A 55,914-nucleotide genomic window follows, 5' to 3' on the forward strand; every position below is an offset into this window, starting at 1 on the left:
TGATTACATCGAAATGTTTTATAACAGTAAGCGTCGGCATGGTTCTAGCGAACAGATGTCACCGACAGAATATGAAAACCAGTATTATCAACGGCTCGGAAGTGTCTAGATTATCCGTGGCGATTCACAAAACGCGACCGGAACAAGCGCGCCGAAATACGAAAAAAGGAACTCACCACCGATGCCGAGCCGCGAAGAATTGATGAAACGCAACAGCTTCGGATCTGTGAATAACAACAAATACCTCAACCGCTGGCTGCGTCAGGGCGGTGCGGCATGACCGACACAGCAAAACTGAAAGCGGCGGCGCTGGCCGCTACGCCGGGGCGCGTCGGCGACAGAATCGACGGCAGCGGGAGTATCAAATATCGCTGCGTCGGTGCTGACGGCTCCCTGGTGCTCCTGACAGACCACAAAAACAACGAGTACGGATTTGTTGGCGACAACGGAGAGGCTGACGAATTGTTTTTTCGGCTATGCACTCCTGAAGCGGTGCTTGAGCTGATAGCAGCGCTGGAAGCAGCAGAGAATCGCAACGCGGAGCTGGAGGCATGCGTATCTAATCTGCAAGTCAACAGGCCAGTGGTTTATGGTGATGGATTTTATGACGGATATTGGAAGGCTCGCAGCGAACAATCCATGTCAAGCGAGGATGAAAATCATGGTTAAAGTTGGCGAGTCTGATTTTTACAGCGCCGTTTCCAAGATGAACGTACATCCTCACAGTGAGAGTAAATTTACTGAATGGGAAGACCTGCGCACAAGGCAAATTATCGGTCGTTCAACGCGAGGGTATCTTGGAACGTTAGCGGAGAAAGAGGAATTTTTCTTAACTGAAAAATTAGCCGCCGCCGCGGGCATCAATCTTGAGACAGGGGGGGGGTGAGTAAGTGAGCCACCATCACGGCTGACCTATTACGCCGGATAAGCGATATACTCCACTCAGGAGGTATCATCATGCCACGAAGAAAAAGCAGAAGTCGTAAAAAAGAAAATGAGCTGCTCGCCAGCATGACCCCCGCTGAGCGTCACCGTCACATGCTGAAAAAATACAGCCATGTTAAGCGTCTGATCGACGTGGCAAACGGTGAGCGCTTTGAAAATGGCATAGTCAGCTCAGTTGACGCCTACCGCTCGCCATACGAATTAAGAGTAAAGCGCGGGCGTTCAGCCGATGGTAAGAAGTCGTGATGAAAAATAATCTCACTGTACGCAGCAAAGAGGAAATGGCGAAGGTTATAGTGGATTTAGTTGCTTCAGGCGTTGCTTGCATTTTTATAGGGAGTTACATCACCGCATTACTCCCGGTCGGTGGGTGCTCATTCAGCGCGCGAAGGAGTACGGCGGCGGGTGGTGGCTAGGGAAGGCTTACGATGATGTGTTCATGCTTGAGTTCGAGAAGCCAAGTTCAATGGCTGTGGCGACGGAGTACATCATGTCGCATGGAAGGATGCAGATATTCCCGCCGTGGGACGATGAATTTGAGTTAACACCATGACCCGCCGAGTGCGGTTTTTTTAATGGAGTAAGTTATGGCAAATCATGTAACAAACCGTCTGACAATTACAGGTGACTCGCAGTCAATTGCAGAGCTATTTGCTGGTTGCTTCCGAAAAGAAAAATGCGAGATTCCTGATTTCTGGCGCGAACGTGCTTCTGATTCATCTATAGATTCGTTAGAGCGCCTGAATTGGGCAAAGCGCATCGCTGAGTGTGAAGCGTCTGAACCCTATTATGTTTTCGACTTCAACCTGATTATCCCCGCCCCCGCCTTCATTTTTAATGGCGATGAACTTACGGTTGGAAGCCGAGAAGAAAAGACCGGGCGCAACTGGCACAAGTTCAACACGGCGCGATGGGGCACAAATTGGAATGCCTACGATATGGAAATCGTGGAGCGCAGTGACGAAAAGCTGGTCATCAAGTTTGATACGGCATGGTCGCTTCCAGAGCCAATTATCAACGAATTGGTTAGCTGGTTCCCTGAACTGAAGTTTTTCCATGAATTTTACGATGAGGGCGGATGGTTCTTTGGGGACAGAACGTATTCATCGGGGTTGGTTATCGACAACTTTATCAGCGGCGAGCAGAGGGAAAATCATCAAGAAATGGAAAATCGCCTATGCAAAGAACTGAAAGGATATTCACTTGATGATTGCGATGAAGAGGATTAATAAGCCAACGCAGAAGTACTGCATCGAACAGGCCGCCTCATGGCGGCTTTTTTACGCCTGGAGATAATCGAATGGATATAACAATGAGCGATACACTCATGCCGATCACCGATGTGTGCGCGGCAACCGGCTACAAGAAGCCTACCATTTATGAATGGATGCGAGACGGTAAATTTCCACGTCCTGTTAAGATTGGCAGGAGCGTTCGATGGCCTTCCAGTGAAGTCGATGCGTGGATAAAGGATAAAATCACTTCTTGTCCTCGATCAGGCCAGCAATAACACCTCCCCACCAATCCATCATTTCCCTTCTTTCTTTCATATACTCCGCATGATTGTACGCGGCAGCTACCCTATTCTTTTGCTGATGAGCCAGTTGTGCTTCTATCACTTCTGGCCTGAAGCCTTGCTCATACAAAGCGGTGGATGCCGTGGCGCGGAAGTCATGCCCGGTTATCTCACCGCTTGCAAACCCCTGATACTCGATAGCGCGATTAATGGTGGTTTTGGCAATTGGTTGGCCCGGCTTTGATGGGCTGGGGAAGAGATATTCTTTATCACCTGTCAGTGGTTTAAGTTCTTCCAGCAATGCGATAACATGGTCACACAACGGAACGCGGTGTTCGCGGCGTTTCTTCATCACTTCTTTTGGGATTATCCACTCGGCTTTTTCTAAGCTGATATGTTCCCACTTGGCAAACCTAAGTTCCTGTTGACGCACGAATGTCATAACCAGCATTTTTATGCAGATAACCATGACCGGGCTTTTGTAATTTTTTAGCGAGACAAATAGCTGACGAAGCTCTTCTGTAGTTGCCGGTCTTGCGTGTGTAGTAGGCTTCTGCATCACCGCGCCGCGAAGGGCATACGATGGATCGACTTCAGCTCTCAGTGTGGCGACGGCGTAGCAAAAAACGGCTGAACATATCTGTCTCACCTTTCCTGCGGAATAAGCATTCCCTGCCTTCTCTAGCTTCCGCATCAATGCAAGTATGTGCGCCGCTTTAACGTCCTTTACTGGTATCTTCCCTATTGCGGGCAGGATGTGCTTATCCAGGAATCCACGATTAACTATCTGAGTTTTCTCTGCCCAGGTCTGGCACTTTCGTTCATACCATTCTTCAGCGATTGATTTGAAGGTGTTCGCTGCATCACCCATAACCATCAGCTTTTCAGTGTCTTTGACGATGGTTGGATTTTTTCCCTGCCTAACCTGTTCCCTTGCCCACTCTCTTTCTCTTCTGGCATCAGCCAGGGAGACGCCAGGGTACTCGCCTATCGTATAGCGCCCGTCTTTTTTTGGTGACAGCCAGAACCGGTATCGCCATATCTTGGCACCGGTAGGCCTGACATCAAGATAGAGGCCCTGACCATCCTGAAGCGAGTAAGGCTTCTCATGAGGCTTAGCATTTCTGATTTTTGTGTCGGTTAATGGCATGGCAACAGGACAAGGTGAAAAGTTTGTCCGGTAGGTTATCCGGTTTTTCCCCATCTCTCAATGAACGTTGGCATAACTCGACATAAACGTAACCGACAGAAGTAACGGGATTCAAGGTGGCTGACATAATGTGACATAACTCCACATTATTCAGTGTTGATAAGCCAGTAAGAGACGCATATCACATCCAGTAAAGTTTCTGTCGCGATGAAAGGAAACTGAAAGGCTTTAGTTTTAACAATCATGCAACCGATACGCTACAAAGCAGTTCACATAATCAGAAACACCACGGCAGTCATGCATGAGGATGAAAATGAAAACATCACTTCTCTCTACCCTGTTAGCAACGTCTCTGGCTTTCTCTTTTACCGAAGCCGTGGCGGCAGAAGCGCCGTCGCGCCCGGAGTGCATCGCGCCCGCCAAGCCCGGCGGCGGCTTCGATTTAACCTGCAAACTGATTCAGGTGAGCCTTCAGGAAACCGGCGCGCTGGAAAAACCGATGCGCGTGACCTATATGCCAGGCGGCGTCGGCGCGGTGGCCTATAACGCGATTGTGGCCCAGCGCCCCGGCGAACCGGGCACCGTGGTGGCGTTTTCCGGCGGCTCGCTGCTCAATCTCTCGCAGGGCAAATTTGGCCGCTATAACGTCGATGACGTGCGCTGGCTCGCGAGTGTCGGCACCGATTACGGCATGATCGCGGTGCGCGCCGATTCGCCGTGGAAAACGCTCGGCGATCTGATGAAAGCGCTGGAGAAAGATCCGAACAGCGTGGTGTTTGGCGCGGGCGCGTCGATTGGCAGCCAGGACTGGATGAAAACCGCGTTGCTGGCGCAGAAAGCGGGCGTCGATCCGCACAAGATGCGCTACGTGGCCTTTGAAGGCGGCGGCGAGCCGGTGACTGCACTGATGGGTAACCACGTGCAGGCGGTATCCGGCGATCTCAGCGAGATGGTGCCTTATCTCACCGGCAATAAACTGCGGGTGCTGGCGGTCTTCGCGAACGAACGCCTGCCCGGCCAGCTCGCCCAGGTACCCACCGCCAAAGAGCAGAGCTATGACCTGGTGTGGCCTATTATTCGCGGCTTCTATGTCGGCCCTAAAGTCAGCGACGCCGATTACCAGTGGTGGGTCCAGACTTTCGAAAAACTCCAGCAAACCGATGAATTCAAAAAGCAGCGCGATCTGCGCGGCCTGTTTGAGTTCAACCTGACCGGCAAGGCGCTGGATGAATATGTGAAAAATCAGGTCAACGACTACCGCGAAAAAGCCAAAGCCTTTGGGCTTGCGAAATAGCGCAGGAGGATGTGATGAGCGATCGCATTTTTGCGGGGATCTGGATCCTGCTCTGTATCGGCGGGCTGTTTGTAGGCTGGCAAATCCACAGCGAGTATGCCTACGAACCGGTTGGGCCGCGCCCTTTCCCGATGGGCATTATCGCGCTGATGCTGCTGTGCGCGGTACTGCTACTGCTGCGCCGCCCGGATGTCGTGGACTGGCCACATCACGCCGTGCTGCAACGGCTGGTGGTGATGGTGATTGTGCTGTTGCTCTACGCCGGGGGCTTTGAATGGCTGGGCTTTCCGCTCGCCACCGCGCTGCTGACGGCGGTCATCGGCATGCTTTTCGGCGCGCAGCTACCGGCGGCGCTGGTATCCGGCGTGGTGATGGGCGGCGTGCTCTGGTACGCCTTTGACCGCCTGCTTGACGTGACGCTGCCTCTCGGGGCCTGGCTTAATTAACGGGAGCTTTTATGGATACCTGGCTTTATCTCTCACAGGGCTTCGCCGTCGCGCTGACGCCCACCAATCTGCTGATTGCGCTGATTGGCTGTTTCGTCGGCACCATCGTCGGGCTGCTGCCGGGCCTCGGGCCGATTAACGGCGTCGCTATTCTGCTGCCGCTGGCGTTCGCGATTCATCTGCCGGCGGAATCGGCGCTGATCCTGCTCGCCACGGTCTATATCGGCTGTGAATATGGCGGGCGCATTTCATCGATACTGCTTAATGTACCGGGCGACGCGGCGGCGATCATGACGGCGCTGGACGGCTACCCGATGGCGCAGCAGGGGCGCGGTGGCGTGGCGCTCTCTATCTCCGCCGTCAGCTCGTTCGTCGGCTCGTTTATCGCGATTTTTGGCATCATCCTTTTTGCACCGGTGCTGGCGGAGTGGTCACTGGCGTTCGGTCCGGCGGAATATTTCGCCCTGATGGTCTTTGCCATCGCCTGTCTTGGCAGCATGATGGCGCAAAACCCGCTGAAATCATTCCTGGCCGCGCTGATTGGCCTCGGGCTTGCGACGGTCGGTGTGGATGCCAACACCGGCGTGTATCGCTTTACGTTTGACAGCGTGCATCTCTCGGATGGCGTGCAGTTTATCGTGGTGGTGATTGGCCTGTTCTCGGTTTCCGAAATTCTGCTGATGCTGGAGAGCACCAGCAGCGGCCAGACGCTGGTGCGCAAAACCGGGCGGATGCTGTTTAACGCTAAAGAAGCCGCCGCCTGTACCGGCGCGACGCTGCGCTCGTCGGTAATTGGCTTTTTTGTCGGTATTCTGCCGGGCGCGGGGGCGACCATCGCGAGCGCCATTACCTACATGACCGAGAAAAAGCTCGGTGATAAAGACGGCTCATTCGGCAAAGGCGATATTCGCGGCGTGGCGGCGCCGGAGGCGGCAAACAACGCCTCGGCCTGCGGCTCGTTTATTCCGATGCTGACCTTAGGCGTGCCCGGCTCTGGGACCACGGCGGTGATGATGGGCGCGCTGACGCTCTATAACATCACGCCGGGGCCTGCGATGTTTACCGAACAGCCGGATATCGTCTGGGGGCTTATCGCGGCGCTGCTTATCGCCAACGTGATGCTGCTTATTATGAACATTCCGCTGATCGGCCTCTTCACCCGCATGCTGACCATTCCGCTGTGGTTCCTGGTGCCAGCGATTGCGGCGGTTTCGGCGGTGGGCGTTTACGCGGTGCACAGCACCACGTTTGATCTGCTGCTGATGGTGGGTCTTGGCGTGCTGGGCTATATCCTGCGTAAAATGCATTTTCCGATGTCGCCGCTGATTCTGGGCTTTGTGCTGGGCGAAATGCTGGAGCAGAACCTGCGCCGCGCGCTCTCTATCAGCAACGGCGAGCTCGGCATTCTCTGGCAGAGCGGCGTCACCAAAACCCTGCTCATTATGGCCACGCTGGTGATTATCGTACCGCCGCTGGTGAAGCGACTTCGTAAGCGCCCGTTGAAAACGCAGAGCGATCTCTCTTCCTGATAGCCACCCTCGCTGGTGGCAGTTAAAATGCCGCCAGCGAGGGAAGTCGTTGTATTTTCGCCATATCTGCCCGATAGTTAGCCTTTTACATTCCTGGCAGATCATTATGACCGTCACATCATCTCGTACGGCGTTAACCTTCGCAGCGCTGGTGCTGGCCCTGATCCTGATTTACACCGGCATCAGCGCCAAAGACAAACTCACCTGGCTTATGGAAGTGACGCCGGTCATTATTATCGTTCCACTGCTACTGGCCACACACTCGCGCTATCCGTTAACGCCGCTGCTTTACGTACTGATTTTCTTCCATGCCATCATTTTGATGGTCGGCGGTATGTACACCTACGCGAAAGTGCCCATCGGTTTTGACGTTCAGGCGTGGCTGGGATTAAGCCGCAATCCTTACGACAAACTGGGACACTTTTTTCAGGGTCTGGTGCCGGCGCTGGCGGCACGGGAGATTTTGCTGCGCGGCGGCTACGTTCACGGTCGTAAAATGCTCGCCTTCGTGGTCTGCTGTATCGCGCTGGCGATTAGCGCCGTTTACGAATTAATCGAATGGTGGTCGGCGCTGGCGCTGGGACAAGGTGCCGATGACTTTCTCGGCACCCAGGGCGATCCCTGGGACACCCAGTCGGATATGTTTTGCGCCCTGCTTGGCGCGCTCACTACCGTGTTCGCGTTGAGCCGCTGGCATACGAAGCAGCTAGTGAATATCCAGCGTCCCTGAATCCGCAATCGCCAGCTGGTTTACCCAGTCGCGTAGCGCCCGGCGGGAAATTTTAATCCCGCCGTTTTTAAGCGTCTCCGGCAGCCGAAGCCAGGCAACCGGCTGCTCAAATCGCGCCAGCTTATCGCTTGCCCACAGGCGCAGCGCCTGTGGCTCAAATGACGCCTCACACTCGATGACTGCCACCGGCCGCGCGCCGAACTCGTTATCCTCCAGCGGGACGATAAACGCCTGCCGCACCTGCGGATGCTGGCTCAGCACGCGCTCGACCGCCTCCGGCTGAACGCCTTCCCCACCGCAGAAAAAAAGATTATCCAGCCGTCCGGGCACCAGTAATTTGCCGTCGCGCCACGCACCGCGGTCGCGGGTGGCGAACCAGCCCTGCGCATTGGTGAGCGGCACCAGCGCGCCGTCACGCCAGTAGCCAGCGGCCATGCTACTGCCACGCAGCCAGATCTCATCGCCCGCGAGCATCACCTCGCGCCCCGGCAGCGGCACACCTACATCAGCCTCGCCATCGGCGCGTTTCGCGCACACCGTCGAGGCAAACTCCGTCAGCCCATAGCCGCACCAGCAGGCGATATCCCGCTGTGCCGCCGCTTGCGTCAGCGCAACCGGGATCGCAGCACCACCGAGCAACACGGCTTTGAGGCTCAGGCGACATTCCGGCATCGCTAACAGCCGCCAGAGCTGGGTCGGCACCAGCGAGGCGTGCGTACAGCCTTCCAGCGCCTCGTAAAGCGGCAGGGAATCACGTACCGCCAGCTGCGCGCCTGCCCGCAGCCAGCGCCAGAATATTCCCTGACCGGAGACGTGAAACAGCGGCAGCGAGAGCAGCCAGCAGTCGGCGGCATGAAACGGGATCAGGCTCAGCACGCCCCTCGCGCTCTCCAGATGTGCGAACGCTGTATGAACGGCAGCTTTCGGCAGGCCGCTGGAGCCGGACGTTAGCGTCATGGATACCAGGCGATCGGCCTGCCACGCCGCGGCATACGCCGCCGCAGGCTCGCGCCAGTCGAGCAACGTAAGGCCCGGCAGCGCGGGCGCATCACCGATACAAACGGCATACCGCAACGTGAACGACGGCAGCAGCGCGTTGATTAACGGTGCCGGCAGTTGCGGGTTTAGCGGCAGAATACGCGCGCCGCACTGTAACAGCGCAAGCCAGGCGAGCAGCGTTCGTTCGCTGTTTTTCGCGCACACCGCCACGCCGTCGCCGTCGCGCACGCCCTGCTGATGAAACCCTGCAGCAAGAGCATCAATCCGCTTGCAGAGCGCGCGCCAGGTGATATCGCCACTGTCGGCGCGCAGCGCGATGTCATGCGGCCTCATGCTTGCCCAATGACGCCACGGCCAGTCGAAGAGACTCACAGCAGCGGCTCCAGCGCATCCACAGGCCAGCACGGCAGCGGGCTGCCCGGCCACGGGCGCACCAGTTGAGCCTGCATCAGCGCGAGCGTATCGAGCCCCGGCGTGACGCCCGGCGTCAGCCAGGCGGCAAGCCGCGCGAGCTGGGTCAGCCCCAGGCTTGATTCAATGGAGGAACTGATGACCGCCGTCAGGCACTGCGCGTGAGCCTGCGCCACCTGCTGCTGTACCGTTTGCAGACTGCCGGTGAGCGTCGGTTTGATAATCACCGCCCGCAGGCCTGGCTCGGCTGTAATGGAAAAATCGCGTTCGCGCAGGCTTTCATCCCAGGCGATGGCGATACCGGTTTCGGCGGCGAACGCGCGGGAATCGTCAGGGTTTTGGCAGGGTTCTTCGATAAAATCGATGCGCGAACGGTACGCCGGGTTAACGTATTTCGCGAACTGCTGCGCTTTCAGCGGCGTCCAGGCGCGATTCGCGTCGAGCCGCAGCGTGAGATCGGGAATCGCCTCCAGCAGCAGGTTGACCACTATGCCGTCGCGCACCGCCTCATACAGCCCCACTTTAACTTTGGCGACTTTCTTGCCGGGCAGCCCGGCAAGGCGTGCGAAGAGTTCATCCGGATCGCCCGTACACAGCGGCGCGGTGTGATAATTCGCGGCCACGGGCAGCGTGCCGTGAAGCTCCGCCTGCGCCAGGCTTAAACCAAACGCGACGCTTGCCACCTCCGGCAGCGGCTGTGCGTCGCCACGCTGCCAGGCACGGAGCCAGTCGTGCGCGGCAGACAGCGCCGCGTCCAGCGTCTCGTCGCTAAACCCCGGCAGCGGCGCAATGTCTCCCCACCCTTCGCCCCCGTTGGCAGAAAGGCGCACCAGCAGGCCGTCGCGGGTTTTCAGGCGCCGCTCCCGCAGCACCACGCCTGCGTCCATCGGCACCTGATAACGATAAAGCTGAGCCGCGCGCATTATGGGTTACGCTTGAATTTGCTGAAATCTGGCTGGCGCTTCTGGTTGAACGCGTTGCGCCCTTCCTGCCCCTCTTCGGTCATGTAGAAAAGCATGGTGGCGTTGCCTGCCAGCTCCTGAAGCCCCGCCTGACCGTCGCAGTCGGCGTTGAGCGCCGCTTTCAGGCAGCGCAGCGCCATCGGGCTGTTTTGCAGCATTTCGCGGCACCAGCGCACCGTTTCTCTCTCAAGCTCCGCCAGCGGAACGACGGTATTCACCAGCCCCATATCCAGCGCCTGCTTTGCGTCGTACTGACGGCACAGGAACCAGATTTCACGCGCCTTTTTCTGGCCGACGATGCGCGCCATATAGGACGCTCCCCAGCCGCCGTCAAACGAACCGACTTTCGGGCCGGTCTGGCCGAAGACGGCGTTTTCCGCCGCAATGGTCAGATCGCACATCATATGCAGCACGTGGCCGCCGCCAATCGCAAAACCCGCCACCATCGCCACCACAGGTTTCGGGCAGGTGCGGATCTGACGCTGGAAATCGAGCACGTTGAGATGATGCACGCCGGCGTCGTCCTGATAACCGCCGTAGTCACCGCGCACTTTCTGATCGCCGCCCGCGCAAAAGGCCTTTTCACCTTCGCCAGTGAGGATAATGACGCCGATATTGTCGTCATAGCGGGCATCGGCCAGCGCCTGGATCATCTCTTTAACGGTGAGCGGGCGAAACGCGTTGCGCACCTGCGGACGGTTGATGGTGATTTTAGCGATGCCGTCAGTGGATTTGTGGTAGCGAATGTCGGTGTAGCCTTCCGAACAGTCGAGCCATTCGGCAGGCGCATAAAGCATCGCTTCATCAGGATAGATCATGGGAGTTCTCCGTTAGGGGCGCAAAATCGCGTTAAGACAGCGAGCCACCGCAGCCGGGTTTTCCCGGTGCGCGTTATGGCCCGCGCCAGTAATGACATGCAAAGGCACATTGAGCGTGGCGGCGAGCGCGCGGAATTTTGCATCGCGCTCCCCGCACAGGTAATGAAATGGTACTGAGAGCCGCGCTAAAGGCTCATACAGCGGCGGCTGGCGGCCAGGCGATGTGGCTTCCAGCATCGTGGCCAGGGCGGTGGGGGCGGTGGGGGCATTGCAGGCGCGCAGCGTGATTAATTCCCGGCGCTGTGCATCTGTCAGCGTGGCGAAAACGGGCTGGCGATACCAGGCGTCGAGCACCGATTCAATCGGTTCATCGCGAAACCGCTGCGCCCATTTTTTGTCCGCAACGCAACGCGCATCGCGCTCATCGGCATTCAGAAGCCCCGGATGGCCACCCTCAACCACAAGCCCTCGCAGGCCGGGCGTATTCCCCTGCGCGGCGTGAAACATCGCTATCCGCCCGCCGAGCGAGTAACCCACCAGCCAGTATTCAAGTATGTTGTAACTATTTAGCGTTGCGATAAGCTGTTCGTTCACGTGCGCAAAATCAACGGCGCAAAGATGCGCCGAGCCGCCGTGACCCGGCAGATCGATAAACAGATGGTCATGCTCATCGCAGGCCGCGGCGACCGTCTGCCATTCGCGATGATCGCCGAGAAAACCGTGCAGCCAGACGATAGTGCCCCGCGCGACGCCGCGGGCTGGCTGAAAATGCGCGGCCAGCGGCATCAGGCGCACACCGCTTTAAGTAAACGCGAGAATACCTGCGCACCCGCGGTTTCCGGGACGCGCAGTTCAATGACGGTCGCGATCGACGAACGCCACGCGCGCGTCACCGCCTCTTTAAGCGCGGCCAGGCTCTCCGGCGCGTCATAATTCAGCGAAAACATCGCCGCCGCGGGCGCAAAGCTGACGTTTTGCGGCATACAGTAAAATTTTTCGCGCTCGCGGGCGGGCGTCGGGAGCATGGAGAAAATCTGCCCGCCGTTGTTGTTCACGACGATCAGCACGAAAGGCGCGGGCGCGTCGCGCAGGAGCGCCAGCGCGTTGAGATCGTAAAGCGTGGAGAGATCGCCCAACACGGCAAGCGTAGGTCTTCCGGTGGCGCGCTGTACGCCCGCCGCGGTAGAAACCAGCCCGTCGATGCCGCTCGCGCCGCGGTTACCATAGACCGGGTAGCCGGCGGGCAACTGCGCCAGCGCATCCACCAGCCGCACCGTCAGGCTGTTGCCGAGAAAGAGCTGGCCGTCTGGCGGCAGCAGTTCCGGCAGGCGGTACGCCACCTGCGCCTCGCCCCACTCAGTGAGTTCGCGCGCCACGATACGCTGTGTCTGCGCCGCCAGCCCTTCCAGCGGCTCGGCCCACGGCATCATGGGGTGCGCCGGATGGTGTTCAAGCCAGGCGCAGATATCCGCCACAATCCGACGCCCGCGGTGGTGTGCCGGATCGAGCCGCCCTGAAAGTGGATCGACAATCCAGTAATCCTGCGGGCGACATTCGCTTTGCCACTGCAACACGCGCTTGCCGGTCAGGCTGCCGCCAAACTGAACGACAATCTGCGCCTGCGCGAGCAGCGCGGCGGCACGCGGGTGCGCGAGCCAGAGATCGGCGCACGGCAGTGGCTGGCCGGTTTGCGAGAGCACATCGCCAATGAGCGGCCAGCCAAGACGCGCCGCCCACTGCGCAACGGCTTCGCCCTCCTGCGCCGTCAGCCTGCCTGCAAGCACCACGCCACGCTGTTCACGCCAGAAAGGCCAGTCTGCCTGCGCGTTGACCGCCTGTGTGTTCTCATAGCGCAGCCAGGGTGTTGTCGTCTGCCACCACTCGCCTGGTGCCTGCTGCCACGTAAGATCGGTATCGTCCAGCTCGCCATAGAGCGGTTCGGCGAACGGTACGTTGATATGCAGCGCGCCTGCCTTTAGCGCGCCCATCTTTTCATCGATGGCGCTGATAAGCCAGGCGGCGGGAATGGAGGGCGTGGGGCGCGGTAAATCGAGCGTGGCGGCGGGGTGTGAGCCAAAAATGCTGTGCTGGCGAATCGCCTGGTTCGCGCCGCAGTCTATCAGCTCCGGGGGACGGTCGGCGGTGATCACCACCAGTTTTTCGCCCGTCAGCCCGGCTTCTATCACCGCGGGATAAAGGTTCGCCACTGCCGTACCGGACGTGACAATTACCGCCACCGGCTCGCCGCTTGCTTTGGCAAGCCCGAGCGCCAGATGGCCAAGACCGCGCTCATCGAAGTGCGTATGCGGCGTGAACGCCGAATGTTGCGCGGCGGCGAGCGTCAACGGCGTGGAGCGCGAGCCCGGCGCGATGCAAAGATGGCGCACGCCGTGGCGGCTCAGCGCTTCGAGAATGACGCCCGCCCAGCGGCGGTTAAACGTGCTTGTCGACATAAGCTTGTCCGGTATCAATTTAGCCGGTTTATTATAAAGCCTCGTCGGAATCGAATTTTGATATGGGTCGGGTTGTGGCTCGGCTCATGAAGTCAGAAGCGTGAGCAGCGCCGCCGCTTTGTTCTCGATCTCCTGCCACTCCAGCGCGGCCTGCGAGCCCGCCACCAGCCCGGCACCCGCGTAAATACGGATTGTTTCGTCCTTCAGGCGCGCCGAGCGCAGGCTTACGCAAAACTCTGACTGCTCCATCGACAAATACCCGGCAGAGCCCGCATACCATTCCCGCTCAAACGGTTCGTGCTCAGCGATAAAACGGCGCGCCGCCTCGCGCGGCAGCCCGGCCACTGCGGCGGTAGGCTGTAGCTGATGCAGGCACGCGGCGTCATCGGGCGCGAAAAGGCGCGCGGTCATCGCACACCGGAGATGCTGCACCCGCCGCAGCCGCATCACCTCCGGCAGCCGCGTTGTGATGCTGTGCGCAATCGGCGCCAGGCGCGCGCGAATGTCTTCCACCACCAGCGCATTTTCGCGGCGATTTTTATCATCATTCAGCAGCCAGATGGCGCGCGCCTGCGCCTGACTGTCGTCGGGAAGATTTTCCACCGTCCCTGCCAGCGCCTCGGTATCCAGCGCCAGCCCATTGCGCCGCCACAAGCGCTCCGGCGTCGAGCCAAGAAACGCCTCGCGCGCGCTGAAGGCCAGATAAAAGTGGTAGCAGTGGTGATTAGCCTCGCGGCTTGCGGCCATCAGCGCCGTCGCGTCCGGTTGCGCGAGAAAACGCAGATCGGTGGCGCGCGCCAGTACCACTTTAGCGAAATCGCCGCGCTCAATAGCGTGTGTCGCCGCGCCAACCAGTTGCGCCCATTGCTGCGCCTGCGGAATATCACAGCGGCTGACACGGCGCGGCGGGCGTTGCAACAGCGTGTGCCGCGCTGGTTGCAGGTTGTGGATAAGCGGCTTTAACGCCTGCGCCGCTTTGTATTGTGAGCAGGCACTATAAATGTTCACTATCAGCCAGGCGCGATCGTCCTCCCGGCGCAGCTCCAGGCGCGGCAGGAAAAAAAGTCCATTTTGGGGATCGAACGCGTTCAGCCCCCAGACACGAAGGCCTGGTGTATCCGCATGCTTGTGTAAAAACGCCTGCGCCTCGTCGAGACTTGAGAATGTGCATGCCGCACCAAGCGTGCCAACCTCTTCATTGCCTTCACGAGAGCGCCAGTAAAACTGCGGAAACCCTGGCTGCGCGCCAAGCCAGGCGAGTAAATCGTAAAATTCAGGGGAAAATTCAAACGCGCAACGGCAGAGACCGGGCGCATCAGGCACGTCCGCAAGCGCCTTTTCAGCCAACGCCTGCGCGGCGGCGAGAGTATTCACAGGTTTCCTTTCCTCTGCTTAAAACCCTGCATTCTACAGGGCTTTGCGCGCAAAAAAAATGGCGCACCCTAGACGGATGCGCCGGTGCGCGATGTGCGGAGGATTAACGGCGGGCTAACAGCAGGCCCAGCACCAGACCCGCAGCGGCACCGATACCAACGCCCTGCCACGGTTTTTCATGCACATAGTCATCGGCACGATAGACCGCCTGTTTGGCGCGGAAGTAGTAGTTGTCGGACGCGGTGCTGACGCGGTTTTTTACGTCATGCAGCGCCTGCTCGGCACGCGCTTTCAGTTCAACATACTTTTGATCCGCTGGATCGCCGGACGAGCGCAGGATCTCTTCCAGAGTATCGCTCAGCAGAGTCAGGTCATCGTCGACACGCGTTTCATAAGGTTGTGAAGATAAAGGCATAACTGGTCTCCGTGTTATCAAGTTACCGGTTTGCTAACTATAGACACACTCACGCTTTTTTGCCTGGACGCGGTTCGCGCCGCATCCCGATGTGCGGGATGCCGTCTTCGTCGTAGATCTCCGTGGCCGGGACAAAACCAAACTGTGCGTAAAACGCCTGCAGGTGCGCCTGTGCGCTCAGGTATAGCGGGCTTTGCGGCCAGTTGCGCTCGCAGCTCTCAACCGCGCGTTTCATGAGTTCAACACCCAGCTTTTCACCCCGTGCGGCACCTGAAACAATAACCCGCCCTATCGCGACCGGCGCATATGGATCGTCACTTTTCAGAATCCTCGCATAAGCAATCAGCTGATTATCGCGCCAGGCCAGCAGATGACGGTTTTCGCCCACCAGATCTTCGCCGTCCACATCCAGATAAGGACACGTTTGTTCAACCACAAATACTTCACAGCGCAGCTTCAGCAGCGCGTACAGCGTCGGGACATCCAGCTCGGCGTGATGTTTATCCTGCCAGTCGATCATATTGGGCTCCAGAGTGTGCGGCTTTCCTCGTTATACTAAAAGCTTTCGCGCAATCGTACAGAGTAAATTCCTCATGGAACTGACATTTTTAGGCACCAGCGCCGGGCTGCCGTCCACCACCCGCAACGTGACGGCCATTGTCCTGAACCCGCAAAACAATCGCTCCGGGCTGTGGCTTTTTGACTGCGGCGAAGGCACCCAGCATCAGATGCTGCGCGCCACGGCCACTCCCGGCAAAATAGAAAAAATCTTTATCACGCACCTGCACGGCGATCATATCTTCGGGCTGCCGGGCCTGCTGTGTAGCCGCTCCATGGCAGGCTGCGAGACGCCGCTTGAGATTTACGGCCCAAAGGGCATCGCGGAATTTGTCGAAACCACGCTACGTCTGAGCGGCTCCTGGACCAGCTACCCGTTAAACGTGCATGAGATTACCGAAGGGCAGCTATTGGACGATGGCGAGCTTACCGTGACCGCGTACCCGCTGACGCATCCGGTGGAATGTTACGGCTACCGGATCGAGGAGCAGGATAAATCCGGCGCGCTGGACGCCGCGCGTCTTAAAGCGGCGGGCGTTATGCCAGGGCCGCTGTTTCAGCAGCTCAAGCGCGGCGAGACGGTGACGCTCGCTGACGGGCGCACGGTGTGCGGCGCGGATTACCTGAGCGCGCCCCGCCCCGGCAAAAAAATAGCCATTTTCGGCGATACCGGCCCGACACCGCAGGCGGTTAATCTCGCCCGCGATGTGGATGTGATGGTCCATGAAACCACGCTTGAAGCGGCGATGGCGGAGAAAGCTAACGGACGCGGGCACTCGACCACACAGCAGGCGGCTGAGGTTGCCAGAGACGCGGGCGCGAAGCGCCTGTTGATGACGCACTTTAGTTCACGTTATAGCGCAGAAGAGTGTCAGCGGCTGCTCGCGGAATGCCAGGCCATTTTCCCGGCAAGCGAGCTGGCGGAAGATTTCCTGACCATCACGGTATAGCGCCCATAAAAAAACCGCCGGTAAACGGCGGTTTTTATCTTAAGCACAAGGCTTACATCAGTGGTTTCGCCAGCTGCACCAGCGTAATCAGCGGCTGCGGCCAGACACCCAGCACCAGCACCAGCAGTGCGGAAATCAGCACCACGACACCGCCCGCGCTGTATGCCCAGTTGGACGGCGCATCGCGGTTGAGCTGCTGCGGCGCGTTCAGGTACAGGCTCACCGCCACGCGCAGGTAGTAGTAGAGACCAATCGCAGAGCCCACGACTACCGCACCGGTCAGCCACCACAGGTTGGACTGCACACCGACGGCCAGCACGTAGAATTTACCGATAAAGCCGAGCGTCATCGGAATACCCGCCAGCGACAGCATCATCACGGTCATTACGGCCGAGAGAATCGGACGGTGCCAGAACAGGCCGCGGTAGGAGTAGAGCGAATCCGCGTCCGGGCCGCGATACGGGCTGGACATCAGGCTCACCACGCCAAACGCGCCGAGGCTGCTGAAGAGATAACCCGCCAGGTAAACGCCCACGGTTTCCATCGACATATCGCCGCTTTTCAGCGCAATCAGCGCGACCAGCAGGTAGCCCAGATGGGAGATGGATGAATAACCGAGCAGACGCTTAATGTTGGTCTGGGTCAGCGCCATCAGGTTACCGAAGAGGATGGAGGCGAAGGCCAGAACACCTAACACCACGCGCACCGCCTCGCTGTCACCTACCGGCGCATAGAGGAACAGACGCATCACCACACCGAAGATAGCGATTTTGCTCGCGGTCGCCAGGAAAGTGGAAACCGGCGCAGGTGCGCCCTGGTAAACATCCGGCGTCCAGAGATGGAACGGCACCAGGGAGAGTTTAAAGCCCAGGCCGACAATCATCAGGCCCAGACCCGCCAGCAGCAGCGGCTCGCTCAGCATGTTGTCCGCGAGGCTCTTACCGAGCGTGACGAACGACAGGCTGCCGGACTGCGCGTACACCAGCGCCATACCAAACAGCAGGAAAGACGACGCTGCGGCAGACAGAATGGTGTATTTGATCGCCGCTTCCAGCGAGCGTTTCTGACGGAACGCATAACCGACCAGACCAAACAGCGGCAGAGAGATAAGCTCGATACCCAGGAACAGAGACGCCAGATGATTGGCGTTCGCCAGAAGAATACCGCCCAGCGCTGCGATCAGCACCAGCAGATAAAACTCTTCCTTGTTATCGTTGTAGCCCTGCAGCCACGGATAGGCGAAGGTACAGGTGGCGAGGCTCGCCAGCAGCACCAGGCCGGTATACAGCATGGCGTAACCGTCCACGCGCATCAGCGGCGTGACGTCCATCGCGCCCGCCTGACCCACGAACCACAGCGACAGCAGCGCGGCGTTCAGGCCAACAACGGACAGCGTGGCATTGAGGAAGTGATTACGTCGCCACGCAATGGAGAGCATCACAACTACCACCGTCAATCCGACGATCAGCAGCGGTAGCAGCGCGATCAATTGTTGAGTAGTTATTGTCATGGCGAATTACGGCCTTGTAGTTGAAACAGAATCGGTAAACCACTGCTGAATATTGCTCATCGCCGAATAGGATGTATCCAGAATTGGCTGGGGATAGAAGCCCAGCAGTACCAGAAGCACCACCAGCAGCAGGATCATAAACAGCTCGCGCGGCGACAGGCCGCGAATCTCCTGACGCGCCGCCTCGCTCTTCGGCTGACCGAAGTACGCGCGATGCAGCATCGCCAGTGAGTAAACGGACGCGAACACCAGACCGAAGGTCGAGATGACGGTAATCACCGGCACCACCTGGAAGCTGCCGAACAGGATCATGAATTCGCCGACGAAGTTACCGGTGCCCGGCATACCGAGCGTCGCCACGGCAAAGAACATCGACAGCGCCGGCAGCCATCTGATTTTGCTCCACAGGCCGCCCATCTGGCGCATATCGCGAGTATGCAGGCGCTCATAGAGCTGGCCGCACAGAATAAACAGACCCGCCGCGGAAAGACCGTGAGCGATCATCTGAATCACCGCACCCTGATAAGCGAGCTGGCTGCCGGTATAGATGGCTATCAGCACAAAGCCCATGTGGGAAACGGAGGTGTATGCGATAAGACGTTTGATGTCGTACTGGGTGAAGGCCATCCACGCGCCGTAGAAAATACCGATTACGCCAAGCCACATCGCGATTGGCGCGAATTCGGCAGAGGCGTTCGGGAACAGCGGCAGCGAGAAGCGCAGCAGACCGTAGGCCGCGGTTTTCAGCAGGATCCCCGCGAGGTCAACGGAACCTGCGGTCGGTGCCTGGGAATGCGCGTCCGGCAGCCAGCCGTGTAGCGGCACCACCGGCATTTTCACCGCAAATGCGATGAAGAAGCCCAGCATCAGCAGGTATTCGACACCGTGAGACATCGGCGTTTTCAGCAGGCGTTCGTAGTTGAACGTCCACTCGCCGGTGGCGTTGTAGTGCACAAATACCAGCGCCAGGATGGCAATCAACATCACCAGACCGCTCGCCTGGGTATAGATGAAGAATTTGGTCGCCGCGGTGATACGTGTTTTACCGTCCGATGCCTTATGGCCCCACAGGGCAATCAGGAAGTACATCGGCACCAGCATCATTTCCCAGAAGAAGAAGAACAGGAACATGTCGATGGCGAGGAACACGCCAATCACGCCGCCCAGGATCCACATCAGGTTGAGATGGAAGAAGCCCTGATATTTCTCAATTTCATTCCAGGAGCAGAGCACCGCCAGCACGCCAAGCAGGCCCGTCAGTACCACCATCAGCAGCGACAGCCCGTCGATGGCTAAATGGATAGTGATCCCAAAACGCGGGATCCAGTCGAGAATGAACTGGTCCTGCCACTTCGGAAACTCACCGGATTGCGTCAGGGAGTAGCCGCCCTGCAACCAGAGTTGCAGGCCGAGCGCCAGCGTCAGTCCCATCGTAATCAGCGCAATCCAGCGCGGCACCTTGACGCCGAAGCGTTCGGTCTGCCAGCACAGGAAGCCGCCGATAAAGGGAATCAGTATTAGCCAGGGTAGTAACATGGCGATTTTTGTTCCTTGTTTAAGTCCAGCTCAGGCTATCTTACTCGCCACCGTGAATCCCGCTGCGCGCAGAGAGTCTCCACGGTGGCTTCGCTGATAACGCCTGTCCTTTCGGACTTGATTTTCAACGAATTCTTTTAAAATTCACTTATGAATCAACGCAACACCATCAGCAACACCAGCACGACCACCGCACCGACGCTCATGGATGCGACATACCAGCGCAGGTAACCGTTCTCGCTCAGTAGCAGACCGCGGCCTGCATAGCGGGAAAGGATGGCCGGAATGTTCATCAGCGCATTCAGCGGATCGCGTTGCAGCAGCCAGGCGATACCCAGGAAAGGCTTAACGAAGACTTTGTCATACAGCCAGTCGAAGCCCCAGGCGTGATACCACCAGGTACCGAAGAAACGACCCGGCGCGCTTTTGGCGACGGCGGTAACCAGCGTACGCTTGCCAAGCCACAGCCAGGCTGCGATCAGGATACCGACAATCGCTACCACACCCGAGGTGATTTCCAGCGCCATTTTGCCTTCGTGACCGAAGTGGTTTTCCGGCAATACGCCCGCCAGCGGCGGCGTAATCAGCGCGCCGACAAAGGTGGAAAGCACCAGCAGCACGATAAGCGGCAGATGATGGGTGATCCCCTTCCCTGCGTGTGCGTGAATTTTTTCTTCGCCGTGGAACACGATGAAAATCATGCGGAAGGCATAGATGGACGTCAGGAACGCGCCAACCAGACCCGCCAGCATTAAGTAGTTATGGCCGTTAGCAGCAGCGCCCCACAGAATTTCATCTTTACTGTAGAAGCCTGCGGTCACGACCGGCAGAGCCGCAAGCGCCGCGCCACCCACCAGGAAGCAGGCGTAAACCAGCGGAATGGATTTACGCAGGCCGCCCATTTTGAAAATGTTCTGCTCGTGATGGCACGCCAGAATGACGGAGCCGGACGAGAGGAACAACAGCGCTTTAAAGAACGCGTGCGTCATCAGGTGGAAAATCGCCGCATCCCATGCCTGAACGCCAAGCGCCAGGAACATGTAGCCAATCTGACTCATGGTGGAATACGCGAGAACACGTTTGATGTCGGTCTGCACCAGCGCGGCGAAACCCGCCAGCACCAGCGTAATGGCACCAACGATACCAACCAGATGCAGAACATCCGGCGTCAGCAGGAACAGGCCGTGGGTACGGGCGATCAGATAAACGCCTGCGGTCACCATGGTCGCCGCGTGGATCAGCGCTGAAACCGGCGTCGGGCCTGCCATCGCGTCCGCAAGCCAGGTCTGGAGCGGAAGCTGCGCGGATTTACCCACCGCGCCGCCAAGCAGCATCAGCGTCGCCCAGCGCAGCATTTCGTTGCCGTTGGCAAAATGCTGCGGCGCCAGTTCAACCATTTCACGGAAGTTCAGCGTGCCGAGTTCGTTGTAGAGGATGAACAGCGCGAACGCGAGGAAGACGTCACCCACACGGGTCACGACAAACGCTTTCATCGCGGCGGCTCCGTTCTTCGGATCGGTGTAGTAGAAACCGATCAGCAGATAGGAGCAAAGGCCCACGCCTTCCCAGCCGAGGTACATCAGCAGCAGGTTATCGGAGAGCACCAGCACAACCATGCTCGCGATAAACAGGTTGGTGTACGCGAAAAAGCGGGAATAGCCCTCTTCGCCGCGCATATACCAGGACGCGAACATGTGGATCAGGAAGCCCACGCCGGTGACCACGGAGAGCATGGTCAGCGAAAGGCCATCCAGTACCAGGTTAACGCCGATGTTGAAATCGCCAACTGACATCCAGGTCCACAGCGGCAGAGAAAACGCCTGCTTGCCGTTATTAAAGAAATCAATGCCAGCGTAAGCGGTGACCAGCGCCGCCAGACCCACAGAGCCGACCCCAACCGTCGCGGAGAGGTTTTCCGACCAGCGACCGCGGGAGAAGGCGAGCAGAATATAGCCAATCAATGGCAAAATAATGGTTAATGCGAGCAGGTTCATCCACGCATCTCACTTACTGAATCGATATTCAGGTTCTGGCGACGACGATGGAGTTGCAGCAGCAGCGCAAGGCCGATACTGGCTTCTGCCGCGGCTAAGCTAATCGCCAGGATATACATTATCTGACCGTCGGTCTGACCCCAGTAGCTGCCCGCGACCACGAAGGCCAGCGCGGCGGCGTTAATCATGATTTCCAGCCCAATCAGCATAAACAGCAGATTGCGACGGATAACCAGACCGGTCAGACCCAGGACGAACAGAATAGCCGCCAGGATCAGTCCATGTTGTAACGGGATCATGCGCGCTCCTCCGTTTTTCTTTTCGACGCGTCCGACGGAGCACCGCCGCGCACGCTTACCACATCGCCCGCTTTCTCTTCACGGCCAAGATGGAAGGCCACGACCAGGCCTGCCAGCAGCAGCATGGAAGCCAGTTCGACCGCCAGTACGTAAGTCTGGAACAGGTCTTTACCGACGGCTTTCGCACTAATCGGATTGCCTTCAATGCCCTGATCGTTAACGCCCAGAATGGCGTAGACAATCACCACCAGCAGAACCGCCGAGAGAATGCCAGGGCCAATCCAGATTTGCGGTTTGAGCCATTCGCGCTCCTGACGCACCACGGAATCGCCGAGGTTGAGCATCATGACCACGAACACGAAGAGCACCATGATGGCGCCTGCGTAGACGATGATCTCCAGCGCACCGGCGAAGTAAGCGCCGAGTGAGAAAAAGACGCCTGCGATCGCCAGCAGCGAGATAATCAGGTACAGCAGCGCGTGTACCGGATTGCTGTGGGTGATCACCCGGGCGGTGGTCAGGACCGCCACAAGGGCGCAGATATAAAAAGCGAATTCCATTCCTGACTCCTTAAGGTAACAGGCCTTTGACGTCGATAGGTTTGGCTTCGTTTTCCGCGTCGCCTTTATCTTTGCCGTCGATTGCCATACCTGCCATCCGGTAGAAGTTATATTCCGGGTATTTGCCCGGACCGGAGATCAGCAGGTCCTCTTTTTCGTACACCAGATCCTGGCGCTTGAACTCGCCCAGCTCGAAATCCGGCGTCAGCTGGATAGCGGTGGTCGGGCAGGCCTCTTCGCACATGCCGCAGAAAATACAGCGTGAGAAGTTGATGCGGAAAAACTCCGGATACCAGCGACCGTCTACCGTCTCCGCTTTTTGCAGAGAGATACAGCCTACCGGACAGGCGACCGCACAGAGGTTACAGGCCACACAGCGCTCCTGACCGTCCGGATCGCGCGTCAGCACGATACGGCCGCGGTAGCGCGGCGGCAGATAAACCGGCTCTTCCGGATACATGCGCGTTTCGCGTTTAGAAAACGCGTGCAGGCCAATCATCCAGATACTGCGTAGTTGGGTGCCGAAACCAACCACTATGTCTTTCAATGTCATGGTTTTCTCACCCCTTATGCCGCTGTCTGCCAGAGAATGACAGCCGCGGTTACCAGCAGATTGATAAGCGTCAGCGGCAGGCACACTTTCCAGCCGAAGGACATTACCTGGTCATAACGAGGACGCGGTAATGCGGCGCGAATCAAAATAAACATCATCATGAAGAACGCGGTTTTCAGCGCGAACCAGATGAAAGGCGGTAACCAGGGGCCCTGCCAGCCGCCGAAGAACAGCGTCACGATCAGCGCAGAAACGGTCACAATCCCGATATATTCGCCCACGAAGAACAGACCGAACTTCATGCCGGAATATTCGATGTGGTAACCGTCAGCCAGCTCCTGCTCTGCTTCCGGCTGGTCAAACGGGTGACGGTGACACACCGCTACGCCCGCGATAGCGAAAGTGATAAAGCCGAAGAACTGCGGGATAACGTTCCAGAGATGCGCCTGGTTGTTCACAATGTCGGTCATGTTGAACGACCCGGCCTGAGCGACAACACCCATCAGCGAGAGGCCGAGGAACACTTCGTAGCTCAGCGTCTGCGCGGAGGCGCGCATTGCGCCCAGCAGCGAGTATTTGTTGTTGCTCGACCAGCCTGCGAACAGCACCGCGTAAACGCCAAGGCCCGCCATCATCAGAAAGAAGAGGATCCCGATATTGAGATCCGCCACGACCCAGGTCGGGCTGACAGGCACAATCGCGAACGCCAGCAGCAGCGAGGTAAACGCGATCATCGGTGCCAGCGTAAAGATAACGCGGTCGGAGAAGCGCGGGATCCAGTCCTCTTTAAAGAACATCTTGATCATGTCCGCGACCAGCTGGAGCGAACCGCCCCAGCCAACGCGGTTCGGCCCGTAGCGGTTCTGGAAGAGGCCGAGCAGACGACGCTCGCCAAAACTCATGAACGCGCCGCAGCTCACAACCACCAGCAGAATGACCACCGCTTTCAGGATGCTGAGCAGGATCTCAATAACATCCGGTGTCAACCAACTCATTGCGCAGCCTCCTGCAGATTTTCAAGACGAGCGCCAGCCATGACAGGCGCGATGCCCGGCATGCCCATCGGCAGACCGACCTGCCCTTCCGTCAGCCCTTCAGAGAGCTGCAACGGCAGCGTGATGGTCTGGCCTTCGTAATTGAAAGAGACCTTCGCGCCCGCATTGACGCCAAGCTTCGCGGCATCGGCCGGATTCAGGCGGATGTACGGCTGCGGCATACGGCTCTGGAAGACCGGGGAGCGCTGCGACAGCTCATCGCTGCCAAACAGATGGTAGTAAGGCGCGATACGCCACTGACCATCCTGCGGCGCGAAACGCTGCGGTACGGTCGTGAAGTAGTCGATAGCGCCCTCGCCCGCCTCAATGAGACGCACGCCCGGATCGCCATGACGCAGATGGCCGCCCACTTCGTCCTGGAATTTGTTCCAGGCCTGCGGGGAGTTCCAGCCCGGCGCCCAGGCGAACGGCACCTGAGAACGCGGCGCGTCCGGATGGTTGTTCCCTTCCATCGAGAAGGAGAACATGGTGTCTTTATCCTGCGGCTGGCGCGGCTCGTGAACGCTGATGTTCGCGCGCATCGCGGTGCGACCGCTGTAACGATGCGGTTCGCGCGCCAGTTTCTGGCCGCGGATGCGGAACGTCGCGTCCGGCGCGGCGTTTTTAATGCCCGCCAGGTGCGGCAGTTTTTCGATGCAGGCGTCGATCACGTGATCGAGCTGCGTCCAGTCCGGATGACGGTTTTCCAGCGTGCTGTGCAGCGAATGCAGCCAGCGCCAGCTTTCCAGCATCGTGACGGTATTGTCGTAGTAGGACGGGTCATAGACCTGGAAGAAGCGCTGCGCGCGGCCTTCATTGTTGATGACCGTACCGTCGCTTTCGGCGAAGCTCGCGGTGGAGAGCACGAGATGCGCGTGATCCATAATCGCGGTGCGCTGATGGTCAATCACCATCACCAGCGGCGCTTTCGCCAGCGCTGCGTCCACACGTGCTGCCGAGGCGTGACGGTGCAGATCGTTTTCCAGCACGATAACGGCGTCAGCGTTGCCGGTTTCCAGCTCGTTCAGCGCGTCGTCAAGCGAACCGCCGCCAATCATGCCGAGACCGACGCTGTTAACCGCGCGGGCAATCATGGTGATGCCGACATCCGCGCCGCGGCCTTTCAGGGCTTTCGCCACGTTCGCGGCCGCCTGAATCACTTCAACGCTACCGGCGTTGGTGCCGGAGATAATCAGCGGCTTCTTCGCGCCTGCCAGCGCCTGCACAATCACGTCTACTTTGTTTTGCAGATCGCGATCCAGCCCTTCCACCGCAGGTGATGCGGCATCCAGCGCGTTGGCGATGGCAAAACCGAGGCGCGCCTGATCTTCTACCGGCGCGCGATAAGTCCACGCGGCGATGTCGTCCAGGCGGGTGCTGTCAACGTTGGTCACAAACAGCGGATGTTTGGCGCGCTGACCGATGTTCAGGATGGCCGCAATCTGCCAGTCAGCCACTTTCTGGGCCGCCGCCATTTCACGCGCTTTGCCTTTCACCGCCTGACGTACCGCCAGCGCCACGCGCGCACCGGTCTGGGTGATGTCTTCGCCCAGCACCAGCACCGCATCGTAAGATTCAATCTCACGCAGCGCCGGCGTACGGATGCCGCTGTCACGCAGCACTTTCAGCATCAGCTGCAGACGTTCCTGCTCGCCCGCCGCGATGCCGGTATAGAAGTTTTCCGCACCGACCAGTTCACGCAGCGCAAAGTTGCTCTCAACGCTCGCGCGTGGGGAGCCGATACCAATCACTTTCTTCGACTGGCGCAGAATATCCGCCGCCCCCTGCATCGCCTGTTCAGCGTTCAGTGTGATCAGGTCATCGCCACGGCGCTGAACCGGACGACGCGGACGGTCTTTCAGGTTGACGTAGCCGTAACCGAAACGACCGCGGTCGCACAGGAAGTAGTGGTTAACCGTACCGTTGTAGCGGTTTTCGATGCGGCGCAGTTCGCCATAACGTTCGCCAGGGCTGGTATTGCAGCCCAGCGAGCACTGCTGGCAGATGCTCGGCGCAAACTGCATATCCCATTTACGGTTGTAGCGCTCGGAGTGCGTTTTGTCGGTGAAAACGCCGGTCGGGCAAATTTCGACCAGGTTACCGGAGAATTCGCTCTCAAGCGTACCGTCTTCGGGGCGACCGAAATAGACGTTGTCATGCGCGCCGTACACGCCGAGATCGGTGCCGTCCGCGTAATCTTTGTAGTAACGCACGCAGCGATAACAGGCGATGCAGCGGTTCATCTCATGGTTGATGAACGGCCCCAGATCCTGATTGCGGTGAGTACGTTTGGTGAAACGGTAGCGACGGAAGCTATGGCCGGTCATCACGGTCATATCCTGCAGGTGGCAGTTGCCGCCCTCTTCACAGACCGGGCAGTCGTGCGGGTGGTTGGTCATCAGCCACTCCACAACGCTTTCGCGGAACTGTTTCGCTTCGTCGTCATCAATAGAAATAAAGGTGCCATCGGATGCCGGCGTCATGCAGGACATCACAAGGCGACCACGGGTATCTTCCGCGTTCTGATATTGCTTCACCGCGCACTGGCGGCAGGCACCGACGCTACCCAGCGCCGGATGCCAGCAAAAATAAGGAATATCGAGGCCGAGCGACAGACACGCCTGCAGCAGGTTGTCCGCGCCGTCTACCTCATATTCTTTGCCGTCTACATGAATCGTAGCCATAGTCAGCATGCTTCCAGTTGGCCTGGCGCGAGCCAGGCGTTAATCAAAATGCTTTTACCAGCGCGTCTTGAGCAGGTTCGGCTGAATACCATTAATGGCACGGGTGTTGCCGGGGCTCTGCTTAATGCCCGCTTCGAATTCGTCACGGAAATATTTAATGGCGCTCTGAAGTGGCTCTACGGCACCTGGCGCATGGGCGCAGAACGTTTTACCCGGCCCCAGGAAGCGGCAGAGCTGCTCCAGGGTTTCGATATCCCCCGGCTGCCCTTCGCCGCGCTCCAGCGCGCGCAGGATTTTAACGCTCCACGGCAGCCCGTCACGGCATGGCGTACACCAGCCGCAGGACTCGCGCGCAAAGAACTCTTCCAGGTTACGTACCAGCGACACCATATTGATTTCGTGGTCGACGGCCATCGCCAGCGCGGTGCCGAGACGGCTGCCCGCTTTACCGATGCTGGCGAATTCCATCGGCAGATCGAGATGCGCGTCGGTCAGGAAGTCTGTCCCCGCGCCACCCGGCTGCCAGGCTTTGAATTTCAGGCCGTCACGCATGCCGCCCGCGTATTCTTCGAGGATTTCACGCGCGGTGGTGCCAAACGGCAGCTCCCAGACGCCCGGGTTTTTCACGCGCCCTGAGAAGCCCATCAGCTTGGTGCCTTTGTCTTCGCTGGTCGACAGGCCCTGATACCACTCCACGCCGTTGGCGAGAATGGCCGGCACGTTGCACAGGGTTTCTACGTTGTTAACGCAGGTCGGTTTACCCCACACACCGCTGGATGCCGGGAACGGCGGCTTGGAACGCGGGTTGGCGCGACGGCCTTCCAGCGAGTTGATAAGCGCCGTCTCTTCACCGCAGATGTAGCGGCCCGCGCCGGTATGCACGAAGAGTTCAAAATCGAACCCTGAACCGAGAATGTTTTTACCCAGCAGCCCGGCTTCGGTCGCTTCCGCGATAGCGCGGCGCAGACGTTCAGCGGCTTCGATATACTCACCGCGCAGGAAGATGTAACCACGGTACGCTTTCAGCGCGAACGCGGAGATCAGCATGCCTTCCACCAGCAAGTGCGGCAGCTGTTCCATCAGCATGCGGTCTTTATAGGTGCCCGGCTCCATTTCATCGGCGTTACACAGCAGGTAACGGATGTTCATGGATTCGTCTTTCGGCATCAGGCTCCATTTCAGACCGGTGGAGAAGCCCGCGCCGCCGCGCCCTTTCAGGCCAGCGTCTTTCACGGCATTGACGATTTCATCCGGCGCCATGCCGGTGAGCGCCTTACGCGCGCCTTCGTAGCCGTTTTTGCTGCGGTATTCTTCAAGCCAGACCGGCTGCTTGTCGTCGCGCATGCGCCACGTCAGCGGATGCGTTTCGGCAGTACGAATAATCTGTTTCATTTGTACTGCTCCAGAAGTTCAGGGATCCCTTCCGGCGTCAGATAACTGTGAGTGTCCTCATCAATCATCATGGTCGGCCCTTTGTCGCAGTTGCCAAGGCAGCAGGTCGGCAGCAGGGTGAAGCGTCCGTCAAACGTGGTCTGTCCCGGTTTGATGCTCAGATGTTTTTCAATCGCGGACTGAATGCCCTGATAGCCGGTGATGTGGCACACCACGCTGTCGCAGTAGCGAATCACGTGACGGCCCACCGGCTGGCGGAAGATCTGGCTGTAGAAGGTCGCGACCCCTTCGACGTCGCTCGCCGGAATGCCCAGGACTTCCGCTATCGCATAGATAGCGCCGTCCGGCACCCAGCCACGCTGTTTCTGAACGATTTTCAGCGCTTCAATGGACGCCGCACGCGGGTCTTCGTAGTGGTGCTTCTCGTGCTCAATCGCCTCACGCTCTGCCGCACTCAGCTCAAAAGCCTCGTTCTGTGGTTGTTGATTCTCGTGCATAGTTAGCGATCCACATCAGACATTACAAAATCGATACTACCCAGATAGACAATCAGGTCGGACACCAGGCTGCCGCGGATCACCGATGGGATCTGCTGAAGATGCGGGAAGCTCGGTGTACGGACGCGGGTACGGTAGCTCATGGTGCTGCCGTCGCTGGTCAGGTAGTAACTGTTAATCCCCTTGGTTGCCTCAATCATCTGGAAGGATTCGTTGGCCGGCATGACCGGGCCCCAGGAAACCTGCAGGAAGTGGGTAATCAGGGTTTCGATATGTTGCAGCGTGCGCTCTTTCGGCGGCGGCGTAGTCAGCGGGTGATCCGCTTTGAACGGGCCTTCCGGCATGTTTTTCAGGCACTGCTCAAGAATACGCAGTGACTGGCGCACTTCTTCGACTTTCAGCATCACGCGGGTATAGCAGTCGCTGATACCACCGCCGACCGGCACTTCGAACTCAAAGTTCTGATAGCCAGAGTACGGGCGCGCTTTACGCACGTCGAAATCGATACCGGTAGCGCGAAGGCCTGCGCCGGTAGTGCCCCATGCCAGCGCTTCTTTGGCGTCATACGCCGCCACGCCCTGAGAACGGCCTTTCAGGATGGTGTTTTTCAGCGCCGCTTTGACATAGGAGTCGAGGCGTTTTGGCATCCACTCGAGGAATTCTTTCAGCAGACGATCCCAGCCGCGCGGCAGGTCGTGCGCGACGCCGCCGATACGGAACCAGGCCGGGTGCATACGGAAACCGGTAATCGCCTCAACCAGATCGTAGATTTTCTGACGATCGGTAAAGGCGAAGAAGACCGGCGTCATGGCGCCGACGTCCTGAATAAACGTCGAGATGTACAGCAGGTGGCTGTTGATGCGGAACAGTTCAGAGAGCATCACGCGGATAACTTCCACGCGCTCCGGCACCTCAATCCCCGCCAGTTTCTCCACGGCCAGCACGTACGGCATTTCGTTTACGCAGCCGCCGAGGTATTCGACGCGGTCGGTGTAAGGAATGTAGCTGTGCCAGGACTGACGCTCGCCCATTTTCTCCGCGCCGCGGTGGTGGTAACCGATATCCGGCACGCAGTCGACGATCTCTTCGCCGTCCAGTTGCAGGATGATACGGAACGCACCGTGCGCCGACGGGTGGTTCGGGCCGAGGTTCAGAAACATGAAATCTTCAGTGTCGTTGCCGCGCTTCATGCCCCACTCTTCGGGCTTGAAGGTCAGCGCTTCCATTTCCAGCTCTTCTTTTTGCTTAGTGAGCGTGAAGGGATCGAATTCCGTCGCGCGCGCCGGGTAGTCTTTACGCAGCGGGTGCCCTTCCCAGGTCGGCGGCATCATGATGCGGCGCAGGTTCGGGTGACCGGTGAACGTAATACCGAACATCTCCCAGGTTTCACGCTCATACCAGTTGGCGTTCGGGAAAAGACGGGTAAAGGTCGGCACGTTGAGGTCGTTTTCCGACAGCGCCACTTTCAGCATGATGTCGCGGTTGCGATCGATGGAAAGCAGGTGGTAGAAAACGGAAAAATCCGCAGCCGGTAAACCGTTGCGGTGGGTGCGAAGGCGCTCATCCATGCCATGCAGGTCATACAGCATGACGTAGGGTTTCGGCAGCTTTCGTAAAAATTCGCCAACTTCCAGTAATTGTTCACGCTTAACCCAGACAACCGGAACACCGGTGCGGGTGGCCTGAACGGTAAAGGCATCCGGCCCAAAACGGTTACGCAGTTCGCCAATCACCGGATCGTCGAGGTGATCCCTGGTCTGCCACACAGGCAAAACGGCGTCTTGCGCAGTTAAATCGGTCATATTGTTCACCATTGCCAATGGTCTGTGATGACTGTCGGGCGGCGGCTTCTCGCTGTCGTTTATTGGTATACGTGAGAAGCAACCTCCCGCAGGCGCAAATTAAATTTCGTCCGGCGTACGCAGGTTAGTGACTGCGATACGTTCGCCGCGTTTACGCTCACGCTCTGACTGCATGTTGGCGCGATAAACGCCCTGATCGCCAACCACCCATGAAAGCGGACGGCGCTCTTTGCCAATCGATTCCTGCAGCAGCATCAGCGCCTGCATATACGCTTCCGGGCGCGGCGGGCAGCCTGGGATGTACACATCCACGGGCAGGAATTTGTCCACGCCCTGCACGACGGAATAAATATCGTACATGCCGCCGGAATTCGCACACGCGCCCATGGAAATCACCCATTTCGGTTCCAGCATTTGGTCATACAAACGCTGAATCACCGGGGCCATTTTGGTAAACGGCGTACCGGCGACCACCATGAAATCTGCCTGACGCGGGGAAGCACGTAATACTTCCGCGCCGAAACGCGCGACGTCATGGACCGCGGTGAACGAGGTCACCATTTCCACGTAGCAGCAGGAAAGGCCGAAGTTGTATGGCCACAGGGAGTTTTTACGCCCCCAGTTCACCATGTCATGCAGGGCATGCTCGAGCTTGCCCATGTAGACGCTGCGGTGTACATGCTGTTCCAGAGGATCAGTCACAATCTCCTGTTTTTGCAGGGGGTAACGGTCATTCTCACCGTCGGGATCTATGCGGGTGAGCGTATAGTCCATCTTATTGCCTCGCTGTTACTGCGTATGACGATTAGTGAGACTGCCGGCTTCTTCGGTGTTCAGACGCTCGCGACGTGAGCGCGAAGGCGTCCACTCCAGCGCGCCGATGCGCACCAGGTAAACCAGACCAGCCAGTAGCACTAAAATGAAAATTGCGGCCTCGATAAAGCCGAGCCAGCCGACTTCACGAACTGATGTTGACCAGGCGAAGAGGTAAAGCGCTTCCACGTCAAAGATGACGAAGAACATCGCTACCAGGTAGAACTTCGCGGAAAGTCGTAAGCGGGCGGTGCCGACCGAGTCGATCCCCGATTCGAACGGGGTGTTTTTGTACCTGGCGCGGGCGCGTCCGCCGAGGAACCAGGCGCCGACCAGCATCAGACAACACAGGCCAATGGCAACAATAAGAAAGATACCGAACGCCCAGTGATGAGCGATAACTTCAGTGGATGTTGACATACTCATTGCTTACTCATCAAAAGTGGCGCTAAAGCCTCTGCTCTTGCTGGCAGATGAACGCCACATCGATTCAAGGGGAGGAACAATCAACCGTACAATAACTGCCGGAATTATTACTTAAGCAGCAAATTGATGGGGTTTTTTACTCCTTTCTATAACCTTTTGTCAACTTTAACAAAAGAAACCTAACATTAGTTTACATCTCCCCAAGACCCTTAACATTTGATGCTTTAAGCGTCCTGTGAGCCGCGTGCGAGACTACGGAGCCCGGCGGGTGAATCGTGTCCGTTAAAAGTGAGAAGACATAAACACCCCTTATTTTGGCAGGAATTTCTGACTATTCCTCCCCCTCGTCGGGAGTATTTTCTTGATCTGAGACACGCTTTTGTTAATTGACCACTGAAAAAGGCAACAAAATCGCTCACTTTTTAACAACAAAAGTAAAATTTTCTGCTGGCATACCAGCCGCAAAAGCGGGTGAAGAGAGTGGAACAGTGGATGATAAGGGCGTTTTATCAGAGCTAATTACAGTCACTTAGAGAGCAAAAGTGTATAAAAAAAGCCTCTGGAGATCCTGAGACCCTCAGAGGCTTTATTAACACAGTTTTAACAAAAGCAGAAAAATTACTCCAGATCGCCTTGCATCAGGAGAGTATCATCGCCGCCTTCAAGCGTGGCGGTATAACGCCACGGCTGATAGTGGCTTTCCATCGCCTGGAAGATGATTTCCGCCATTTCGTTTTTGCTGTTCGCGTTGCGACACAGCATGTATTGCGTCTCCGGCAGGACGGGCAGACCGTCTGACGCGCCAAGCACGCGTAGCTCCGGGCTCATCATCTCGACCGGGCGCGCGGTGATGCCAAGCCCCGCTTTCACCGCGGCACGCACCGCCGGCAGTGTTGATGCGACATAGGAGATACGCCACGGTACATTCGCCGCATTCAGTTGCTCAATAATCACTTCACGATGCGGGCTCGGCTCATCAAGCATCACCAGCGGCACCGCTTCATTTTTGTGCAACGTGTAGTCGGCGGCGCAATACCAGAGCGTGGGCGACGTACGCAGTACCAGCGAGTCCAGATTCTCCGGCTGATGCGTGGTGACTACCAGATCAATCTCCTGCTGGTTGAGCATCTCGATGATGTACGGGTTACGCTGAACGCGAACATCAATCGCCAGCTTCGGATAAACCGAACTGATGCGATTGAGAAGATACGGCAGGATGGTATCCGCCGATTCGTCAGAAGCGCCAATGGTCAGGACGCCCTGCAGATTGCTATACATTAGCGAAGTGCATGCTTCATCATTGAAGCGCAAAATTTTACGGGCATAACCCAACAACTGGATGCCGTGTTCGGTCAAAAGCTTATTACGCCCGTGGCGGGCGAAGAGCTCTTTACCGACCAGTTGCTCCAGGCGCTGCATCTGCTGGCTGACGGCCGACTGCGTACGGCATACCGCTGCCGCCGCGGCGGCAAACGTGTTCAGATCGGCGACTGCGACAAACGTTCTCAGCAGATCGAGGTCGAGGTTTAAGATCGGACGATTTGCGTTAATCATATTGTTATCACTTTCAGGTAACCGCACGCAGCGGGCACCGTCTGTTGCTATGTGTAAAGGAAAGAAAGCAATTCCTTTTGAAGCATGCTTCCGGGCTAACACAACCCGCGTCGGAAGACCGCCATGCGCTTTTCTAATTCAAACCCCTGGTTATTAAAACAGTAAAAGGGGCATTTCTCTGTTATCGTTGTGCCTTTATGTCAAATATTCTGCACAGCGAACCCGTGATTTGAATTAAAAATCTGGCTACGTTGGCTAAGGCGAAAAGCAACAACTTCACGACCTTAACATACTCTGGCAAAAGAAAAAGAAGAGTATATAACTATGCCTGACTTGTGTCCTGAATGACTATAAAAACAACCAGTTGCCCGCAAGAGGCGTTACGGCCTGGCTGCGCTGGCGAAACGTCTCGCGCAGGCGGCTTTATAATATCGCAAATCTGTTCTTTTTTTAAGACTTCGTGCGATTTTACTTATACGAGCCAGTAAATTTCAAAATTTTCGTAACTCTATTACAGACATCGTCAGAACCAATAATTAATATTATTTAATAATTCATAATTTCTCCGTCTTTTCATATAACAAGATTGTTACAAAGCGCGTTATACCGCCGCCTTTTTACAGTAATAAAGGTTGGGTTAAAGCCTGGCTAATTTTTGTGGGTAAATTTCATATCGCGTGAATTAATTAACGCGCTAATGTTGTGATTTTCCAGCGATGGTGGCATCAACCATAGTTAAATCTTATACCAGCACAAAAATCACAACTCACTCAGTTTTACAATATTTTATAAAACAAAAAGTTAATTATTAAAAACTTAACACCATTCAAATGAAGTGTTGATGCAGAACCTGGTCGGTATGCGAGGCTTTAAAAGCATGAGCGGGAGGAGTAAATTGTCGGCCATCGGCTTCCATGGCAGGAAGCGCAAAACAAGTAAGGTTCTGACGTTATGTCGCCCATCGAAAAATCCAGTAAGCTCGACAATGTCTGCTATGACATCCGCGGCCCGGTGCTTAAAGAGGCCAAACGCCTTGAAGAGGAAGGTCAAAAAGTTCTTAAGCTGAACATCGGCAACCCGGCGCCTTTTGGCTTTGACGCGCCAGATGAGATTCTTGTCGATGTCATCCGCAACCTGCCCACCGCGCAGGGCTACTGCGACTCTAAAGGGCTCTACTCCGCCCGCAAAGCTATCATGCAGCACTACCAGGCGCGCGACATGCGCGATGTGACGGTCGAAGATATTTATATCGGCAACGGCGTGTCGGAACTGATAGTCCAGGCGATGCAGGCATTATTGAACACTGGTGACGAAATGCTGGTGCCTGCGCCCGATTATCCTTTATGGACCGCGGCGGTGTCGCTCTCCGGCGGCAAAGCGGTGCATTATCTTTGCGACGAATCCTCCGACTGGTTCCCGGATCTTGACGATATCCGCGCTAAAATCACGCCACGCACCCGCGGGATTGTCATCATCAACCCGAACAACCCGACCGGCGCGGTCTACTCTAAAGAACTGCTGCTGGACATCGTTGAGATTGCCCGTCAGCACAACCTCATCATTTTCGCCGACGAAATCTACGACAAGATCCTCTACGATGACGCGCAACACCACTCGATCGCCGCGCTGGCACCGGATCTGCTCACCGTCACCTTTAACGGCCTTTCTAAAACCTACCGCGTGGCGGGTTTCCGTCAGGGCTGGATGGTACTGAACGGGCCGAAAAAACACGCCAAAGGGTATATCGAAGGGCTGGAAATGCTCGCCTCGATGCGCCTGTGCGCTAATGTGCCCGCGCAGCATGCTATTCAGACGGCGCTTGGCGGTTATCAGAGCATCAGCGAATTTATCGTGCCTGGCGGGCGGCTTTACGAGCAGCGCAACCGCGCGTGGGAGCTGATTAACGAAATTCCGGGCGTTAGCTGCGTTAAACCGCGCGGCGCGCTCTATATGTTCCCGAAAATTGACGCAAAGCGTTTTAATATTCACGACGATCAGAAAATGGTGCTCGATTTCCTGCTTCAGGAAAAAGTGCTGCTGGTTCAGGGTACCGCGTTCAACTGGCCGTGGCCGGATCACGTGCGTATCGTGACGCTGCCGCGCATCGACGAACTCGATCTTGCCATCACTAAGCTCGGCCGCTTCCTTTCCGGCTATCATCAGTAACCGATTCGGGGGGAGATTTGCATCTTCCCCCCGCTCCCCTCACAATGGTTTTTTGTCGCAGTCACAGACAAGGGATCTTTATGAGTCAGAGTCATTTTTTCGCCTACCTTTCCCGCCTGAAATTAATCAACCGCTGGCCACTAATGCGCAACGTGCGCACTGAAAATGTCTCTGAACACAGTCTGCAGGTGGCGATGGTCGCCCACGCGCTCGCTGTGATTAAAAACCGGAAATTTCAGGGCAATGTGAATCCCGAGCGCATCGCGCTGCTGGCGATGTACCACGACGCCAGCGAAGTACTGACGGGCGATCTGCCCACCCCGGTGAAATATTTCAACTCCCAGATAGCGCATGAATATAAAGCCATCGAGAAAATCGCTCAGCAAAAGCTGATCGCGATGGTGCCGGAAGAGTTACAGGACATCTTCGCCCCGCTGCTTGATGAGCATCACTATACGGAAGATGAGAAATCGCTGGTGAAACAGGCCGATGCGCTGTGCGCCTACCTGAAATGCCTGGAAGAGCTTTCGGCGGGCAACAATGAATTTCTGCTCGCCAAAAGCCGTCTGGAAAAAACGCTGGCGCAGCGGCACAGCGCCGAAATGGACTATTTCATGCAGGTTTTCGTGCCGAGCTTCCATCTTTCCTTAGATGAAATCAGCCAGGATTCCCCGCTCTGAGCGGTTCAGAACGGGAACAGCACAGGAATTAACACCACGCAGACCACCATCACGATAAGCGTGAACGGCACGCCGGTTTTTACAAAATCGCTGAAGCGGTAGTTCCCCGGCCCCAGTACCAGCGTGTTGACCGGCGACGACACCGGCGTCATAAAGGCCGCTGACGCCGCCATCGCGATGCCCATGGCGAACGGGTACGGTGACACGCCCATGGTTTTCGCCGCCGCCAGCGCGATCGGTGCCATCAGCACAGCCGTCGCGGTATTGGAGATAAACAGCCCAATAACGGCGCACATGATAAACAGACAGCCCAGCATCATATGCGGACCATAGCCGCCGCCGACGCGCATCAGACCGTCAACGATAAGCGCTACCCCGCCGGTTTTTTGTAGCGCCTGTGCGAATGGCATCATACCGACAATAAGAATAATGCTCGGCCAGTGAATGGCTTTCCACGCGCTTTCGGGGTTGATGCAGCGAAACTTGCCCATTAGCAGGCACGCTATAATCGCGGCGACGGGGTTCGGGATTTCATCCGTCAGCATCATCGCCACCATCAGCGCCAGACAGAAGATGGCGTGCGGTGCCTGACTGTGAGCGGGCGAAGCGTCGCTCTCTTCCACCGGCAGATTGAGCACAACCACATCGCGGCTTTTCTGCCCGAGCTGGCTGATAAGCTTCCAGGTGCCGACCACTAAGAGTAAATCCCCAAGCTCAAGCGGTTCGTCCACTATCGCGCCCGGCAGGGCTTTCCCTTCGCGTTTAATGCCGACGACATTCAGCCCGTAGCGGCTGCGGAAATTCAGTTCGCGTACCGTTTTCCCCACCATGGTTCCTTCCGGCGTCAGCGACAGCTCGGCCATGCCGACATCCAGCGCCTGATCGGAAAAATAGTCGCCGCGCAGAATCATCGGCTCCAGTTGCTGCTCGCTGCAAAACTGACGCAAATCGATATCAGACGCGGAAATATCTATCAGCAACACATCCCGCGCGCGAAACTCCGTCACGCCATTCACATCCACAATCACACGGCGAAAATGACGCCAGCGCTCAACGCCTATCACATTCGCGCCATAGCGCTCACGGAGTTTTAAATCATCAAGGCGATGGCCGATAAGCGGCGAGCCGGGGCGAATGGCGAGGCGGCGCGCCCGCCCCGTGAGATGATAATCGCGGATAAAATCACGGAAGGTGCGGCGGTTCCACGCCTGCGGCTTCTCGCGGCTGTCACCAGAGCCGAGCATAAAACGCATCACCAGCATATAGAGGATGCCAAGCGCGAGAATTGCCAGGCCTACGGGCGTCACGCTAAAGAAGCCAAAGCCCGGATGCCCTTCACGCAGCAGTTCGCTGTTCACCACCAGATTTGGCGGCGTCGCCACCAGCGTCATCATACCGCTGATAAGCCCGGCGAAGCTTAACGGCATCATCAGCCGCGACGGCGCAATTTTCATCCGCGCGCAGACGCTTATTACCACCGGAATAAAAATCGCCACCACGCCGGTGGAACTCATAAACGCGCCGAGCCCGGCAACGGTCAGCATCAGGAGCACCAGCATGCGGGTTTCGCTGCTGCCCGCCATTTGCACCAGCCAGGCGCCCATTTTCGTGGCGACGCCGGTACGCACCAGACCATCGCCAATCACAAACAGCGCGGCGATAAGAATGACGTTGGGATCGCTGAACCCTGCAAAGGCTTCGTTAACGGTCAGCGTCCCGCTGAGAATGAACGCCACAATCACCAGCAGCGCCACGGCGTCCATACGGATTTTCCCGGTGGCGAACAGTAAAACCGCCACACCTAATAGCGTCAGCACCCAGATTAATTCACCATTCACAACGTATCCTTGTGTTGTCATCACGGCCTTAGGAAACGAAAACGGCGGGAAGCAACCCGCCGTACAAAGAAAGGTGGCGCGAGAGCGCCTGAGGGCGGAGAGCCGTTACGGCTGCTTTTTAACGCTGACCCAGCCGTCCGCTCCTTTTTCCAGCACCAGTTCGGTAAGGGATTTAATCACCAGCGCCGCCTCGTCAAGACGTGGCGTATCCGCAGGCGGGTTAGCGGCAATCACCGGGCAACCCGCCGCAAGGCCAGAGAGAATGCCCGCCGGCGCGTCTTCCACAACGGCGCACTCATGAGACGCAAGCCCCAGCAGCTCAGCGCCGAGCAAATAGGCATCCGGCTCTGGTTTGCCGCGCTTCACGCGCTCCGCGGTAACGAACACTTCCGGCTCCGGCAGCCCCGTAGCACCACGACGCGCAGAAGCGACCGGCATAGAGCCTGAAGTGACAATAGCCCAGGGAATGCGGGCCTCGTTCAAATGGTTCAGCAGTTCCAGCGCGCCCGGCAGCGCGACGATGCCTTCGGTATCGCTCGCTTCTAGTTGTTCCAGACGATGAAACTCCGCCATGATCTCGTCTTCGCTGTGCCCCGCCATAAAATGACGGAGCGACGTGATCGCCTGCTTACCGTGAATAAAGCCCAGCACTTCGTCATGCGCGATGCCAAAGCGATCCGCCCAGTGACACCAGGCGCGTTCAACGGCGGGCAGAGAGTCCACCAGCGTACCGTCAAGATCGAACAAAAACCCTTTACATTCCACAGCCTTCTCCCGTCAGGCGTTGATAATTTGCATAATTTCGTTGGCGCACAAATGGTACTGCCGCGGGCACGCCTGCCACACTTTCAGCATCCGCTGGTATTTTTCCCACATCGGGGTTTGCGCGTTAAAGCCGTGCGTGCCGGCATCGAAATGGGTATAGCGCCCTTCGGTATTGACCAGAAACCGCACGTAACCCAGAAAGCGCGCTTCGGTGGCCGCGTCGAAGCCTAAAAAGGTAACGCGACGCTCATCGATGGTATGGCCGTCTTTCATATTGGCTCTGGAGACCTGGAGGGCGTGATACATCTCCATGATGTCGATGACGGTGCGGCAGGTTTCTTCGCTGAGCTCGCCGAAATCGCGGTCGAGTTCGCGCATCTGTAACCCGTAACCGCGCTCAATAATGGTTTGCAGGCGGCGATAGCGCTCGCCATTTTCCGGATCGAGCAGGGTCATCATTTTGTACTGGTTGGAGAGAATAAGACGCTGGGCATGGGTCATTTCCATGGTGTGCTCCTGTTACAGGCGAAGCCCGATCAAAGTGGGATACTGCCCTTACTTTGCCTTTTTTTGCCCAAACGTCTTTTGATCAATTACAAGTCATCAAGAAAAGTTTTATCAAGTTGCTTAAACGCACGTTTTAAGGTGTCGGCCAGCGCCTGATAATCGGGCTTTCCTTCTACCGGCGCGAGCGCCTGCCCCGCCTCCTGCAATTTCGTGCGCACTTCATAAAACCAGTTCAGCGTGCCCGGCGGCAGCGGCGTGACGGAGCGTTTGCCAAGCCACCACAGGCCCTGCATCGGCATACTCAGCGCGAACAGCGCCGTAGCGACAGCAGGCCCCAGCTGCCCGCCGAGCGCAATCTGCCAGCAGAGCGTAAATACGGCGACGGGCGGCATAATGCGTATCGCAAAGCGCGTGGCGCGGATTACGCGGTTTTCAATAAAGACCGGTGCCAGGCGTTTATCAGTCGGCCAGGTCTTGGAATAGTGTTGCCCACGACGAAACAGGCTAAAAAAGCTCACGGGGCGATTTTCAGGTGTCGACATGGCCTTACCTCAACTTCATTAATAAAAAATAAAATTTTCCTGCAAGATAACAACTCTCTATGACAACGTTCAAAATATTTTGTCAATACAAGTCGCAATCAGTTATCCTGTGCGCGCCTGCGATGGCGTAGAAGGCAAAGCCCGCGCTGTCAAATCTTTAAGGCCGTCTTTCGCGCCGGAAATTTGCGCAAAATGGCGTAAACTCTGTTTATTTCTTCGTCACAGCAGAATCTCGCTTCGCTATGACGTTAATCATAAATGTCGGCGTCATCTTACGCTACGCTGAGAGACTCACTGACGTTTTTTTAGCCACGTATCATTAATAGGTACTTCCATGTCGAGTAAGTTAGTACTGGTTCTCAACTGCGGTAGCTCCTCACTGAAATTTGCCATCATCGATGCTCTTAACGGTGACGAGTACCTGTCCGGTCTGGCCGAATGTTTCCATCTTCCAGAAGCGCGTATCAAATGGAAAATGGATGGCGGCAAACACGAAGCGGCGCTTGGCGCCGGTGCGGCTCACAGCGAAGCGCTGAACTTCATCGTTAATACTATTCTGGCACAAAAACCAGAGCTGTCTGCAGAGCTGACCGCGATTGGTCATCGTATCGTGCATGGTGGCGAAAAGTATACCAGTTCCGTTGTGATTGATGAGACTGTTATTCAGGGCATCAAAGATTCCGCCTCTTTCGCACCGCTGCACAACCCGGCTCACCTGATCGGTATCGCCGAAGCGCTGAAATCCTTCCCGCATCTGGCGGATAAAAACGTGGCCGTGTTCGACACCGCGTTCCACCAGACCATGCCGGAAGAGTCTTACCTCTATGCCCTGCCGTACAAACTGTACAAAGAACACGGCATTCGTCGCTACGGCGCACACGGCACCAGCCACTTCTATGTGACGCAGGAAGCCGCAAAAATGCTGAACAAACCGGTGGAAGAAGTGAACATCATCACTTGCCACCTGGGCAACGGCGGTTCTGTTTCCGCTATCCGTAACGGCAAATGCGTTGACACCTCCATGGGTCTGACCCCGCTGGAAGGTCTGGTTATGGGCACCCGCTCCGGTGACATCGACCCGGCTATCGTCTTCCATCTGCACGACGCGCTGGGCATGAGCGTTGATGACATCAACAAACTGCTGACCAAAGAGTCCGGTCTGCTGGGCCTGACCGAAGTCACCAGCGACTGCCGTTATGTTGAAGACAACTACGCGACCAAAGAAGACGCGAAGCGCGCGATGGACGTTTACTGCCATCGCCTGGCGAAATACATCGGCTCTTACACCGCGCTGATGGAAGGCCGTCTGGACGCAGTCGTCTTCACCGGCGGCATCGGCGAGAACGCGGCGATGGTTCGTGAACTCTCCCTCGGTAAACTGGGCGTGCTGGGCTTCGAGGTTGACCACGAGCGCAACCTGGCCGCGCGTTTCGGCAAATCCGGCTTCATCAACAAAGAAGGCACCACCCTCGCGATGGTCATTCCGACCAACGAAGAACTGGTTATCGCGCAGGACGCCTGCCGCCTGACCGCCTGATCCCTCACCGCCAGCCTCGCTGGCGGTGTTGTTTTATGTGGTGCCAGCCGCGCGGCTGGCTGCAACAAAAAGAGGATAAACCGTGTCCCGTATCATTATGCTTATTCCTACCGGAACCAGCGTCGGCCTGACCAGCGTCAGCCTCGGCGTGATCCGCGCTATGGAACGTAAAGGCGTTCGTCTGAGCGTCTTCAAACCTATCGCCCAGCCACGTACTGGCGGCGATACGCCGGACCAGACCACAACTATCGTGCGTGCTAACACCAATCTGCCAGCCGCTGAGCCGCTGCGCATGAGCCACGTCGAGTCGCTGCTCTCCAGCAACCAGAAAGACGTGCTGATGGAAGAGATCATTGCTCGCTTCCATGAGAACACCAAAGATGCCGAAGTGGTGCTGGTGGAAGGCCTGGTGCCGACCCGTAAGCATCAGTTCGCCCAGTCGCTGAACTATGAAATCGCGAAGACCCTGAACGCGGAAATCGTGTTCGTGATGTCTCAGGGCACCGATACCCCGGAACAGCTGAAAGAGCGTATCGAGCTGACGCGCAGCAGCTTCGGCGGCAGCAAAAACGCCAACATCACCGGTGTTATCGTCAACAAACTGAACGCGCCCGTGGACGAGCAGGGCCGCACGCGCCCGGATCTCTCCGAGATTTTCGATGACTCCACGAAAGCGAAAGTCATCAATATTGATGCACAGCATCTGCAGGCCATCAGCCCGCTGCCGGTTCTCGGCGCGGTGCCGTGGAGCTTTGATCTTATCGCCACCCGCGCTATCGATATGGCCCGTCACCTGAACGCGACCATCGTTAACGAAGGCGATATCAAAACCCGCCGCGTGAAGTCTGTGACGTTCTGCGCGCGCAGCATTCCGCACATGCTGGAACATTTCCGTCCGGGTTCTCTGCTGGTGACCTCCGCGGATCGCCCTGATGTGTTAGTGGCTGCCTGCCTCGCCGCGATGAACGGCGTGGAAATCGGTGCCATCCTGCTGACCGGCGGCTATGAAATGGACGAGCGCATCAGCAAGCTGTGCGAACGCGCTTTCGCTACCGGCCTGCCGGTATTCATGGTGAACACCAACACCTGGCAGACCTCGCTCAGCCTGCAGAGCTTCAACCTTGAAGTGCCGGCAGACGACCACGAGCGTATCGAAAAAGTTCAGGAATATGTGGCAAGCCACGTTAACGCCGAGTGGATCGACTCTCTGACTGCCGCCTCCGAGCGCAGCCGTCGTCTCTCGCCGCCAGCGTTCCGCTACCAGCTGACCGAGCTTGCGCGTAAAGCGGGCAAACGTGTTGTGCTGCCGGAAGGCGACGAGCCGCGCACCGTGAAAGCCGCGGCCATCTGCGCCGAGCGCGGCATCGCGACCTGCGTGCTGCTGGGCAACCCGGATGAAATCGCGCGCGTTGCTGCGGCACAGGGCGTTGAACTGGGCGCTGGCATTGAAATCGTCGATCCGGAAGTGGTGCGTGAAAGCTACGTGGCGCGTCTGGTTGAGCTGCGTAAAAACAAAGGCATGACCGAAGCGGTCGCCCGCGAGCAGCTGGAAGATAACGTGGTGCTGGGCACGCTGATGCTGGAGCAGGACGAAGTGGACGGTCTGGTATCAGGCGCGGTTCACACTACCGCGAACACCATTCGCCCGCCGCTGCAGCTCATTAAAACGGCACCGGGCAGCTCGCTGGTCTCTTCTGTGTTCTTCATGCTGCTGCCGGAACAGGTTTATGTGTACGGCGACTGCGCGATCAACCCGGATCCGACTGCAGAACAGCTGGCCGAAATCGCCATCCAGTCCGCCGATTCCGCTGCCGCTTTCGGCATCGAACCGCGCGTGGCGATGCTCTCCTACTCCACCGGCAACTCCGGTGCGGGCAGCGATGTCGAAAAAGTGCGTGAAGCGACCAAACTGGCGCAGGAAAAACGCCCTGACCTGGTTATCGACGGCCCGCTGCAGTATGACGCTGCCGTTATGGCTGACGTGGCGAAATCCAAAGCGCCGAACTCACCGGTTGCCGGCCGTGCTACCGTGTTCATCTTCCCGGATCTGAACACCGGTAACACCACATACAAAGCGGTACAGCGCTCTGCCGACCTGATCTCCATCGGGCCGATGCTGCAGGGTATGCGCAAACCGGTTAACGACCTGTCCCGTGGCGCGCTGGTGGACGATATCGTCTACACCATCGCCCTGACGGCAATTCAGGCAAGCCAGCAGTAATCACTGCTGAAAAGAAAGCAAAAGGCCGCATGATGCGGCCTTTTTTATATCCTGCCAGTACGCGCTTAAGCACGCTCCAGCGAAAACCATCGCCGCCACACAAAGCGAATCACGTAATACTCCACCGTGCCGAGCAGTAAAAACCAGATGCAGAAGATGATGGTGTAAAGCTGGTTAAGATCGACCAGATGGAACATCGTCATCAGGTGCTGCGCCAGCGTCAGCGTGAGTCTCGGGGCCGGCAGCAGCAGGCAGGAGAGAAACGCCAGCAGCAAAATGCCACCAGCGGTGATCAGCGTTTCAAGAGGATGCTTCATGAGAGGCTTTCGGTTGGTTCAAAAGCGTATTGTCAGGGAATCTGGCGCGCTATGCAAACCGCCCGCGCTCAGTGGTTGGTCGGGGCATCGCCCTGTTTGCGCCAGGTGCCTGGCGACATCCGATACTTACGCGTGAAGAGTCTCGTAAAAGTTTGCTGAGAATCGAACCCGTATTTCATGGAAATATCCAGCACGCGGTCGTTGGTGGCACGCAGATCCTGCGCCGCCAGCCGCAGCTTTTTCTCGCGAATATAACGCCCGATGCTCTCCCCTTTATGGTGGTGAAAAAGACGCTGCAAATGCCATTTCGAATAACCCGCGTGGCGCGCGATATCATCAATGCGCAGCGGCTTATGAAGATTGTCATCAATCCAGTCGGTCAGCGTTTCAATAACCTGAGCGGGAAGTTCCATAGAATCCCTCCAGTAGTGGTAATCGCAATGATGTTTCAGGCCTTCGCCTGTCCTGAATTCCGGCTCGCATGAGCGCTCTGCTCATTTTCCGGGCGAAAACGGCCCGCACGCAGCACCATGAAAAATGGTAGCCAGTGAATCTTGATAATGAGTGAGTAAGCACTCATTATAGGAATGTCGGCCGATTCGTCAACTCTGTTTTTTCCTGTGATCGCAAGCCTTGCAGCGGATCGGCGAGTCGTGATTCAATCTGCCCTTTTTACAGGAGAGCAATGTCCGTGGCGCGTCCCCGCAGTGAAGATAAAAGAATGGCGATTCTCGAAGCCGCCACCGAAGCGATAGCCGAGGCGGGCCTTGGCGCGTCGACCGCGCTTATCGCGCGTAAAGCGGGCGTGGCTGAAGGGACGATATTTCGCTATTTCGCCTCCAAGGACGATCTCTATAACGCGCTCTATGTCCATCTTAAGCAAGATTTTTGCCGTTCGATGATAGGCAAGCTCGACAGCAAGAACGACCACAAAGAAAATATTCGTTATGTCTGGAACAGCTTTATCGACTGGGGGTTAACCAAACCGGAAGCTAATCTGGCCGCGCGTAAGCTTGAAGTCAGCAGTCGTATTACCGATGAAAGCAAAAAACTGGTGACCGATATCTACCCGGAGCTCCATGAGCTTTGCGAGAAATGCATTTTGCCGCTGTTCCGCTCCAGTGAATTTCGCGCGTTTGGCGATGAAATTTTCTTTGCGCTGGCGCAGACGACCATGGATTTCGCGACGCGCGAACCGGCACGCTCTGACGAGTTTAAAGCGGTGGGATTTGATACGTTGTGGCGCGCGATGTGCGACAACCAGCAGGCGTAAGCTTACGCCGAAAAAGCCGCCCCGCGCGTCGCTGACGATGGCGGGGCCGCGACGCTTAGCTGAGCGTAGGGTTTTTCTCTTCCTGCTCTTTTTCTTTACTGTCTTTACTGTGACCGCCACTCTCCTGACCCGCGTTACGGCTCAGCCAGAGCGAAAGCGCTTTTAGCGTATCCGGCGTAAATTCATCGCAGCGCGCCGTTATCTCTTCCGGCTCCATCCAGCATACTTCGCTGATTTCGCTCTCCTGCAGCGCGAACGGGCCGTGGGAGACGCAGCTGAACAGCCCGCCCCAGACGCGGCAATGCTCATCTTCAAAGTAGAACTGTCCATGCTCGGCGAAAGGAACGCCCGCGATGCCCAGCTCCTCTTCCGCCTCGCGACGGGCGCTCTCAAGCAGCGCTTCGCCCGCCTGCACTACGCCGCCTGCGGTGGCGTCGAGCATGCCCGGCATAAAGTCTTTGATATCGGTGCGACGCTGCACCAGGATTTTGCCCATACCATCATGCACCACGATATAGGTCGCGCGGTGACGCAAACGTTCGGCGCGCATCTGCGCCCGGCTGGACTGCGCTATCACCTCATTGTCTTCACTGACAATGTCCACCCATTCCATGTCTGCCAAATGATTCTGCTCCACCATCAGGAAACCTTCTGTAATAAGCGCTCTTACGGCGCGTTCTGGTTGTTCGGTAAATTAAGGGGAAATCGCGATCTGTGCAATAACCTGCGAGGTTTCCAGGGTAATGACGCTCAGCGTATCGCCATTGAGGAACCCGTAGCTTGCCGGATGCCCGCCTTTCGGCATACTGATTGAGCCTGGATTAAAGTGGAACTGCTCGCCGTGGCGCGCCGCCACCGGAATATGCGTATGGCCGTAGATCAGGACATCGCCTGCGGCCAGCGGCGGCAGGTTATCGGGGCTGTAGAGATGACCGTGGGTCAAAAAGAGCCGCTGTCTGGCGAGCAACACCTGCTGCCAGGGCGCGGTGACGGGAAATTCCAGCAGCATCTGGTCGACTTCGCTGTCGCAGTTGCCGCGCACCGCGATAATGCGGTCGGCCACGGTATTAAGCCGTTTCGCCACTTCGCCTGGGGCGTAGCCCTCAGGAAGCGGGTTACGTGGCCCGTGGTTTAAGAAATCTCCCAGCAATACCAGCCAGCGGGCGTCGCTGTCGGCAAAGCGCGCCAGCAGAAGCTCTGTGGCAGGCAGCGAGCCGTGAATATCCGAAGCAAACATCAGCTTCATTACTCACCTTCCGAATGAAAATTGTGGTGCACGCATGATAACGGATCGCGCCGGGCTTATCAGCCCAAACGCCTGGCAGAAAGTGCGATATAACGCTGTACTGACGCGCGCTGCCACTGGAACGCAGCATAGTCGGCAAGCGCCTCCGGCACCGGGTCGCCATGCATAACCAGCCGGTTAATCATTAGCGCCAGATCGGTATCTGCGAGCGACCATTCCCCGAACAGATTTTGTTGCCCGTGCGGGAGTATCGCCTGCGCGCACGCGATAAGCTTATCCGTCGCCGCCTGGCCATCTGCGCTTAATGGCGCGTAGCTGGCCGCGCCAAAGATAACGTCAGTCGGACGTTCGGCACGTAACGCGCCCAGATCGCTGCGCAGCCACGCCTGCACCTGACGGGCGCGGGCACGTTTTTCAATATCGTGCGGATAGAGCCTCTCCCACACCGGCGGCGCAAAGCGCTCTTCAAGATATTCCGTAATAGCGGAGGATTCGCTCAGCGCGAAATCGTCAATCACCAGCAGCGGCACACGGCGCGTCAGGGCGAAGCCCTGCCAGTCGGCCTGTAAATGTTCGCCGCGTGACAAATCGCGGGTTTGCAGCTGAAATTGCAGACCTTTTTCCTGAAGCGCCACCCAGACGGACATCACGTAAGGGCTAAAGAAACTGGCATCGGACCAAAGCGTAATGGCGGGCTGCGACATAGCAATTCTCATCTCTGATGGCGGATAGCTAAAACTATACCGTAAACCGTTTTCTGTCATGCTGCCGACTATGAGAGCTGCCGCATTATTCAGCAAACCGCCTATACTTTGAGCACGCCAAATCCCCATCTAAAGGACGCTGTCATGCTGGATCTCTACTACGCCCCGACGCCTAACGGCCATAAAGTTACGCTGTTTCTTGAAGAGGCCGGGCTTGAGTATCGCCTCCACCGCGTTGACATCAGCAAGGGCGAGCAGTTTAAACCGGAATTTCTCGCCATTGCCCCGAACAATAAAATTCCCGCCATTATCGACCATGCGCCCTCCGACGGCGGCGCGCCGCTGAGTTTGTTTGAATCGGGCGCGATTTTGCTCTATCTCGCCGAGAAGAGCGGCAAGCTATTGAGCGGCGAACTGCGCGAGCGTCAGGTGACGCTACAGTGGCTGTTCTGGCAGGTTGCCGGATTCGGGCCGATGCTTGGCCAGAACCACCACTTTAACCATTTCGCGCCCCAGGCGGTGCCTTACGCCATTGAACGCTATCAGGTGGAGACACAGCGTCTCTACGGCGTGCTGAATAAGCGTCTGGAGAAATGCCCGTGGCTTGGCGGCGAGCGTTACAGCATTGCCGATATCGCCACCTATCCGTGGGTGGTGTCGCACGAGCGCCAGCGAATCGATCTGGATAATTTCCCGGCGGTCAGCAACTGGTTTGAGCGCATCAGGCATCGCCCGGCGACCGAACGCGCGTACCAGCTCGCCAGCAGTTAAGCAGCGCAGTTACGTTGATAACCTTCTCTCTTTACAGGAAAAATTACGCCCGGCGTGCGCCATATCTCAGGCAAACCTTGCCGGGTCGCCTATGCTGAAGAGATAACACCACGTTATGCGCGGGCGGCGCAGGAGGCACTTATGGAGATTCTGGTAACTGGCGGTACTGGCCTGATTGGCCGCACGCTGACATCGCGTCTGGTGGCGTTAGGGCATCACGTCACGGTCCTCACCCGCAATCCTGAGCGTGCCCGCGCGCGGCTCGACACCGCTATTACGCTGGTGCCGGGCCTCGATCACTTCAGTAATCTCGATGCGTTCGACGCGGTGATTAACCTCGCGGGCGAGCCTATTGCCGATAAACGCTGGACCGCCGCTCAGAAAGAGCGCCTGTGTCAGAGCCGCTGGCATATAACGCAGCAACTGGTGGCGATGATGCAGGCTGGCAGCAATCCGCCTGCGGTTTTTCTCTCCGGCTCTGCGGTCGGTTATTACGGCGATCTCGGCGAAGTGGTGGTGACGGAAGACGAACCGCCGCACAGCGAATTTACCCATAAGCTTTGCGCCCGCTGGGAGCAGATAGCCGAAGGCGCGCAAAGCGATAAAACCCGCGTCTGCCTGCTGCGCACCGGCGCGGTGCTTGCGCCCGATGGCGGCATGATGAGCAAACTGCTGCCGCTGTTTCGTCTGGGCCTTGGCGGGCCGATTGGCAGCGGCCGTCAGTATCTCGCCTGGATCCATATCGACGATATGGTCAACGCGATTATCTGGCTGCTGGATAACGATCTGCGCGGGCCATTTAACATGGTCTCCCCTTACCCGGTGCGCAACGAGCGCTTCGCTCATGCGCTTGGCCACGCACTGCACCGCCCCGCGCTGATGCGCGCGCCCGCAACCGCCGTGCGCCTTATGATGGGCGAATCCGCGGTTCTGGTGCTGGGCGGCCAGCGCGCCCTGCCTAAACGCCTGGAGGAATCGGGCTTCGGTTTCCGCTGGTTTGAGCTGGAAGAGGCGCTGGAGGATATCGCTGCGCGAGCGCGTTGATGCCGTCTTTGGCTACGCGGGCAATGATGGTGCCCGCGTCCCGCTATTTTTTACACGTTTCACCCGCCGCTGGCATTTCCTCACCTGATTACGTTATAATCAATATCACGAATATCATTTATATCACGAAGGGGGCACAATGAGTTCCCGTCCACGCCACGTAAAACTGAACGAGTATCCACTGGACGTCAGCGTCGAGTTTGTCGATGTCGGGCATCTGGTGACGTCCCTGCACGAGACGCCTGCGCCCTGGGGACAGATTCAGCTTTCCGATATACCCGGAGAAGACGCCGGGCGCTATCTGATGCTCAAAATGCCGGACAACCTGGACGAAGAGACGCTGGATAACGATCTGCGGCTTGCGATTGTCAGCGCCGTAACGGCCGTGTCGCAAATGAAGCGCGCCGGGCATCATAGCGAGCCCGCGCACGCCGCGCCGTTGCAGGCCCGTAATCGCGAGCGGCTTGATGCGCTGCGCCAGACCGTGCTTGATGAAGGCCAGTGGCTGTCTGCAGGCGAAGTGAGCCTTGCCGCCGGTGCCGCGCTGAAAAACCCGAGCGCGACCGCGAACCGCTGGAAACAGGCGGGTAAAGTTTTTGCGCTGCCGGTCAACGGCAAAGATCGTTACCCCGCCTGGGCGTTTGACGAAGGCGGTCAGCCGCTGCCGTCACTCAAACCCATCCTTGCGCTGTTTCGTGAGAAAACGCCCTGGACTATCGCCCTCTGGTTTCATTCGCCCAATGCCTGGCTTGGCGGCGCAAAACCCAAAGACCGTCTGAAAGCCGATCCGCAGGCGGTGCTGGACGCCGCAAAAGCGGAAGCCGAAGGGCCAATGCATGGTTGAATTCAGGGAAGAACGCCTGCCTGCGCCGCCTGCCAATATGCAAGTGCCGCGCGTCACGGTATGGCCCGCAGGGAAGCGGATAGTTCGCGTTCACAGCCGTCAGTTCGCGGGCGACGCTTTCAACCCCGGTTATGGTAACGCGCGTTTCAGCCCGCTACAGCGCGCCGATGGCCATCTTATTCCTACGCTTTATGGCGGTATTGATGCCGAAGTGGCGATTATGGAATCGCTGTTTCACGATGCCCCGGCAGGCGCCTCCGGTGCCAGCTTTGATCTGCATAAGGCCCGTGAACTTTGCATCAGCACGTTAACACCGGACGTGGCGCTTGAGCTCGCTAACCTGACGCCGGTACTGCTGCGTCGCTGGGGCGTCACGCAGGCGGCACTGACCGGAAGCTCTCCGCAGTATTATCCGCAAACGCGCCTGTGGGCGAGCGCCATTCACGCCGCGAATCCGCGCCTTCACGGTATTAGCTGGGCGTCGCGCCAGCACGGCGGCAAAGCGCTGATGCTGTTCGGGGATCGCATTAAGCGTCTTACGCTGCATGAGAGCGTGCCGCTGATGCAAGGGGCGCTGACCGAGATTTACCGGCTGGCCGAAGAGATGGGTCTGATTCTGATAGACGACGAGGCATAACCGGCGTCCCTGCCGGGCTGATGGATATTATTTCAGCGATCCCTTCAAAAACTGCTGCAGACGCGGGCTTTGCGGGTTGTTAAAGAGCGCGTCCGGCGGCCCTTCTTCTTCGATTTTGCCCTGATGCAGGAAAATGACATGCGAGGAAACGTGGCGGGCAAACTCCATTTCGTGCGTCACGACCACCATCGTTTTGCCCTCTTCGGCAAGCTTTTGCATGATACGCAGCACTTCGCCCACCAGTTCCGGGTCCAGCGCGGAAGTCGGTTCGTCGAACAGCAAGACATCCGGCTCCATCGCCAGCGCGCGGGCAATCGACACGCGCTGCTGCTGACCACCGGAGAGATGCACCGGGTATTTCCCCTGCGCGCGCTCATCGATGCCCACTTTGGCGAGGTATTTCACCGCACGCTCGCGCGCATCCTGTTTGCTTAAGCCCAGCACCTGAACCGGCGCTTCCATCACGTTCTCCAGCACCGTCATGTGACTCCACAGGTTAAAGTGCTGGAACACCATCGTCAGGCGCGTGCGCAGAAGGCGCAGCTGGTTTTTATCCGCCACCTTGAGCTGACCGTCCTTGTCACGCACCAGCGTAATGTTCTGGTTGTTCACCACGATGGTGCCTTCGCTGGGTTTTTCCAGAAAGTTAATGCAACGCAGGAAGGTGCTCTTGCCGGAGCCAGAAGAGCCGATAATGCTGATGACATCACCGGCGTTCGCCTTCAGCGATACCCCTTTAAGCACTTCATGTTCGCCGTAGCGCTTGTGCAGATCGGTAACGTTTAATTTATTTTCAGACATGCGTAGCCACTCAGTGCGTTGAAGCCGGTTTCAGGTGCCGCAGCCAGCGCTTTTCCGCCTTGCGGAAGAGGCTTATCAGCACATAAGAGATAATCAGGTACAGCACCGCCGCGATGCCAAACGCCGTAAACGGCTGATAAGTGGCGGCGTTAATATCGCGGGCGATCTTCAGCAGATCCGGGACGGTCGCGGTAAACGCCAGCGCCGTGGAGTGCAGCATCAGGATCACCTCATTGCTGTAGGCAGGCAGCGCGATGCGCAGCGCCGACGGCAGAATAATGCAGCGGTACATTTTAAAGCGTGAAAAGCCGTAAGCGCGCGCCGCCTCGATCTCGCCGTGCGGCACCGCCCGTATGGCGCCCGCGAAAATCTCGGTGGTGTATGCGCAGGTGTTGAGCGTCAGCGCCAGCACGGTGCAGTTGAGGCCGCTTCGGAAAAACTCATTGAGTAAGGGCGTGCCTTTCACCACTTCCAGCGTATACATGCCGGAGTAGAACACCAGCAGCTGCACGTAGAGGGGCGTGCCGCGAAAGACATAGGTAAAGAGCCAGATGGGGAACCAGACCAGTTTGTTTTCCGAAACGCGGCCAATGGCGAGAAAAACCGCCAGCACGCCGCCCATCACCACCGAGGCGATAAGCAGCCAGAGCGTAATCGCCACGCCCGTAAAGCGATAGCCGTCGGTCCACAGCAGGGATTTCCAGTACTCCTGAATAATTTCGATCATAGGTCAGCCCTCTTCACGCCCACGGTATAGCGGCGCTCAAGCAGCAGCAGAACGCCGTTGGAGAGCGTGGTAAACACCAGATAAATCAGCCCGCAGACAATCGCGAAGTAAAACGGCTGCCAGGTGCTTTTCCCGGCAAGCTGCGTCGCTTTCACGACATCTTCCAGCCCCAGTAGCGACACCAGCGCGGTGGCTTTTAAAATCACCTGCCAGTTGTTGCCGATGCCCGGCAGCGCATAGCGCATCATGGAAGGAAACAGAATCCGGCGGAAGGTTTGCGAGCCGGTAAAACCAAACGCGGTCGCTGCCTCGATATGGCCTTTCGGCACGGCGAGATACGCGCCGCGGAAGGTTTCGGTGAAATAAGCGCCGTAGATAAACCCAAGCGTGATAATGCCCGCGATCATCGGGTCGATATCAAACTGGCTGAATCCCAGCGCGTCGGTAATGGCGTTCAGCGCAATCTGCAAACCGTAAAAAATTAGCAGCATCAGAACGAGATCGGGCACGCCGCGAATCAGCGTCGTGTACGCCTCAAAAATCAGCGCCAGCGGGCGGTTGCGTGAGAGCTTCGCCCCTGCACCGACCAGACCAATCGCCACCGAGAGGACAACGGCGCTGAGCGCCAGCTCCAGGGTGACGAGCGCGCCCTGAAGGATTACCTGTGAAAACCCATACAGCATGGTGACTTATCCTGTACTCAGCGTGCGCACGGCCCATCGGCGCCCCGCAGGGCGCCGTGCAAACGCGTGCGGATTAATCGCCGTAGACGTTAAAATCGAAATACTTTTTGGCAAGCTTCTCGTAGGTGCCGTCGGCGCGCATGTCGGCAAACGCCTTGTTCAGCGCCTCGCGCAGTTCGTTATCTTCTTTACGGATCCCCATGCCGGTGCCGACGCCAAAGAGTTTTTCATCTTTAATCGACGGGCCGCCGAACTGATAGCCTTTGCCCACCGGCTGCTTCAGAAAGCCTTCGCTGGCGGCAACTTCATCCTGAAACGCGGCGTCGATACGGCCCGCGGTCAGGTCGGAATAGATATTGTCCTGGCCCTGATAAGAGACAATTTCCACGCCTTTCGGCGCCCAGTGCTCATTACCGTAAGTTTCCTGGGTGGTGCCCTGCAACACGCCCACGCGTTTGCCCTTCAGCGACTCCAGCGTCGGCTGGATGGGCGAGCCTTTTGCCACCACCAGGCGCGAATCCGCGGCGTAGAGCTTGTCGGTAAAGGCGATTTCCTGCTGGCGTTTTTCGGTGATCGACAGCGACGACATAATCGCGTCGATTTTCTTCGCTTTCAGCGACGGGATCAGCGCATCCAGCGGCTGTTCAGTGAAAGAACATTGCGTCTGAATGCGTTTGCACAGTTCTTTGGCCAGATCGATGTCGAAACCGACCAGCTCACCCTGCGCGTTTTTCGATTCAAACGGCGCATAGGTAGGGTCAGTGCCGATACGTAAGTGCTGCGGAATTGCTGCGAAAGCCCCAGAAATGCTGGACAGCGCCAGCCCCAGAGAAAGTGCTAACAGCCTTTTTTTCATAACTATCCTCATCAGACGCGCATAATTAAATGTCAGGCGGAAAAACTGCACTTATCGTGCCATCACTGCCGCCTCGTAATCAAAACTTTATGCGTGCTGAGATAGATTTATTTTCATTTTCGGTGCGTAGAAATGCGCTTACGCCCTTTTCTGGTGCATAAGATGCACCAGATTGCGTCACGCCAGCCAGCCACGCACTGTTGTGGTGACCGGCTGGCGAATGCCTTACGGGCAATCAGTCGCCGTAGACGTTAAAGTCGAAATATTTTTTCGCCATTTTGTCGTAGGTGCCGTCTTTGCGGATCTCGCCGAGCGCTTTATCGAACGCGGCTTTCAGCTCGGCGTCTTCTTTACGCAGGCCAACGCCGGTACCGTCGCCAAAGTAGTTTTTGTCTTTCACCGACGGGCCGGCAAACGCGTAATCCTTCCCGGCAGGCTGTTTGAGGAAGCCTTCGCTGGCGGCCACTTCATCCTGCAGCGCTGCGTCGAGACGGCCCGCAGAGAGATCCGAGTAGATCAGATCCTGGTTCTGGTACGCCACGACATCAACGCCCTTCCCGCGCCATTTTTCATTGGCGTAGGCTTCCTGCGTGGAGCCCTGGAGCACGCCCACATGTTTGCCTTTCAGCGATTCAATGGTCGGCTGAATGGTCGCGCCTTTGGCGGCAATGAGGCGGGAGTCTGCAGCGTAAAGCTTGTCAGAGAAGGCGATCTCTTTCTGGCGCTTTTCGGTAATAGAGAGCGAAGAGATAATCGCGTCGATTTTTTTCGCCTTAAGCGACGGGATCAGCGAATCGAAATCGCTGCCAACCCAGGTGCATTTCACCTGCATGCGTTTACACATCTCGTTGCCGAGATCGATATCAAACCCGACAAAATCGCCTTTGGCATCTTTTGAAGAGAACGGTGCGTAGGTGGCATCCGTACCGATGCGTACCGTCTGGGGGAGCGCGGCGAAAACGCTGGCGCTGGTGGAAAGGCCAAGCAGTAAGGAGAACGCGAGCACCTTCTTCTTCATACATTACCCTCAAGTTTTCTGTTTTATTATCTGTTGCGTTGTGTGTTGCAACCAGACGTTGCACTTCCCATGCCAGCTTTGCGTCGCCGCATACGCCGCCATGATTTGTTAAAAAATGGTTGCAATGAAGTTGTGTGAATGAAGATAGCATTCCGCGCAGCAGACGCTGAGCGTGAAATCGCAAAAGGCGGGATTAAATGTCGAGGATATGATCGCGCTTGCAGAATTGCCCCACAATGAGGCACCGCGCTGCGCTTTGCCCCATGTTGGCGCGCATTACGCGCCGGGCCAGCGGGTGAAGAGATCGGCAGGAAGCGTGATATCAAGCTGATCGAGCGCGCGGTTTACCGTCTGGTTAATCACATCATCGAGCGTCTGCGGGCGATGATAAAACGCGGGCATCGGCGGCATGATAATCGCGCCAAGCTCAGCGGCCTGGGTCATCAGACGCAAATGGCCGAGATGCAGCGGCGTTTCCCGCACGCACAGCACCAGCCTGCGACGCTCTTTTAAAACCACATCCGCCGCGCGGGTCAGCAGCCCGTCGGTATAGCTGTTCACAATGCCGGAGAGCGTTTTAATCGAACACGGCAGAATAATCATTCCGTCGGTTTTAAACGAGCCGGAAGAAACGCTGGCAGCGATATCGCGCGCGTCGTGGTTTACATCAGCCAGCGCCTGAACATCACGCACGCTCATATCGGTTTCCAGCGACAGCGTCTGACGCGCCGCCTGGCTCATGATGAGATGCGTTTCCACCTCTGCCACCGCCTGAAGCGTCTGCAACAGCCGGATGCCATAAATTGCGCCGCTGGCGCCAGAGATGCCGACAATGATTTTTTTCATGGAGTTATCTGGAAAAGGAGCACTGAGCGAGACTTTGCCGCAAGACGCGACGAGATGCAAACGGGGATTTCGCCCCTCGCGTTGCGCAAGGGGCGACGGCACGGGGAAAGATTAGCCTTCGTTGTGCATCTCTAAGTTTTCGACTTCGTTCTGGCGCATGACCGCTTTGGCGTCGTCGTTACGCAGGGATTCGAGATATTCCAGGTACTGGTGATCGACATCTTTGGTGACGTAAACGCCGTTAAAGACCGAGCATTCGAACTGCTGAATATCCGGGTTCTCGGCGCGTACGGCTTCGATGAGATCGTCGAGATCCTGGAAAATCAGGCCGTCTGCGCCGATGATCTGGCGGATTTCATCTACTTCGCGGCCGTGAGCGATAAGCTCGTTGGCGCTCGGCATGTCGATACCGTAGACGTTCGGGAAGCGAATTTCCGGCGCGGCGGAGGCCAGATAGACCTTCTTCGCGCCCGCCTCGCGGGCCATCTCGATAATCTGCTCGGACGTGGTGCCGCGCACGATAGAGTCATCCACCAGCAGCACGTTTTTATCGCGAAACTCGGCGCGGTTGGCGTTCAGTTTGCGGCGCACCGATTTACGGCGCAGATGCTGTCCCGGCATGATGAAGGTACGGCCGACGTAGCGGTTTTTCACAAAACCCTGGCGGTAGGGTTTGTTAAGAATGCG

At 57.4% G+C, this 55,914-nt stretch carries 60 protein-coding genes (1 of these 60 only partly in view); 21 read left to right on the top strand and 39 right to left on the bottom strand.

Annotation, left to right across the window (positions count from 1 at the left end; translation table 11 throughout):
• From G9X48_RS17965 to G9X48_RS17995, 7 genes are all read left to right on the top strand, one after another.
• Positions 1–109: IS3 family transposase (locus G9X48_RS17965; RefSeq protein WP_131729156.1), on the top strand; the 109-nt coding region annotated here is incomplete at its 5' end.
• Positions 110–280 carry a DUF2737 family protein gene (locus G9X48_RS21675; protein ID WP_347877709.1) on the top strand — a complete coding sequence of 57 codons (171 nt, stop codon included), beginning with the start codon at positions 110–112 and terminating at the stop codon, positions 278–280.
• Positions 277–669, top strand: a complete 393-nt coding sequence (locus G9X48_RS17975; RefSeq protein WP_007864723.1) for a hypothetical protein — start codon at positions 277–279, stop codon at positions 667–669. Before G9X48_RS21675 ends, G9X48_RS17975 begins: the two co-directional genes overlap by 4 nt.
• Positions 662–886: a hypothetical protein gene (locus tag G9X48_RS17980; protein WP_007864720.1), complete on the top strand. Its 225-nt coding sequence runs from the start codon at positions 662–664 to the stop codon at positions 884–886. Before G9X48_RS17975 ends, G9X48_RS17980 begins: the two co-directional genes overlap by 8 nt.
• Positions 887–957: 71 nt before the next feature.
• Positions 958–1,191 (top strand): hypothetical protein, encoded by a 234-nt coding sequence (locus G9X48_RS17985; RefSeq protein ID WP_007864717.1) that lies wholly within the window; start codon positions 958–960, stop codon positions 1,189–1,191.
• Positions 1,192–1,532: 341 nt separating this feature from the next.
• Positions 1,533–2,174, top strand: a complete 642-nt coding sequence (locus G9X48_RS17990; protein WP_044593158.1) for a hypothetical protein — start codon at positions 1,533–1,535, stop codon at positions 2,172–2,174.
• A 98-nt stretch (positions 2,175–2,272) separates the two neighbouring features.
• The gene (locus tag G9X48_RS17995; RefSeq protein WP_223239676.1) at positions 2,273–2,455 is read left to right on the top strand and encodes an AlpA family phage regulatory protein; all 183 of its coding nucleotides are present in this window, start codon (positions 2,273–2,275) and stop codon (positions 2,453–2,455) included.
• Here G9X48_RS17995 and G9X48_RS18000 read toward each other — a convergent pair.
• Complete coding sequence (locus G9X48_RS18000) at positions 2,424–3,611, bottom strand: integrase arm-type DNA-binding domain-containing protein (protein ID WP_044593157.1); 1,188 nt, start codon at positions 3,609–3,611, stop codon at positions 2,424–2,426. The genes G9X48_RS17995 and G9X48_RS18000 overlap by 32 nt on opposite strands.
• Positions 3,612–3,924: 313 nt before the next feature.
• Between G9X48_RS18000 and G9X48_RS18005 the strand changes: the two genes are divergently transcribed.
• The 4 genes from G9X48_RS18005 (at position 3,925) to G9X48_RS18020 (ending at position 7,610) form a co-directional block, all read left to right on the top strand.
• Complete coding sequence (locus tag G9X48_RS18005; RefSeq protein ID WP_038880572.1) at positions 3,925–4,905, top strand: tripartite tricarboxylate transporter substrate binding protein; 981 nt, start codon at positions 3,925–3,927, stop codon at positions 4,903–4,905.
• 14 nt (positions 4,906–4,919) lie between these two features.
• Complete coding sequence (locus G9X48_RS18010; RefSeq protein WP_007776742.1) at positions 4,920–5,351, top strand: tripartite tricarboxylate transporter TctB family protein; 432 nt, start codon at positions 4,920–4,922, stop codon at positions 5,349–5,351.
• Between the two features lie 11 nt (positions 5,352–5,362).
• Positions 5,363–6,880, top strand: coding sequence for a tripartite tricarboxylate transporter permease (locus G9X48_RS18015; RefSeq protein ID WP_004388273.1), 1,518 nt, complete (start codon positions 5,363–5,365; stop codon positions 6,878–6,880).
• Positions 6,881–6,986: 106 nt separating this feature from the next.
• Positions 6,987–7,610, top strand: coding sequence for a DUF2238 domain-containing protein (locus G9X48_RS18020; RefSeq protein WP_012124171.1), 624 nt, complete (start codon positions 6,987–6,989; stop codon positions 7,608–7,610).
• Here the strand turns inward: G9X48_RS18020 and menE are convergent.
• The 8 genes from menE to G9X48_RS18060 all read right to left on the bottom strand — a co-directional run bounded on the left by menE (position 7,587) and on the right by G9X48_RS18060 (position 15,562).
• A complete protein-coding gene (gene menE / locus G9X48_RS18025) occupies positions 7,587–8,981 on the bottom strand; it encodes an o-succinylbenzoate--CoA ligase (RefSeq protein WP_038879984.1) in 1,395 nt (464 codons plus the stop codon). The two genes, G9X48_RS18020 and menE, sit on opposite strands and share 24 nt — an antisense overlap.
• On the bottom strand, positions 8,978–9,943 hold the full coding sequence (gene menC, locus G9X48_RS18030) for an o-succinylbenzoate synthase (RefSeq protein WP_007864696.1): 966 nt from the start codon (positions 9,941–9,943) through the stop codon (positions 8,978–8,980). Before menC ends, menE begins: the two co-directional genes overlap by 4 nt.
• Positions 9,943–10,800 (bottom strand): 1,4-dihydroxy-2-naphthoyl-CoA synthase, encoded by an 858-nt coding sequence (gene menB, locus G9X48_RS18035; RefSeq protein WP_004388269.1) that lies wholly within the window; start codon positions 10,798–10,800, stop codon positions 9,943–9,945. Before menB ends, menC begins: the two co-directional genes overlap by 1 nt.
• A 12-nt stretch (positions 10,801–10,812) precedes the next feature.
• On the bottom strand, positions 10,813–11,586 hold the full coding sequence (gene menH, locus G9X48_RS18040; RefSeq protein WP_007864693.1) for a 2-succinyl-6-hydroxy-2,4-cyclohexadiene-1-carboxylate synthase: 774 nt from the start codon (positions 11,584–11,586) through the stop codon (positions 10,813–10,815).
• Positions 11,586–13,253: a 2-succinyl-5-enolpyruvyl-6-hydroxy-3-cyclohexene-1-carboxylic-acid synthase gene (gene menD, locus G9X48_RS18045; RefSeq protein ID WP_038879980.1), complete on the bottom strand. Its 1,668-nt coding sequence runs from the start codon at positions 13,251–13,253 to the stop codon at positions 11,586–11,588. The genes menH and menD overlap by 1 nt, the downstream gene beginning before the upstream one ends.
• An 84-nt stretch (positions 13,254–13,337) precedes the next feature.
• The gene (gene menF / locus G9X48_RS18050; protein WP_007864670.1) at positions 13,338–14,627 is read right to left on the bottom strand and encodes an isochorismate synthase MenF; all 1,290 of its coding nucleotides are present in this window, start codon (positions 14,625–14,627) and stop codon (positions 13,338–13,340) included.
• 103 nt (positions 14,628–14,730) lie between these two features.
• Positions 14,731–15,042, bottom strand: a complete 312-nt coding sequence (gene elaB, locus G9X48_RS18055) for a stress response protein ElaB (RefSeq protein WP_004388266.1) — start codon at positions 15,040–15,042, stop codon at positions 14,731–14,733.
• A 49-nt stretch (positions 15,043–15,091) separates the two neighbouring features.
• Positions 15,092–15,562 (bottom strand): GNAT family N-acetyltransferase, encoded by a 471-nt coding sequence (locus tag G9X48_RS18060; RefSeq protein WP_007864668.1) that lies wholly within the window; start codon positions 15,560–15,562, stop codon positions 15,092–15,094.
• A gap of 73 nt (positions 15,563–15,635) precedes the next feature.
• Between G9X48_RS18060 and rnz the strand changes: the two genes are divergently transcribed.
• Entirely contained in the window at positions 15,636–16,550 is a 915-nt protein-coding gene (gene rnz / locus G9X48_RS18065; protein ID WP_007864666.1) for a ribonuclease Z, read from the top strand.
• Positions 16,551–16,602: 52 nt separating this feature from the next.
• Here rnz and nuoN read toward each other — a convergent pair whose 3' ends face one another.
• The 14 genes from nuoN to lrhA form a co-directional block, all read right to left on the bottom strand.
• Positions 16,603–18,060 carry an NADH-quinone oxidoreductase subunit NuoN gene (gene nuoN, locus G9X48_RS18070; RefSeq protein ID WP_012124162.1) on the bottom strand — a complete coding sequence of 486 codons (1,458 nt, stop codon included), beginning with the start codon at positions 18,058–18,060 and terminating at the stop codon, positions 16,603–16,605.
• 6 nt (positions 18,061–18,066) lie between these two features.
• On the bottom strand, positions 18,067–19,596 hold the full coding sequence (nuoM, locus tag G9X48_RS18075; RefSeq protein ID WP_007869529.1) for an NADH-quinone oxidoreductase subunit M: 1,530 nt from the start codon (positions 19,594–19,596) through the stop codon (positions 18,067–18,069).
• 155 nt (positions 19,597–19,751) lie between these two features.
• Positions 19,752–21,590, bottom strand: a complete 1,839-nt coding sequence (gene nuoL / locus G9X48_RS18080; RefSeq protein WP_007869532.1) for an NADH-quinone oxidoreductase subunit L — start codon at positions 21,588–21,590, stop codon at positions 19,752–19,754.
• Positions 21,587–21,889, bottom strand: coding sequence for an NADH-quinone oxidoreductase subunit NuoK (nuoK, locus tag G9X48_RS18085; protein WP_004388260.1), 303 nt, complete (start codon positions 21,887–21,889; stop codon positions 21,587–21,589). The genes nuoL and nuoK overlap by 4 nt, the downstream gene beginning before the upstream one ends.
• Positions 21,886–22,449 (bottom strand): NADH-quinone oxidoreductase subunit J, encoded by a 564-nt coding sequence (gene nuoJ / locus G9X48_RS18090; protein WP_007762766.1) that lies wholly within the window; start codon positions 22,447–22,449, stop codon positions 21,886–21,888. Before nuoJ ends, nuoK begins: the two co-directional genes overlap by 4 nt.
• 10 nt (positions 22,450–22,459) lie before the next feature.
• Positions 22,460–23,002 carry an NADH-quinone oxidoreductase subunit NuoI gene (gene nuoI / locus G9X48_RS18095; RefSeq protein ID WP_004388259.1) on the bottom strand — a complete coding sequence of 181 codons (543 nt, stop codon included), beginning with the start codon at positions 23,000–23,002 and terminating at the stop codon, positions 22,460–22,462.
• A 14-nt stretch (positions 23,003–23,016) separates the two neighbouring features.
• Entirely contained in the window at positions 23,017–23,997 is a 981-nt protein-coding gene (nuoH, locus tag G9X48_RS18100; protein ID WP_004388258.1) for an NADH-quinone oxidoreductase subunit NuoH, read from the bottom strand.
• Entirely contained in the window at positions 23,994–26,720 is a 2,727-nt protein-coding gene (gene nuoG, locus G9X48_RS18105; protein ID WP_038880568.1) for an NADH-quinone oxidoreductase subunit NuoG, read from the bottom strand. The genes nuoH and nuoG overlap by 4 nt, the downstream gene beginning before the upstream one ends.
• A gap of 54 nt (positions 26,721–26,774) precedes the next feature.
• Positions 26,775–28,112 (bottom strand): NADH-quinone oxidoreductase subunit NuoF, encoded by a 1,338-nt coding sequence (gene nuoF / locus G9X48_RS18110; RefSeq protein WP_004388651.1) that lies wholly within the window; start codon positions 28,110–28,112, stop codon positions 26,775–26,777.
• Positions 28,109–28,609, bottom strand: a complete 501-nt coding sequence (gene nuoE, locus G9X48_RS18115) for an NADH-quinone oxidoreductase subunit NuoE (RefSeq protein WP_004388650.1) — start codon at positions 28,607–28,609, stop codon at positions 28,109–28,111. The genes nuoF and nuoE overlap by 4 nt, the downstream gene beginning before the upstream one ends.
• Positions 28,610–28,611: 2 nt before the next feature.
• Positions 28,612–30,423: an NADH-quinone oxidoreductase subunit C/D gene (gene nuoC, locus G9X48_RS18120; protein ID WP_104673974.1), complete on the bottom strand. Its 1,812-nt coding sequence runs from the start codon at positions 30,421–30,423 to the stop codon at positions 28,612–28,614.
• 87 nt (positions 30,424–30,510) lie between these two features.
• A complete protein-coding gene (locus G9X48_RS18125; protein ID WP_004388648.1) occupies positions 30,511–31,185 on the bottom strand; it encodes an NADH-quinone oxidoreductase subunit B in 675 nt (224 codons plus the stop codon).
• A 15-nt stretch (positions 31,186–31,200) separates the two neighbouring features.
• Entirely contained in the window at positions 31,201–31,650 is a 450-nt protein-coding gene (gene nuoA, locus G9X48_RS18130; protein WP_007776781.1) for an NADH-quinone oxidoreductase subunit NuoA, read from the bottom strand.
• Positions 31,651–32,268: 618 nt separating this feature from the next.
• Positions 32,269–33,204: a transcriptional regulator LrhA gene (gene lrhA, locus G9X48_RS18135; RefSeq protein ID WP_004388646.1), complete on the bottom strand. Its 936-nt coding sequence runs from the start codon at positions 33,202–33,204 to the stop codon at positions 32,269–32,271.
• Between the two features lie 951 nt (positions 33,205–34,155).
• On the opposite strand from lrhA, the gene alaA reads away from it, so the two are divergent.
• Together alaA and yfbR are read left to right on the top strand one after the other, a co-directional pair.
• The gene (gene alaA / locus G9X48_RS18140) at positions 34,156–35,370 is read left to right on the top strand and encodes an alanine transaminase AlaA (protein WP_007851436.1); all 1,215 of its coding nucleotides are present in this window, start codon (positions 34,156–34,158) and stop codon (positions 35,368–35,370) included.
• Between the two features lie 80 nt (positions 35,371–35,450).
• The gene (gene yfbR / locus G9X48_RS18145) at positions 35,451–36,050 is read left to right on the top strand and encodes a 5'-deoxynucleotidase (protein WP_007699992.1); all 600 of its coding nucleotides are present in this window, start codon (positions 35,451–35,453) and stop codon (positions 36,048–36,050) included.
• Positions 36,051–36,055: 5 nt separating this feature from the next.
• Here yfbR and G9X48_RS18150 read toward each other — a convergent pair whose 3' ends face one another.
• The 4 genes from G9X48_RS18150 to yfbV form a co-directional block, all read right to left on the bottom strand.
• Positions 36,056–37,888, bottom strand: coding sequence for an SLC13 family permease (locus G9X48_RS18150; protein ID WP_038879976.1), 1,833 nt, complete (start codon positions 37,886–37,888; stop codon positions 36,056–36,058).
• Between the two features lie 105 nt (positions 37,889–37,993).
• Entirely contained in the window at positions 37,994–38,653 is a 660-nt protein-coding gene (locus tag G9X48_RS18155) for a sugar phosphatase (protein ID WP_076736317.1), read from the bottom strand.
• 12 nt (positions 38,654–38,665) lie between these two features.
• The gene (locus tag G9X48_RS18160) at positions 38,666–39,160 is read right to left on the bottom strand and encodes a YfbU family protein (protein ID WP_007869552.1); all 495 of its coding nucleotides are present in this window, start codon (positions 39,158–39,160) and stop codon (positions 38,666–38,668) included.
• A gap of 86 nt (positions 39,161–39,246) precedes the next feature.
• Positions 39,247–39,702, bottom strand: coding sequence for a terminus macrodomain insulation protein YfbV (yfbV, locus tag G9X48_RS18165; RefSeq protein WP_007869555.1), 456 nt, complete (start codon positions 39,700–39,702; stop codon positions 39,247–39,249).
• 334 nt (positions 39,703–40,036) lie between these two features.
• On the opposite strand from yfbV, the gene ackA reads away from it, so the two are divergent.
• Complete coding sequence (ackA, locus tag G9X48_RS18170) at positions 40,037–41,239, top strand: acetate kinase (RefSeq protein WP_032988660.1); 1,203 nt, start codon at positions 40,037–40,039, stop codon at positions 41,237–41,239.
• Positions 41,240–41,321: 82 nt separating this feature from the next.
• Complete coding sequence (gene pta, locus G9X48_RS18175; RefSeq protein ID WP_004387826.1) at positions 41,322–43,460, top strand: phosphate acetyltransferase; 2,139 nt, start codon at positions 41,322–41,324, stop codon at positions 43,458–43,460.
• 65 nt (positions 43,461–43,525) lie between these two features.
• Here the strand turns inward: pta and G9X48_RS18180 are convergent, their stop codons facing one another.
• Entirely contained in the window at positions 43,526–43,777 is a 252-nt protein-coding gene (locus tag G9X48_RS18180; protein ID WP_004387825.1) for a DUF1158 domain-containing protein, read from the bottom strand.
• A gap of 68 nt (positions 43,778–43,845) precedes the next feature.
• A complete protein-coding gene (locus G9X48_RS18185) occupies positions 43,846–44,190 on the bottom strand; it encodes a RamA family antibiotic efflux transcriptional regulator (RefSeq protein WP_004387824.1) in 345 nt (114 codons plus the stop codon).
• A 272-nt stretch (positions 44,191–44,462) separates the two neighbouring features.
• On the opposite strand from G9X48_RS18185, the gene G9X48_RS18190 reads away from it, so the two are divergent.
• A complete protein-coding gene (locus G9X48_RS18190) occupies positions 44,463–45,050 on the top strand; it encodes a TetR/AcrR family transcriptional regulator (protein ID WP_007892041.1) in 588 nt (195 codons plus the stop codon).
• A gap of 55 nt (positions 45,051–45,105) precedes the next feature.
• On the opposite strand, the gene yfcD is transcribed toward G9X48_RS18190, so the two are convergent.
• The 3 genes from yfcD to yfcF are packed head-to-tail and all read right to left on the bottom strand — an operon-like array spanning position 45,106 to position 47,000.
• The gene (gene yfcD / locus G9X48_RS18195) at positions 45,106–45,690 is read right to left on the bottom strand and encodes an NUDIX hydrolase YfcD (protein WP_007869564.1); all 585 of its coding nucleotides are present in this window, start codon (positions 45,688–45,690) and stop codon (positions 45,106–45,108) included.
• Positions 45,691–45,744: 54 nt separating this feature from the next.
• Positions 45,745–46,296 (bottom strand): phosphodiesterase, encoded by a 552-nt coding sequence (gene yfcE / locus G9X48_RS18200; RefSeq protein ID WP_004387821.1) that lies wholly within the window; start codon positions 46,294–46,296, stop codon positions 45,745–45,747.
• A gap of 59 nt (positions 46,297–46,355) precedes the next feature.
• Positions 46,356–47,000, bottom strand: coding sequence for a glutathione transferase (gene yfcF, locus G9X48_RS18205; RefSeq protein ID WP_038879970.1), 645 nt, complete (start codon positions 46,998–47,000; stop codon positions 46,356–46,358).
• Positions 47,001–47,144: 144 nt separating this feature from the next.
• On the opposite strand from yfcF, the gene yfcG reads away from it, so the two are divergent.
• From yfcG to G9X48_RS18225, 4 genes are all read left to right on the top strand, one after another.
• Positions 47,145–47,771, top strand: coding sequence for a GSH-dependent disulfide bond oxidoreductase (yfcG, locus tag G9X48_RS18210; RefSeq protein WP_004387818.1), 627 nt, complete (start codon positions 47,145–47,147; stop codon positions 47,769–47,771).
• A 141-nt stretch (positions 47,772–47,912) separates the two neighbouring features.
• Positions 47,913–48,815 carry a TIGR01777 family oxidoreductase gene (locus G9X48_RS18215; protein ID WP_007869571.1) on the top strand — a complete coding sequence of 301 codons (903 nt, stop codon included), beginning with the start codon at positions 47,913–47,915 and terminating at the stop codon, positions 48,813–48,815.
• A 139-nt stretch (positions 48,816–48,954) separates the two neighbouring features.
• The gene (locus G9X48_RS18220) at positions 48,955–49,659 is read left to right on the top strand and encodes a hypothetical protein (protein WP_007869573.1); all 705 of its coding nucleotides are present in this window, start codon (positions 48,955–48,957) and stop codon (positions 49,657–49,659) included.
• The gene (locus G9X48_RS18225; RefSeq protein WP_007869575.1) at positions 49,652–50,296 is read left to right on the top strand and encodes an RES family NAD+ phosphorylase; all 645 of its coding nucleotides are present in this window, start codon (positions 49,652–49,654) and stop codon (positions 50,294–50,296) included. Before G9X48_RS18220 ends, G9X48_RS18225 begins: the two co-directional genes overlap by 8 nt.
• 27 nt (positions 50,297–50,323) lie before the next feature.
• Here the strand turns inward: G9X48_RS18225 and hisP are convergent, their stop codons facing one another.
• The 7 genes from hisP to purF all read right to left on the bottom strand — a co-directional run.
• On the bottom strand, positions 50,324–51,097 hold the full coding sequence (gene hisP, locus G9X48_RS18230) for a histidine ABC transporter ATP-binding protein HisP (RefSeq protein WP_004386652.1): 774 nt from the start codon (positions 51,095–51,097) through the stop codon (positions 50,324–50,326).
• A gap of 10 nt (positions 51,098–51,107) precedes the next feature.
• Positions 51,108–51,824 carry an ABC transporter permease gene (locus tag G9X48_RS18235; protein WP_004386651.1) on the bottom strand — a complete coding sequence of 239 codons (717 nt, stop codon included), beginning with the start codon at positions 51,822–51,824 and terminating at the stop codon, positions 51,108–51,110.
• The gene (locus tag G9X48_RS18240) at positions 51,821–52,507 is read right to left on the bottom strand and encodes a histidine ABC transporter permease HisQ (protein ID WP_007776841.1); all 687 of its coding nucleotides are present in this window, start codon (positions 52,505–52,507) and stop codon (positions 51,821–51,823) included. The genes G9X48_RS18235 and G9X48_RS18240 overlap by 4 nt, the downstream gene beginning before the upstream one ends.
• Before the next feature lie 73 nt (positions 52,508–52,580).
• On the bottom strand, positions 52,581–53,363 hold the full coding sequence (gene hisJ, locus G9X48_RS18245) for a histidine ABC transporter substrate-binding protein HisJ (protein WP_032968945.1): 783 nt from the start codon (positions 53,361–53,363) through the stop codon (positions 52,581–52,583).
• 235 nt (positions 53,364–53,598) lie between these two features.
• Positions 53,599–54,381 (bottom strand): lysine/arginine/ornithine ABC transporter substrate-binding protein ArgT, encoded by a 783-nt coding sequence (gene argT / locus G9X48_RS18250; protein WP_004386648.1) that lies wholly within the window; start codon positions 54,379–54,381, stop codon positions 53,599–53,601.
• A 276-nt stretch (positions 54,382–54,657) separates the two neighbouring features.
• Entirely contained in the window at positions 54,658–55,227 is a 570-nt protein-coding gene (locus G9X48_RS18255; RefSeq protein ID WP_007869579.1) for a UbiX family flavin prenyltransferase, read from the bottom strand.
• A 111-nt stretch (positions 55,228–55,338) separates the two neighbouring features.
• A protein-coding gene (gene purF, locus G9X48_RS18260) for an amidophosphoribosyltransferase (RefSeq protein ID WP_004386646.1) crosses the window boundary here: on the bottom strand, positions 55,339–55,914 show its end. The gene runs 942 nt beyond the window's last position; 576 of the gene's 1,518 nt are visible here — the last part of the coding sequence; the start codon falls outside the window, past its right edge; it ends in the stop codon at positions 55,339–55,341.

The sequence above is a fragment of the Cronobacter sp. HA18006 genome, from assembly GCF_011605445.1.
GTDB classification, from domain to species: domain Bacteria; phylum Pseudomonadota; class Gammaproteobacteria; order Enterobacterales; family Enterobacteriaceae; genus Cronobacter; species Cronobacter sakazakii.

Excerpts from the sequence above, each read along its gene's own strand:
- menB (WP_004388269.1), bottom strand. The coding sequence starts at position 10,800 with ATGATCTATCCTGATGAAGCGATGCTTTATGCGCCTGCCGAATGGCTC.
- G9X48_RS17975 (WP_007864723.1), top strand. The coding sequence starts at position 277 with ATGACCGACACAGCAAAACTGAAAGCGGCGGCGCTGGCCGCTACGCCG.
- alaA (WP_007851436.1), top strand. The coding sequence starts at position 34,156 with ATGTCGCCCATCGAAAAATCCAGTAAGCTCGACAATGTCTGCTATGAC.
- yfcD (WP_007869564.1), bottom strand. The coding sequence starts at position 45,690 with ATGGTGGAGCAGAATCATTTGGCAGACATGGAATGGGTGGACATTGTC.
- G9X48_RS18160 (WP_007869552.1), bottom strand. The coding sequence starts at position 39,160 with ATGGAAATGACCCATGCCCAGCGTCTTATTCTCTCCAACCAGTACAAA.
- G9X48_RS18185 (WP_004387824.1), bottom strand. The coding sequence starts at position 44,190 with ATGGAACTTCCCGCTCAGGTTATTGAAACGCTGACCGACTGGATTGAT.
- nuoM (WP_007869529.1), bottom strand. The coding sequence starts at position 19,596 with ATGTTACTACCCTGGCTAATACTGATTCCCTTTATCGGCGGCTTCCTG.
- nuoH (WP_004388258.1), bottom strand. The coding sequence starts at position 23,997 with ATGAGTTGGTTGACACCGGATGTTATTGAGATCCTGCTCAGCATCCTG.
- G9X48_RS17980 (WP_007864720.1), top strand. The coding sequence starts at position 662 with ATGGTTAAAGTTGGCGAGTCTGATTTTTACAGCGCCGTTTCCAAGATG.
- G9X48_RS18220 (WP_007869573.1), top strand. The coding sequence starts at position 48,955 with ATGAGTTCCCGTCCACGCCACGTAAAACTGAACGAGTATCCACTGGAC.
- nuoA (WP_007776781.1), bottom strand. The coding sequence starts at position 31,650 with ATGAGTATGTCAACATCCACTGAAGTTATCGCTCATCACTGGGCGTTC.
- nuoF (WP_004388651.1), bottom strand. The coding sequence starts at position 28,112 with ATGAAACAGATTATTCGTACTGCCGAAACGCATCCGCTGACGTGGCGC.
- lrhA (WP_004388646.1), bottom strand. The coding sequence starts at position 33,204 with ATGATTAACGCAAATCGTCCGATCTTAAACCTCGACCTCGATCTGCTG.
- G9X48_RS18020 (WP_012124171.1), top strand. The coding sequence starts at position 6,987 with ATGACCGTCACATCATCTCGTACGGCGTTAACCTTCGCAGCGCTGGTG.
- G9X48_RS18225 (WP_007869575.1), top strand. The coding sequence starts at position 49,652 with ATGGTTGAATTCAGGGAAGAACGCCTGCCTGCGCCGCCTGCCAATATG.
- nuoE (WP_004388650.1), bottom strand. The coding sequence starts at position 28,609 with ATGCACGAGAATCAACAACCACAGAACGAGGCTTTTGAGCTGAGTGCG.
- menC (WP_007864696.1), bottom strand. The coding sequence starts at position 9,943 with ATGCGCGCGGCTCAGCTTTATCGTTATCAGGTGCCGATGGACGCAGGC.
- G9X48_RS18010 (WP_007776742.1), top strand. The coding sequence starts at position 4,920 with ATGAGCGATCGCATTTTTGCGGGGATCTGGATCCTGCTCTGTATCGGC.
- hisP (WP_004386652.1), bottom strand. The coding sequence starts at position 51,097 with ATGTCTGAAAATAAATTAAACGTTACCGATCTGCACAAGCGCTACGGC.
- nuoI (WP_004388259.1), bottom strand. The coding sequence starts at position 23,002 with ATGACATTGAAAGACATAGTGGTTGGTTTCGGCACCCAACTACGCAGT.
- G9X48_RS18000 (WP_044593157.1), bottom strand. The coding sequence starts at position 3,611 with ATGCCATTAACCGACACAAAAATCAGAAATGCTAAGCCTCATGAGAAG.
- G9X48_RS18060 (WP_007864668.1), bottom strand. The coding sequence starts at position 15,562 with ATGATCGACTGGCAGGATAAACATCACGCCGAGCTGGATGTCCCGACG.
- elaB (WP_004388266.1), bottom strand. The coding sequence starts at position 15,042 with ATGCCTTTATCTTCACAACCTTATGAAACGCGTGTCGACGATGACCTG.
- nuoL (WP_007869532.1), bottom strand. The coding sequence starts at position 21,590 with ATGAACCTGCTCGCATTAACCATTATTTTGCCATTGATTGGCTATATT.
- G9X48_RS18005 (WP_038880572.1), top strand. The coding sequence starts at position 3,925 with ATGAAAACATCACTTCTCTCTACCCTGTTAGCAACGTCTCTGGCTTTC.
- nuoC (WP_104673974.1), bottom strand. The coding sequence starts at position 30,423 with ATGGTGAACAATATGACCGATTTAACTGCGCAAGACGCCGTTTTGCCT.
- yfbV (WP_007869555.1), bottom strand. The coding sequence starts at position 39,702 with ATGTCGACACCTGAAAATCGCCCCGTGAGCTTTTTTAGCCTGTTTCGT.
- yfbR (WP_007699992.1), top strand. The coding sequence starts at position 35,451 with ATGAGTCAGAGTCATTTTTTCGCCTACCTTTCCCGCCTGAAATTAATC.
- nuoN (WP_012124162.1), bottom strand. The coding sequence starts at position 18,060 with ATGACAATAACTACTCAACAATTGATCGCGCTGCTACCGCTGCTGATC.
- G9X48_RS18125 (WP_004388648.1), bottom strand. The coding sequence starts at position 31,185 with ATGGACTATACGCTCACCCGCATAGATCCCGACGGTGAGAATGACCGT.
- G9X48_RS17995 (WP_223239676.1), top strand. The coding sequence starts at position 2,273 with ATGCCGATCACCGATGTGTGCGCGGCAACCGGCTACAAGAAGCCTACC.
- menH (WP_007864693.1), bottom strand. The coding sequence starts at position 11,586 with ATGCCGCTGGCCGCGCATTTTCAGCCAGCCCGCGGCGTCGCGCGGGGC.
- G9X48_RS18190 (WP_007892041.1), top strand. The coding sequence starts at position 44,463 with ATGTCCGTGGCGCGTCCCCGCAGTGAAGATAAAAGAATGGCGATTCTC.
- hisJ (WP_032968945.1), bottom strand. The coding sequence starts at position 53,363 with ATGAAAAAAAGGCTGTTAGCACTTTCTCTGGGGCTGGCGCTGTCCAGC.
- G9X48_RS18015 (WP_004388273.1), top strand. The coding sequence starts at position 5,363 with ATGGATACCTGGCTTTATCTCTCACAGGGCTTCGCCGTCGCGCTGACG.
- G9X48_RS18180 (WP_004387825.1), bottom strand. The coding sequence starts at position 43,777 with ATGAAGCATCCTCTTGAAACGCTGATCACCGCTGGTGGCATTTTGCTG.
- G9X48_RS17985 (WP_007864717.1), top strand. The coding sequence starts at position 958 with ATGCCACGAAGAAAAAGCAGAAGTCGTAAAAAAGAAAATGAGCTGCTC.
- G9X48_RS18215 (WP_007869571.1), top strand. The coding sequence starts at position 47,913 with ATGGAGATTCTGGTAACTGGCGGTACTGGCCTGATTGGCCGCACGCTG.
- G9X48_RS17990 (WP_044593158.1), top strand. The coding sequence starts at position 1,533 with ATGGCAAATCATGTAACAAACCGTCTGACAATTACAGGTGACTCGCAG.
- nuoG (WP_038880568.1), bottom strand. The coding sequence starts at position 26,720 with ATGGCTACGATTCATGTAGACGGCAAAGAATATGAGGTAGACGGCGCG.
- yfcE (WP_004387821.1), bottom strand. The coding sequence starts at position 46,296 with ATGAAGCTGATGTTTGCTTCGGATATTCACGGCTCGCTGCCTGCCACA.
- G9X48_RS18235 (WP_004386651.1), bottom strand. The coding sequence starts at position 51,824 with ATGATCGAAATTATTCAGGAGTACTGGAAATCCCTGCTGTGGACCGAC.
- nuoK (WP_004388260.1), bottom strand. The coding sequence starts at position 21,889 with ATGATCCCGTTACAACATGGACTGATCCTGGCGGCTATTCTGTTCGTC.
- G9X48_RS18255 (WP_007869579.1), bottom strand. The coding sequence starts at position 55,227 with ATGAAAAAAATCATTGTCGGCATCTCTGGCGCCAGCGGCGCAATTTAT.
- menD (WP_038879980.1), bottom strand. The coding sequence starts at position 13,253 with ATGTCGACAAGCACGTTTAACCGCCGCTGGGCGGGCGTCATTCTCGAA.
- G9X48_RS18240 (WP_007776841.1), bottom strand. The coding sequence starts at position 52,507 with ATGCTGTATGGGTTTTCACAGGTAATCCTTCAGGGCGCGCTCGTCACC.
- nuoJ (WP_007762766.1), bottom strand. The coding sequence starts at position 22,449 with ATGGAATTCGCTTTTTATATCTGCGCCCTTGTGGCGGTCCTGACCACC.
- yfcF (WP_038879970.1), bottom strand. The coding sequence starts at position 47,000 with ATGTCGCAGCCCGCCATTACGCTTTGGTCCGATGCCAGTTTCTTTAGC.
- argT (WP_004386648.1), bottom strand. The coding sequence starts at position 54,381 with ATGAAGAAGAAGGTGCTCGCGTTCTCCTTACTGCTTGGCCTTTCCACC.
- rnz (WP_007864666.1), top strand. The coding sequence starts at position 15,636 with ATGGAACTGACATTTTTAGGCACCAGCGCCGGGCTGCCGTCCACCACC.
- yfcG (WP_004387818.1), top strand. The coding sequence starts at position 47,145 with ATGCTGGATCTCTACTACGCCCCGACGCCTAACGGCCATAAAGTTACG.
- ackA (WP_032988660.1), top strand. The coding sequence starts at position 40,037 with ATGTCGAGTAAGTTAGTACTGGTTCTCAACTGCGGTAGCTCCTCACTG.